This is a genomic window from Blautia segnis (assembly GCF_014287535.1).
Lineage (GTDB): Bacteria > Bacillota > Clostridia > Lachnospirales > Lachnospiraceae > Blautia_A > Blautia_A acetigignens.
On sequence record NZ_JACOOT010000002.1, the window covers coordinates 1 to 57671 of the forward strand.

The 57671-nt window shown below is 45.4% G+C and carries 57 protein-coding genes, 4 tRNA genes, 1 rRNA gene and 1 pseudogene (1 of these 63 running past the window's edge); 41 read left to right on the forward strand and 22 right to left on the reverse strand.

Features of this window, described 5'->3' with window-relative positions:
* Together H8S54_RS00125 and H8S54_RS00130 are read left to right on the forward strand one after the other, a co-directional pair.
* Positions 1–168 (forward strand): 23S ribosomal RNA (locus H8S54_RS00125); the annotation flags it as partial.
* A gap of 178 nt (positions 169–346) precedes the next feature.
* Positions 347–417, forward strand: a tRNA-Trp gene (locus H8S54_RS00130).
* 108 nt (positions 418–525) lie between these two features.
* Here the strand turns inward: H8S54_RS00130 and H8S54_RS00135 are convergent.
* The 8 genes from H8S54_RS00135 to H8S54_RS00170 form a co-directional block, all read right to left on the reverse strand.
* The gene (locus tag H8S54_RS00135) at positions 526–1740 is read right to left on the reverse strand and encodes a tyrosine-type recombinase/integrase (RefSeq protein ID WP_186900662.1); all 1215 of its coding nucleotides are present in this window, start codon (positions 1738–1740) and stop codon (positions 526–528) included.
* 57 nt (positions 1741–1797) lie between these two features.
* Positions 1798–2124 (reverse strand): hypothetical protein, encoded by a 327-nt coding sequence (locus tag H8S54_RS00140; protein WP_186900663.1) that lies wholly within the window; start codon positions 2122–2124, stop codon positions 1798–1800.
* Complete coding sequence (locus H8S54_RS00145) at positions 2117–3154, reverse strand: hypothetical protein (RefSeq protein WP_186900664.1); 1038 nt, start codon at positions 3152–3154, stop codon at positions 2117–2119. The genes H8S54_RS00140 and H8S54_RS00145 overlap by 8 nt, the downstream gene beginning before the upstream one ends.
* Positions 3155–3257: 103 nt before the next feature.
* Positions 3258–3395 carry a hypothetical protein gene (locus tag H8S54_RS00150; RefSeq protein ID WP_186900665.1) on the reverse strand — a complete coding sequence of 46 codons (138 nt, stop codon included), beginning with the start codon at positions 3393–3395 and terminating at the stop codon, positions 3258–3260.
* Positions 3386–4774 (reverse strand): helicase HerA domain-containing protein, encoded by a 1389-nt coding sequence (locus tag H8S54_RS00155; RefSeq protein WP_186900666.1) that lies wholly within the window; start codon positions 4772–4774, stop codon positions 3386–3388. Before H8S54_RS00155 ends, H8S54_RS00150 begins: the two co-directional genes overlap by 10 nt.
* A 65-nt stretch (positions 4775–4839) precedes the next feature.
* Positions 4840–5145, reverse strand: a complete 306-nt coding sequence (locus tag H8S54_RS00160) for a hypothetical protein (protein ID WP_186900667.1) — start codon at positions 5143–5145, stop codon at positions 4840–4842.
* A 163-nt stretch (positions 5146–5308) separates the two neighbouring features.
* Positions 5309–5464 carry a hypothetical protein gene (locus tag H8S54_RS00165; protein ID WP_186900668.1) on the reverse strand — a complete coding sequence of 52 codons (156 nt, stop codon included), beginning with the start codon at positions 5462–5464 and terminating at the stop codon, positions 5309–5311.
* Between the two features lie 69 nt (positions 5465–5533).
* Positions 5534–5935: a helix-turn-helix domain-containing protein gene (locus H8S54_RS00170; protein WP_186900669.1), complete on the reverse strand. Its 402-nt coding sequence runs from the start codon at positions 5933–5935 to the stop codon at positions 5534–5536.
* A gap of 181 nt (positions 5936–6116) precedes the next feature.
* Here H8S54_RS00170 and H8S54_RS00175 point away from each other — a divergent pair, with 181 nt between their 5' ends.
* Both H8S54_RS00175 and H8S54_RS00180 read left to right on the forward strand, forming a co-directional pair.
* The gene (locus H8S54_RS00175) at positions 6117–7088 is read left to right on the forward strand and encodes a hypothetical protein (RefSeq protein ID WP_186900670.1); all 972 of its coding nucleotides are present in this window, start codon (positions 6117–6119) and stop codon (positions 7086–7088) included.
* 249 nt (positions 7089–7337) lie between these two features.
* Complete coding sequence (locus H8S54_RS00180) at positions 7338–8006, forward strand: SprT-like domain-containing protein (RefSeq protein ID WP_186900671.1); 669 nt, start codon at positions 7338–7340, stop codon at positions 8004–8006.
* Positions 8007–8050: 44 nt separating this feature from the next.
* On the opposite strand, the gene H8S54_RS00185 is transcribed toward H8S54_RS00180, so the two are convergent.
* Positions 8051–8281 carry a helix-turn-helix domain-containing protein gene (locus tag H8S54_RS00185; protein ID WP_186900672.1) on the reverse strand — a complete coding sequence of 77 codons (231 nt, stop codon included), beginning with the start codon at positions 8279–8281 and terminating at the stop codon, positions 8051–8053.
* A gap of 195 nt (positions 8282–8476) precedes the next feature.
* On the opposite strand from H8S54_RS00185, the gene H8S54_RS00190 reads away from it, so the two are divergent.
* A complete protein-coding gene (locus H8S54_RS00190; RefSeq protein WP_186900673.1) occupies positions 8477–10543 on the forward strand; it encodes an Ig-like domain-containing protein in 2067 nt (688 codons plus the stop codon).
* A gap of 298 nt (positions 10544–10841) precedes the next feature.
* On the opposite strand, the gene H8S54_RS00195 is transcribed toward H8S54_RS00190, so the two are convergent.
* Together H8S54_RS00195 and H8S54_RS00200 are read right to left on the reverse strand one after the other, a co-directional pair.
* Positions 10842–11063: a hypothetical protein gene (locus H8S54_RS00195; RefSeq protein ID WP_186900674.1), complete on the reverse strand. Its 222-nt coding sequence runs from the start codon at positions 11061–11063 to the stop codon at positions 10842–10844.
* Positions 11064–11340: 277 nt separating this feature from the next.
* Entirely contained in the window at positions 11341–11607 is a 267-nt protein-coding gene (locus H8S54_RS00200) for a hypothetical protein (RefSeq protein ID WP_021925679.1), read from the reverse strand.
* A 182-nt stretch (positions 11608–11789) separates the two neighbouring features.
* Between H8S54_RS00200 and H8S54_RS00205 the strand changes: the two genes are divergently transcribed.
* Complete coding sequence (locus H8S54_RS00205; RefSeq protein WP_173768748.1) at positions 11790–12002, forward strand: hypothetical protein; 213 nt, start codon at positions 11790–11792, stop codon at positions 12000–12002.
* On the opposite strand, the pseudogene H8S54_RS18710 reads toward H8S54_RS00205, so the two are convergent.
* Together H8S54_RS18710 and H8S54_RS00210 are read right to left on the reverse strand one after the other, a co-directional pair.
* A pseudogene (locus H8S54_RS18710) lies at positions 11972–12205 on the reverse strand (DUF6783 domain-containing protein). The gene H8S54_RS00205 and the pseudogene H8S54_RS18710 overlap by 31 nt on opposite strands.
* Positions 12187–12750, reverse strand: coding sequence for a DUF6796 family protein (locus tag H8S54_RS00210; RefSeq protein ID WP_186900675.1), 564 nt, complete (start codon positions 12748–12750; stop codon positions 12187–12189). Before H8S54_RS00210 ends, H8S54_RS18710 begins: the two are co-directional and overlap by 19 nt.
* Positions 12751–12768: 18 nt before the next feature.
* On the opposite strand from H8S54_RS00210, the gene H8S54_RS00215 reads away from it, so the two are divergent.
* Positions 12769–12909: a hypothetical protein gene (locus tag H8S54_RS00215; RefSeq protein WP_173768032.1), complete on the forward strand. Its 141-nt coding sequence runs from the start codon at positions 12769–12771 to the stop codon at positions 12907–12909.
* Between the two features lie 23 nt (positions 12910–12932).
* Here the strand turns inward: H8S54_RS00215 and H8S54_RS00220 are convergent, their stop codons facing one another.
* The 3 genes from H8S54_RS00220 to H8S54_RS00230 are packed head-to-tail and all read right to left on the reverse strand — an operon-like array spanning position 12933 to position 16134.
* Positions 12933–14081 (reverse strand): ABC transporter permease, encoded by a 1149-nt coding sequence (locus H8S54_RS00220; protein ID WP_173768035.1) that lies wholly within the window; start codon positions 14079–14081, stop codon positions 12933–12935.
* A complete protein-coding gene (locus tag H8S54_RS00225; protein WP_186900676.1) occupies positions 14068–15192 on the reverse strand; it encodes an ABC transporter permease in 1125 nt (374 codons plus the stop codon). Before H8S54_RS00225 ends, H8S54_RS00220 begins: the two co-directional genes overlap by 14 nt.
* 12 nt (positions 15193–15204) lie before the next feature.
* Complete coding sequence (locus tag H8S54_RS00230; RefSeq protein WP_186900695.1) at positions 15205–16134, reverse strand: ABC transporter ATP-binding protein; 930 nt, start codon at positions 16132–16134, stop codon at positions 15205–15207.
* 197 nt (positions 16135–16331) lie between these two features.
* On the opposite strand from H8S54_RS00230, the gene H8S54_RS00235 reads away from it, so the two are divergent.
* The 3 genes from H8S54_RS00235 to H8S54_RS00245 all read left to right on the forward strand — a co-directional run bounded on the left by H8S54_RS00235 (position 16332) and on the right by H8S54_RS00245 (position 19098).
* On the forward strand, positions 16332–17402 hold the full coding sequence (locus tag H8S54_RS00235) for a sensor histidine kinase (RefSeq protein WP_117853573.1): 1071 nt from the start codon (positions 16332–16334) through the stop codon (positions 17400–17402).
* Between the two features lie 36 nt (positions 17403–17438).
* Positions 17439–18059, forward strand: coding sequence for a response regulator (locus H8S54_RS00240; protein WP_021925551.1), 621 nt, complete (start codon positions 17439–17441; stop codon positions 18057–18059).
* A 169-nt stretch (positions 18060–18228) separates the two neighbouring features.
* Positions 18229–19098 (forward strand): DegV family protein, encoded by an 870-nt coding sequence (locus tag H8S54_RS00245; RefSeq protein WP_186900677.1) that lies wholly within the window; start codon positions 18229–18231, stop codon positions 19096–19098.
* Here H8S54_RS00245 and H8S54_RS00250 read toward each other — a convergent pair.
* Positions 19095–19898: a polysaccharide deacetylase family protein gene (locus H8S54_RS00250; RefSeq protein ID WP_408610243.1), complete on the reverse strand. Its 804-nt coding sequence runs from the start codon at positions 19896–19898 to the stop codon at positions 19095–19097. The two genes, H8S54_RS00245 and H8S54_RS00250, sit on opposite strands and share 4 nt — an antisense overlap.
* On the opposite strand from H8S54_RS00250, the gene H8S54_RS18000 reads away from it, so the two are divergent.
* The 23 genes from H8S54_RS18000 to H8S54_RS00360 all read left to right on the forward strand — a co-directional run bounded on the left by H8S54_RS18000 (position 19809) and on the right by H8S54_RS00360 (position 44475).
* Entirely contained in the window at positions 19809–20060 is a 252-nt protein-coding gene (locus H8S54_RS18000) for a hypothetical protein (RefSeq protein ID WP_243000270.1), read from the forward strand. The two genes, H8S54_RS00250 and H8S54_RS18000, sit on opposite strands and share 90 nt — an antisense overlap.
* Positions 20061–20577: 517 nt before the next feature.
* Complete coding sequence (locus H8S54_RS00255; protein ID WP_021926595.1) at positions 20578–21651, forward strand: M24 family metallopeptidase; 1074 nt, start codon at positions 20578–20580, stop codon at positions 21649–21651.
* A 48-nt stretch (positions 21652–21699) separates the two neighbouring features.
* A complete protein-coding gene (locus H8S54_RS00260; protein WP_021926594.1) occupies positions 21700–22116 on the forward strand; it encodes an ACT domain protein in 417 nt (138 codons plus the stop codon).
* A gap of 137 nt (positions 22117–22253) precedes the next feature.
* Positions 22254–23573: a phosphopyruvate hydratase gene (gene eno, locus H8S54_RS00265; protein WP_173768039.1), complete on the forward strand. Its 1320-nt coding sequence runs from the start codon at positions 22254–22256 to the stop codon at positions 23571–23573.
* A 118-nt stretch (positions 23574–23691) separates the two neighbouring features.
* Entirely contained in the window at positions 23692–23928 is a 237-nt protein-coding gene (gene secG, locus H8S54_RS00270) for a preprotein translocase subunit SecG (protein ID WP_117853505.1), read from the forward strand.
* Between the two features lie 278 nt (positions 23929–24206).
* Positions 24207–26606 carry a ribonuclease R gene (gene rnr, locus H8S54_RS00275; protein WP_243176579.1) on the forward strand — a complete coding sequence of 800 codons (2400 nt, stop codon included), beginning with the start codon at positions 24207–24209 and terminating at the stop codon, positions 26604–26606.
* Positions 26607–26660: 54 nt separating this feature from the next.
* Positions 26661–27131, forward strand: a complete 471-nt coding sequence (gene smpB / locus H8S54_RS00280; protein WP_021926591.1) for an SsrA-binding protein SmpB — start codon at positions 26661–26663, stop codon at positions 27129–27131.
* 12 nt (positions 27132–27143) lie between these two features.
* Positions 27144–27632 (forward strand): acyl-CoA thioesterase, encoded by a 489-nt coding sequence (locus H8S54_RS00285; RefSeq protein ID WP_021926590.1) that lies wholly within the window; start codon positions 27144–27146, stop codon positions 27630–27632.
* 188 nt (positions 27633–27820) lie between these two features.
* Positions 27821–29770 carry a GH36-type glycosyl hydrolase domain-containing protein gene (locus H8S54_RS00290; RefSeq protein WP_117853503.1) on the forward strand — a complete coding sequence of 650 codons (1950 nt, stop codon included), beginning with the start codon at positions 27821–27823 and terminating at the stop codon, positions 29768–29770.
* Positions 29767–31197: a phosphoglucomutase/phosphomannomutase family protein gene (locus H8S54_RS00295; protein ID WP_186900678.1), complete on the forward strand. Its 1431-nt coding sequence runs from the start codon at positions 29767–29769 to the stop codon at positions 31195–31197. The genes H8S54_RS00290 and H8S54_RS00295 overlap by 4 nt, the downstream gene beginning before the upstream one ends.
* On the forward strand, positions 31197–32657 hold the full coding sequence (locus H8S54_RS00300; protein ID WP_243176580.1) for an ABC transporter substrate-binding protein: 1461 nt from the start codon (positions 31197–31199) through the stop codon (positions 32655–32657). The genes H8S54_RS00295 and H8S54_RS00300 overlap by 1 nt, the downstream gene beginning before the upstream one ends.
* Positions 32658–32794: 137 nt before the next feature.
* Positions 32795–33598, forward strand: a complete 804-nt coding sequence (locus H8S54_RS00305; protein WP_173768059.1) for a carbohydrate ABC transporter permease — start codon at positions 32795–32797, stop codon at positions 33596–33598.
* Positions 33599–33641: 43 nt separating this feature from the next.
* Entirely contained in the window at positions 33642–34478 is an 837-nt protein-coding gene (locus tag H8S54_RS00310; protein ID WP_021926585.1) for a carbohydrate ABC transporter permease, read from the forward strand.
* Positions 34479–34613: 135 nt separating this feature from the next.
* Entirely contained in the window at positions 34614–35354 is a 741-nt protein-coding gene (locus H8S54_RS00315; protein WP_173768043.1) for a response regulator transcription factor, read from the forward strand.
* A 180-nt stretch (positions 35355–35534) separates the two neighbouring features.
* On the forward strand, positions 35535–36503 hold the full coding sequence (locus tag H8S54_RS00320) for a hypothetical protein (protein ID WP_202031113.1): 969 nt from the start codon (positions 35535–35537) through the stop codon (positions 36501–36503).
* 38 nt (positions 36504–36541) lie between these two features.
* The gene (gene pyrH / locus H8S54_RS00325; protein WP_117853560.1) at positions 36542–37237 is read left to right on the forward strand and encodes a UMP kinase; all 696 of its coding nucleotides are present in this window, start codon (positions 36542–36544) and stop codon (positions 37235–37237) included.
* A gap of 89 nt (positions 37238–37326) precedes the next feature.
* Complete coding sequence (gene frr / locus H8S54_RS00330; RefSeq protein WP_021926581.1) at positions 37327–37881, forward strand: ribosome recycling factor; 555 nt, start codon at positions 37327–37329, stop codon at positions 37879–37881.
* A gap of 71 nt (positions 37882–37952) precedes the next feature.
* Positions 37953–38699: an isoprenyl transferase gene (locus H8S54_RS00335; RefSeq protein ID WP_262579786.1), complete on the forward strand. Its 747-nt coding sequence runs from the start codon at positions 37953–37955 to the stop codon at positions 38697–38699.
* A 1-nt stretch (position 38700) separates the two neighbouring features.
* Entirely contained in the window at positions 38701–39495 is a 795-nt protein-coding gene (locus H8S54_RS00340) for a phosphatidate cytidylyltransferase (RefSeq protein ID WP_021926579.1), read from the forward strand.
* Positions 39496–39567: 72 nt separating this feature from the next.
* The gene (gene dxr, locus H8S54_RS00345; protein ID WP_021926578.1) at positions 39568–40710 is read left to right on the forward strand and encodes a 1-deoxy-D-xylulose-5-phosphate reductoisomerase; all 1143 of its coding nucleotides are present in this window, start codon (positions 39568–39570) and stop codon (positions 40708–40710) included.
* A 1-nt stretch (position 40711) separates the two neighbouring features.
* The gene (gene rseP / locus H8S54_RS00350; RefSeq protein WP_021926577.1) at positions 40712–41998 is read left to right on the forward strand and encodes an RIP metalloprotease RseP; all 1287 of its coding nucleotides are present in this window, start codon (positions 40712–40714) and stop codon (positions 41996–41998) included.
* Between the two features lie 169 nt (positions 41999–42167).
* The gene (locus H8S54_RS00355; protein WP_289044902.1) at positions 42168–43250 is read left to right on the forward strand and encodes an NAD(P)H-dependent flavin oxidoreductase; all 1083 of its coding nucleotides are present in this window, start codon (positions 42168–42170) and stop codon (positions 43248–43250) included.
* A gap of 133 nt (positions 43251–43383) precedes the next feature.
* Complete coding sequence (locus H8S54_RS00360) at positions 43384–44475, forward strand: glycoside hydrolase family 172 protein (RefSeq protein ID WP_408610244.1); 1092 nt, start codon at positions 43384–43386, stop codon at positions 44473–44475.
* A gap of 78 nt (positions 44476–44553) precedes the next feature.
* Here the strand turns inward: H8S54_RS00360 and H8S54_RS00365 are convergent, their stop codons facing one another.
* Positions 44554–45828 carry a peptidoglycan-binding domain-containing protein gene (locus H8S54_RS00365; RefSeq protein ID WP_021926574.1) on the reverse strand — a complete coding sequence of 425 codons (1275 nt, stop codon included), beginning with the start codon at positions 45826–45828 and terminating at the stop codon, positions 44554–44556.
* A 137-nt stretch (positions 45829–45965) separates the two neighbouring features.
* On the opposite strand from H8S54_RS00365, the gene H8S54_RS00370 reads away from it, so the two are divergent.
* The gene (locus H8S54_RS00370; protein WP_021926573.1) at positions 45966–47105 is read left to right on the forward strand and encodes a ComEC/Rec2 family competence protein; all 1140 of its coding nucleotides are present in this window, start codon (positions 45966–45968) and stop codon (positions 47103–47105) included.
* Positions 47106–47215: 110 nt separating this feature from the next.
* On the opposite strand, the gene H8S54_RS00375 is transcribed toward H8S54_RS00370, so the two are convergent.
* The gene (locus H8S54_RS00375; RefSeq protein ID WP_117853496.1) at positions 47216–47773 is read right to left on the reverse strand and encodes a DUF16 domain-containing protein; all 558 of its coding nucleotides are present in this window, start codon (positions 47771–47773) and stop codon (positions 47216–47218) included.
* Between the two features lie 388 nt (positions 47774–48161).
* Here H8S54_RS00375 and H8S54_RS00380 point away from each other — a divergent pair, with 388 nt between their 5' ends.
* Complete coding sequence (locus H8S54_RS00380; protein ID WP_021926571.1) at positions 48162–50093, forward strand: nucleotidyltransferase family protein; 1932 nt, start codon at positions 48162–48164, stop codon at positions 50091–50093.
* Positions 50094–50427: 334 nt separating this feature from the next.
* Here the strand turns inward: H8S54_RS00380 and H8S54_RS00385 are convergent.
* The 3 genes from H8S54_RS00385 to H8S54_RS00395 all read right to left on the reverse strand — a co-directional run bounded on the left by H8S54_RS00385 (position 50428) and on the right by H8S54_RS00395 (position 50805).
* Positions 50428–50512: transfer RNA gene (locus H8S54_RS00385), tRNA-Leu, on the reverse strand.
* 56 nt (positions 50513–50568) lie between these two features.
* Positions 50569–50653, reverse strand: a tRNA-Leu gene (locus H8S54_RS00390).
* 67 nt (positions 50654–50720) lie between these two features.
* Positions 50721–50805 (reverse strand) — tRNA-Leu (locus H8S54_RS00395).
* A gap of 213 nt (positions 50806–51018) precedes the next feature.
* Between H8S54_RS00395 and H8S54_RS00400 the strand changes: the two genes are divergently transcribed.
* The 6 genes from H8S54_RS00400 to H8S54_RS00425 form a co-directional block, all read left to right on the forward strand.
* Positions 51019–52029 carry a deoxyguanosinetriphosphate triphosphohydrolase gene (locus H8S54_RS00400; RefSeq protein WP_021926570.1) on the forward strand — a complete coding sequence of 337 codons (1011 nt, stop codon included), beginning with the start codon at positions 51019–51021 and terminating at the stop codon, positions 52027–52029.
* A 373-nt stretch (positions 52030–52402) separates the two neighbouring features.
* The gene (gene dnaG / locus H8S54_RS00405) at positions 52403–54196 is read left to right on the forward strand and encodes a DNA primase (RefSeq protein ID WP_021924995.1); all 1794 of its coding nucleotides are present in this window, start codon (positions 52403–52405) and stop codon (positions 54194–54196) included.
* Between the two features lie 38 nt (positions 54197–54234).
* Positions 54235–55362, forward strand: coding sequence for an RNA polymerase sigma factor RpoD (gene rpoD / locus H8S54_RS00410; RefSeq protein WP_117853489.1), 1128 nt, complete (start codon positions 54235–54237; stop codon positions 55360–55362).
* Between the two features lie 10 nt (positions 55363–55372).
* On the forward strand, positions 55373–56107 hold the full coding sequence (locus H8S54_RS00415; protein WP_021924993.1) for a tRNA (adenine(22)-N(1))-methyltransferase: 735 nt from the start codon (positions 55373–55375) through the stop codon (positions 56105–56107).
* The gene (locus H8S54_RS00420) at positions 56094–56876 is read left to right on the forward strand and encodes a Nif3-like dinuclear metal center hexameric protein (RefSeq protein ID WP_021924992.1); all 783 of its coding nucleotides are present in this window, start codon (positions 56094–56096) and stop codon (positions 56874–56876) included. The genes H8S54_RS00415 and H8S54_RS00420 overlap by 14 nt, the downstream gene beginning before the upstream one ends.
* A gap of 79 nt (positions 56877–56955) precedes the next feature.
* A protein-coding gene (locus H8S54_RS00425; RefSeq protein ID WP_021924991.1) for a nucleoside kinase crosses the window boundary here: on the forward strand, positions 56956–57671 show its 5' portion. 949 nt of this gene lie beyond the right edge of the window; only the first 716 of its 1665 coding nucleotides appear in the window; it begins with the start codon at positions 56956–56958; its stop codon lies off the right edge, out of view.

Genomic DNA, 57671 nt, shown 5'->3' on the forward strand with positions numbered 1-57671 from the left:
CGGAAGGGATAAACGCTGAAGGCATCTAAGCGTGAAGCCCCCCTCAAGATGAGATGTCCCATTCGAAAGAAGTAAACCCCCTTGAAGACGACGAGGTAGATAGGGCAGGGGTGGAAGTGTAGTAATACATGGAGCTGACTGCTACTAATAGGGTGAGGGCTTGACCAAAGCGCAAAGCGCACAGGTCGTTCCATTGAACGAAGCGAGATGGAGCTTCCAGGTTATTCGCAAGGTTGAAGAATGATTCAGAAAAGATTCCAGACAAGGATATGGCATGTATGTAGTTTTGAAGGTACAAAACTTTCAATGAATTGTGACTGCTAATAGTCACTTTTCTTTATAAAATAGGGGATTGGTCAAATGGTATGATAGGGGTCTCCAAAACCTTTGGTGGGAGTTCGATTCTCTCATCCCCTGTTTCTTTGAGCGTCGGAAGCCTTGATTTTACTGGGTTTCCGGCGTTTTTATTTTGTGGGATTTTCTAACGATGTCACCTATGATGTCAACTAGGAATGATTCCTGTTTTTAAAAAGATATGACCTGTTCGATTTGTTTTTTATTCTTTTCTATTGATTTATTGCTGAAATAATAATAGCGTCGTGTGCAGGATATATCAGTATGTCCCATCTGAGCTGCAACAAATGCGTCCGACATTTGTTCGCTGTCAATCAGCATTGTACCGTAAGTTTTTCGTATCTTGTGCATAGTCCTGTGTGGTATATCCAGTTTTTTACAGATACTCGAAAGTCGTTTATTGAATGTGTTTCCACGGATTCTTTTTCCATTATGTTCAAATAAATAACTTCCGTTTGGGTTGAGCTTCATAGTAGCCTGTACTGTCTTAATCGCCTTTGGGGGAATAATTAAATTCCTGCATCCAGCGGATGTTTTGGGATGATCTTTTACAGTTACAAGCCAGCGACCACTCTCGTCACGGTACTTTACTTCGGTACGTCTGATCTTGATTTCACAGTCCCCTATATCGTTTGGTGAAAGTGCAGCAAGTTCGCCAACTCTCATACCTGTTTCAAATACCAGAAGAATGCCAAGATTGTATATGTCTGGATGTTCTTTAAGGTACTTGATAATCACAGGCAGTTCGTCCTCCATAAAAACTTCCTTTTCCCTCTCAATAACTTTCTTCTGAAACATATTTCTTGGGAGATCAAGGTCTTTCATAAATTGCGAAATGCTGATGGTTGTGTATTTCTTTTTCTTTCCGTATCTAAAAATCCCATACAGCAGGGTTCTAAGACCTGCATAGGATTTTCGACTGAGATTGAAGTCACGGATTGAAACTTTAATAAAAGCTTCCAGATCATCTCCGTTGATATTTTTGAAACGCTTTACTGATAATACATTCGGTTTCGTTTCAAAGAATCTTTTATAATCGTTTATGTAACGATCATAAGAAGCCCTCTGGATTTCATTATATTCCAGTTTTTGGTTAATCCATTCATAGAATACATCTTTCAGATAAATTTCCTGCATCTTATCCTTGTAGTATTCTACAATTAAATCTTCAATCTCTTTTCGTGTCCGCCGTCTCCTATATTGACGTTTTCCGTCTATACTCGGAAAATAAGTTGAATAATAGTTGGCGGCTTTAGTGATATTATAGGGATGCTGTGCCAAAATTTCTTTTCTTTCCATTTCTTCTATTTGTTTCAGCGTTGCACCTATATCTATAATATCATTCTTGATCACAAAATCCAAGAGTTCTTTTTCGTTAAACTCCATTTTCTTTCAGGCTGCGTTTCCTTTGAGTGTTACTGTTATGTTTCATGTTAGTTACTCCTATTCTGTTGTTTTAGCTGATTTCTCATCATACAGGGGATAATCCATCTGTGCAAAGATAGATCGCATCTGGTCAAGCGTGAGATTGGAACAAATCACTCTTCCCTCATCTATGGTAACGATGTTGTATAGTTGCTTATAGCCTGGCTTGCGATTAGCTTTATATCCCTGCCATACCGCTTCCAGCTTGCAACCGTAATAATCTTCTAAGATACGGTTAAGCCTGTGAAACGTGTATGGAAGGAATGAGGTAACACGGTGGGGAGTTATATCCCCACTGGTTACGTCTGTACTGAAATCGTAGTCGTACTCTTTCTCATTATTCATTTGGATGCACCTCGTTTTCCTTGGTTTCTTCAAATGGAGGCTTAGTATCAGAATCTATGGTGTGAAATTCTTCATTTCGTTTAAGATATTTTTCAACAGAATCATAGATTGTGACAGTGCCATCTACATTAAAAATTCTCACTTCATGGATTCGGCGTAAAAATGCGTTCCATGATTCAGGTGAATTTTCTTGTGCGTCAGTAAATTGACTTTCAAGGCTCCAATTTGAGACAATATAAACGGTTTCATAACATGCATATGTATTGGCGTATCTGGCAGGCAACTGTATGGGATATATGTCAGTATAGACTAACATTTCAGACAGTCTAATTTGACTTCTAAATTCCTCAAAACACAGAACAGGCTCATTTGAATAATGGTCAAATGGATGCTTATAATCCGTAACACGATATACATTTTCATCTCCATGTGTGTCCAGAACATACCTAGATTTTCCAGTGGCTGTCGGTCCGCTTATGTATACAGTGTGAAGATTTAATCTGCGTGTTCCCTTATATTTTTCAATTAGTATCTTGGTGCGCAGCCTCTCGATTTTTTCCATAATTGGAATATAATCTGGATTTTTATTGATTATTTCCAGATCAGTATAACCTGCTTCTACTAGGTGCAGCAGCGCACTCATGTCTCTTTTGTAAGTTATTTCCGGTGGTAGTTCTCCCCAACTCTCAAAAGTACCCTCAATCACTTGCTCCTGTTTTTCTTTATTAAAAAGCCATTTTCCACTCTTTTGTAAATAAGTAACGCACTGTTGTGGAGTACCCTTTAAATCCTCAATATGGGCTTTACTAAAACAAGGTTTTCTCTTTAGCGTTGAGAATCGCACACGAGATCGGAAGCATATTAAGCAATGGATATGATAGCACGAGCCTTTCTCATCTACGATTGCGAAATACTGAATTGTTGCAAAGGATAAAAGCGTTTCTTTAATAATCTCATGAGTAACTCCGTATTCTTCTGGATTATTTAAAGTCACTATCCAGTTTTCTTTTTGTGTATCTACTTTTTTCATCTTTTCTCTCCTTTTGATTCACTTTTGCTTTTTGTGCAGTGTGAAAAAGATCTGAACAAAATACTACCTTCAAGAACGCTTTATTTATAAGGGTTTCCAGGCTTTATTTGGTGTTCTGTGCAAATGCCGATGGGTAATACTGGCATCGGCACAGGAGCCGTTCATCCACCTGCTGCCACACATCCGCCTTCGGCGGATAATGGCAGCGGCGGCTGTCCTGCTCCTGTCTATTCAGGAACATCTGTCTCTCATAATGTTCTCTATGGGGGCGGTGTTATCTGTATACGGAACAATAATCTTTTGTAAAGGCTGTCCATCTAGCAGCAGATATCCGCATCCGCGTGGCTGTGGCTCAATTGGTTCGTCCGTATACGGTGTAAATAGCATTTGTGCAGTTACCTTTGATATCTGCCCCAGCCCGACTACACAGGAAATGGAATCTCTTGATTTTCCGAAGAACTCCGCATGAGCTGCCTGTGACCCTATAACAACATTCATGTTATAAGACCGTCCTAAATTAAGACAATATGAAAGATCGTCTAAATACTGATTTTTTTCTGAAACAGTTAAAGAGGTCAGAAAATTATTCCATTCATCCAGCACAAGTAAGTGCCGATTGAGAGATACATTTTTTCCTGCTATTCTTGCCTCAAGAATATTCTTGAACTTAATTAAGGCTTCTCCATAATGGGCATGGTTATAATAACCCCTGCATCCCTTCAGGAAATCGTAGTCCTGTCCTTTCCAGTCTGCAACACTCAGCGTGCATTCGGGATTGTCATACTTAAGCAAAAAATATGCCACAAGTGCTTTAATTAACCAAGACTTTCCCGAACCAGTAGCCCCCCAGATACCTATGTGTGGAGTCTTATCCAAGTCAACTTCTATTCCAAGCCTTTTTCGATATTTTATCCATGGATCTTTTCGTAAAAAGGGTGTTGCAGTACCAGAACAAGAAAAGGTTACTTCTGGCACTTGAAAAACCTCTTCTTTTTCCTTCGTATCTTCTAATTTTTGGGAGATATATGGAGCAGTTCTTTTATTTAAGGGTATAACTGCCAGTTCGTAATAATACCCCCGATCATTGCAAACGTCTAAAAATAGTCCATCAGTGCCAGGAGAAAAGCGGTTTCTATTCACCACGAATGCCTGTTCCAGTTCATCCATAAGCACATCACGAACATTTAATACGTCATAGCTACCAAATTGAGCGTCTTTCTTTTTAGCTCGGAACCACCAACGTGGAAGCCCATCCGAAGATGGATGTCCAGCAAAAATAATGCTTCTGGCTGATATAGGCTGTTGCAGTTCCAGCATCGTTGCTGCTGCGCATATGGCTTCCTGCATACAATCACAGATTGTGTCTCCATCTAGCTGAGGCTGATATACTGGCGCAGGTTTTTGAACCTGTTCAATTGACCATTTTTCCAGTTTATCTATTCCCACAACAAACAATGGGATTAGGATTATAGGTAATATGCCCCACAGAAATCTTATAATCCAAAATACCACTATCAAAGCAATAAGACTTAACGCTATAAATAAAAAGCGTTTCCACATTTCTGCTTTTTCAAATTCGCTTCTACACTTACGTATTGCGTTTTTTATTTTGTTTATCATACCTTCATATCTCCTTTATTCAAGGTGGGAGAGGGCAAAACCTCCCCCACGCCTTTTTCAGATGTTTAAAGTTCTATCTGGTCAGCAAAAATATCACTGATAACCTCGATATCCTGAACCCTGTTTTTTCCGACAAAGGTTAATTCAACAAGACAGCCCCAGTTTGCATTTGCAATCTTAGCGCCTACAATATCTTCCCGTTCGGGAGCGACAGTGTATTTGTAAATCTGTCTTGTCTCACCATACGGCAGGCATTTAAGCTGCTTGGCATCTGACCAGCTTCGCATTTCGCCTTCTATTTCGCCACTTCCAGCCTTACGATTAATCTCGTCGAGCAGGAAGGCTTTAATACGGTTTCTTCCGTTAATCATTTTGATTTCCCCTTTCATTCAAAGTTGTTTTTTGTTATTATTAAATTGGGTATTATAACAACCCAACACCTCACCACAGCAGTACTTTGCAGGGTCGCAGCTGTGGCATAATCTGTGCCAGCATTAAGCCATGCTGGTACAGAAGCTTAATTGTCCAAAGGGCTCACCTCCTCCTTAATGAATGGTACAGGTTTGTATTGCTCCATATTAAGTTGTCAAGGTGCGCTAGTTCTTTATTGAATGGGTACGGTGGTTCTCTTGCCTGATATCTCATTTTTTCTTTTCTCTTTCGTTTTGTTGAGTCTATTATATCTCTCACAGCACTCCTCCAAAACGAGCATAAAAGCAATTTTTACACGTTTTCTTGCGAAATACGCAATTGGGGGATTTATAATGCCATTTCGATTTCTTTCTCCAATTTATCAAGTTTCACTCCCAGCATTTTATACAATTTCGACACGGAGTTTATTTCATCCTTCACAGTGTTTCTGTACTCAGAGATGCCATGCACTGTACCCTGGAGTAATTCAATGGGAGAGATTCCCAACTCGTCAGAAAGCACTAGCAGTTCTTCCACGTACATCTTCTCTTTTCCGGATTTCAATTTTGACAATCTGTATGGTGTAATTCCACAATTTTCTGAAATTTTCACTTGTGATATTTTGCCTTTGCAGTTGTTATTTCTCTCCTTGGCTGTGGTTATAGCTTCATATAAATTCTTGGAAACAGCTTCGTTATATCTGTCTTTTTTCTCATTAATTGTCTCTTCCACATAAACCGATTTTTCCATATCGACACTCTCCTTAGTATAGGCGAGCGTTCATTAGCGCTAATCAACAACTCTGTTTCTTTGTTATAAGCGCAGTATAGCCTTTATCGGAAAAAACGCCCATAATTTAATTTGCTATGACTTTAAAATGACTTTGCTACGCACAAGAAAAAGTGTATAATTAGAAAAAAGGAGGATGATTATGGAAGGAACTTACGAAAACATCATAAGAGCAATAGAAAAGCGCCCCTTACCCACTGAGGAAAATATTAATTTGCAAGATCAGTTTTTGACATTTTTTAATAGCGCTGCTACGTATTACTCACTGTTAGTATGCTATGACAGCCTAAAAAAAGTTCATAAAAACCTGCACGCTATAATGATCGAATATGATCCTGACAATAATGATGACTACAAAATGGACATATTGGATTATATGGCATTGGTCAGGGCATGGGACTATTATTGTAAAACCAACACAGTTAAAGGAAAATCAAAGGGAGAGCTAACTTTCTTTGAAAAGTATCTCGATTTGCAGAACTGGGATAACATAGTGTCTTTGGAATCCGCTGATAGAATAAGAGAAGCTGCTAGTAAATGGTATGAACAAGAAACAACTCACTCCATCGGATATATGAATATAGAAGCAAAGATACCATATGTTCATCTATTAAAGGACGCTTTAACCAGAAAAAAAGAGAATTATGAAGATTCCGCTAATGCCCTATTGACAACTCATGCCGAAGAACAGATTATAGGACTATTAGATGCGAACCAGGAAATCACAGATATTAATCTGTTTTTCCAGCTATCTATGATTACTAGCTGGTTGACTTGCGAGTCAATACGTAATGTCGCTGAGAAAGAAAAAAATGATTCTAATGCATATTTTACATCCATCTGTAACATCAATCCGCTAAACCTGATTATTTCGATTAATGATATTTTGCAGAAATACTTGTTACCTGATGATAGAAAGGCTATTGAAAAGTTAAAATGTGATTTGGCTCTACCAGAGAGCAGCGATAAAACATTTTCCCCATTAAATGATTACTTAAAATTATACAGGGCATTGGTTCCGTGTTGCCTTAAATGGGTTGACCAATACGAAGAAGTGTGGAAAAAGGTTGAATGTGATCCGATTTATCAAGAAATAACTGAAAAATTAAAATAATCTTAGAAAGCTGGGAGCAAAAATGCTTCCAGTTTTTTTATAGAAATATGTTTTCGTTCCTACATATTATAGGCTGATTTGCCTTCGAGAGTGTACTTTTTGCCACCGATCTGTCAAGGGCAAGCTACGTGCGGTAAACCGCCCCCTTGACTGCTCGTTGTCCAAAAGTAATGTGTAATTACGCAAATGCGCAGCGCAGTATGTTGCACAATACAACCAAAGAAAATTATAAGAAAGAGGGCAAAGAATATGAAGGAAATCACCAGCTATAACAGAGCAGTACAGTACTTGAACAAAATCTTCAAGCATATCAACACGGAATTTTTTAATGACAGTTTGGAAATGCCAACAATCACAGTCCAGTCTACAGCCGAAGCCTACGGACACGTTACTGTTGGCAAGGTGTGGAAAAACGAACTTGGAAATTTAAGCCACGAATTAAATATATCGGCAGATTACCTGGACAGACCAGTTGAAAATGTGGTTGCAACTTTGATACATGAAGGCTGCCATTTATATGCAATGGCTAATGGAATTAAGGACACCAGCAACAGGGGGATATATCATAATCGGAGATTCAAAGAACTTGCAGAGGAAAGGGGCTTAAAGATCAGCAAAAGTGAGAAATATGGCTGGACGATTACAGAGCCAACAGAAAGAATTATCAAATTCTGTGAGGAATATGGATTGGGAGATATTCAGATTGCGAGGCGAAAACAATTATCCTTTGTCGATACAGGAAATTCACAAGGGAAAGGAACAGACAGTTCCCAGCCAACCAGCAAAAAGAAAAACAGCTATCAGCGTTGGAGCTGCCCCTGCTGCCATACAATTATCCGAAGCACTAAGACGGTAAATATAATATGTGGCGATTGTGGAGAACACTTTATCCGAGACGAAAAAAAGGGCGGTCATTAAGACCGCCCAATATTATTAAACATTAAGTTTTAAAAAAGAATTTTTTATTCTTCATCTTGTACAGTATACTGTAAAATCACCAGGTCGCTGATGCTACAGTCCAAAATATAGGCAAATTTAGCAAGCGTTTCTAGGGTTATAATTTTACCTTGTTTTATGTTATATGTGGTTTTATGGGGAATCCCATAATCCGCTAATTTGTAACCAGACAACTTTCTTTCTTCTAATTTCATTAGCAATGGAGAGTAATCTATTTCCACCTTGATATGCTGCATTCTGCCTACCGCCTAAAATCTATAAGATATTTCATATCTAAGATTTTAGAACATAAAAAAGCACTTGACTATGCGATTGAAATCGCTTATAATACAGATATTAAGAAAAGCACCTTGACAAGTCCATAAAAATAGATAATAATAAAATGTTAATCTTTTAATAAAAACTATAAAAAAGGAAAGGAAGGTTTCTGTATGGAATCGAAAAAGATCAAAAGATTAATGTGCAGCGTCATTACTGCAACACTTCTTCTATGTGAATTGCCTGGTGTCGCCCCTATGATGGAATCAGTTGGGGTTGTACAGGAAGTCGAGGCAGCTTCTTTGAAGCTTAGTAATAAGAGTGTATCGGTTATGACCGGTGAGAAGTCCAAGATTACCTTGAAAGGTGTAAGCTCTAAGAAGAAAAAGAGTGTTAAGTGGAGATCCAACAGTAAGAATCTGGTAGTATCTTACAGCAAGAAAGATACTCGGAATGCTACTTTCTACGCTAGGAAAGCTGGAACTTACAAGGTGATTGCTACTTATGGTAAGAAAAACTATGTAGCTGTTGTGAAGGTTTCAAAGAAAGGTATGAATTCAGCAAGTCGTACTTTAAACAATGGTCAAAAATACAAACTGAAACTCAAAGGTGTAAAGGGTAAGGCTAAGTGGTCATCTTCCAAGAAGTCTGTTGTTACTGTTAAGGCTGCTAAGAATGGTAAGAGTGCTGTGATTACAGCTAAGAAACCGGGAAGTGCTACCATTACTGCTACAGTAGGAAAGAAGAAACTGGTATGTGTTGTAAAGGTTAATGGTACGACAGCTGTTGTAACACCTAAGCCGAATCCTACGACTGCTCCGAAGCCTACTGATACACCGAAACCTCAGCCAACGGAATCACCGAAACCAACTGAGACACCAAGTCCTACGCCTACAGAGCCAGTAAAACCGGATGAGAAACCTACACCGGAACCTACTCCAGCTGAGGTTAAGGCTGATAAGATTATACTAAATAGAGAAAGTGTTACTTTTACTGCTTTGAACCAGACATTTTCTCTTTCTGCAACCGTAACACCTGAAAATGCAGAAGAAAAAGCTGTAGGGTGGAATTCAATTAATACGTCTGCTGTGACTGTAGATGAGAATGGTAAGATTACTGCTGTAGGTAGGGGAAGTTCTGAGGTGTTTTGTTTTTTGAAATCTAATGGAGAAGTATTTGCTAAATGTTCGGTTACTGTACAGATACCGGAAACAAAACCGGAGCCAACCAAACCAGTTGAACCAAAACCAACTGAACCGGAAGTAGTGAAGGTATCTGGAATTACTTTAAACCCAGATATTAGCCTTGAAATTAAAGAAGGTAGTTCTTATACTATTAAAGCAACTGTAGCACCTAGCAATGCCACAAATAACTCAGTTAAATGGGTATCTTCTAGTCCTGACGTGGCTACAGTAGATGACAATGGAAATGTAACCGCACTTAAAGCAGGTTCTACTACGATTACTTGTACGGCTGTTGATGGTTCTGGTGTATCTGCTAGTTGTCCTGTTACGGTAAAAGCTAAAGATATTGTAGATCCGGGAGATACAACAGACCCTCTTTACTCATGTGATTACGAGGCTGACTTTGATATTTATACTAAGATACCTGGAGGTACTGGTTTAAGTATTGATGTTTTTACTAATGCTCCTAGTGATAAGGTTCAAGTATTAACTTCTAATAATAATATATACTATAACGGAGTATTTGTCAAGAATAATGTTTATGGATATTCTTATTATTATTGTTTCGGGTTAGATGCTGTGAAACAAGGAAACTGTGATGTGTCTTTAGTTGTTAATGGAAAAATTATTAAAACTTGGAATGCCTATGTATCCTCGACTGACAAGAACTGGGCAACCTATGAGAGTTGGCTTAACGGTGTACTTAAAAATATAAAAGATTCAAATTCTGATTTTGATAAACTTAATCCTATTCAGAAAATAACTCTGTTAGGTCAGTACATCCTTGATAACTATGATTACAATCCTGATGCAAATAAATCTTTCCACAATGACGGATGTGGTAACTGCAATGCTTCAGCATTTGTACTTAAGGATTATGCTCAGAGATTAGGTTTAAGGTCTGAGGTAGTAACACCAAAGGCTTATGTTGTGAATAATCCGAGTCATGTTGTAGCAAAAGTATGGTATGATGGTGTTGCATACTTAATAGAAGCAGGATATCAGGGTAAAGCTGGAAATAGAGGAACAGCTACATGTGTAAAGGAATCTAAATAATTAAGGTAATGCAAACTAGATAAGTTATAAATAAAATTTGAAAGGTGACAGTTTAAACTGTCACCTTTTCTTTTGCTTAAATATATTTACACAATATAAGATTTATGTTAAACTCTAATAATATAAAATATATGTTATCTGGTGTGGGTTGTTATACTAAATGACGTGATAAGAGAAAGTAATGGGGTAGGTTTTTATTGTACTGAGAATATAGAAATGGCTTTTCAGTAAAATCCCTCCTCAACGTCATGTTTTCTTTTTTTACTTCTGTTTTTTTAAACCTTAACTTTTAAAATCTTCAATCCTCGAGAATCTCCATCATTAACCGCATACCTTTTTTATACCCAGCACAAAAAGCTTCTTTTTGCACCGCCGTAGAATATGCAAAAATCAAATCTTGCATCTTGTCATTCTGTAGCAATTCAAGTTCTATTTCGATAGCTTTCCATGTTGCAAGTATCACTGGGGAATCTTCCAGAGTATCACTCCAATTTTGAAAAATTTCATTTAACTGTTTCACTGTTGTCTTCTCCTAATTGTTTACAAAAGATGTTATTTTGGTTATATTAGGTGTAACACTGAAACAGCTCCTTTCCATAAATTTTTAAATAAATGATGTCACCATGTTGTCAGATGATGTCAGGTCTTTGCTTAAGAAATCCTTTATTTACGCCATTTATCGACATTTCCAACGGTGTTCGATTCTCTCATCCCCTGCTGCAAAAGGGATATGAAATAGCTGAGTGCTGTCTCATATCCCTTTTTCGATATTATGCCGCAGGGGAATTCTGTGACATTTAACTAAGCTTAATTTTAATCACGTTTTGTGCCTGCGCCATATCTTTTTTCTCCACGAGAATTTCATACTGCTTGGATTGATCTGCCGGAATACCCGCACTTCCCACAGATCCGCGGAAGGTTCCGCTTCCGTTCCAGTCTCCTAATCGGTCTTTTACCTTATACTTGTACGGAATCCCCTCTCTGTCCAGAACATCCCGGATTTCATTAAATTTTTTCATATCCGTTCCAGTCCAAATGCTTTCTGAATGAAATATCGTAAACATTGTTCTCCCTCCTTTTCAGGTACATGATTCATATACTTTTTCAGTAAATTTTGATGTTTTTTTCATTTTACCATATTGTTATTGAAAAAACTATCTTATTTAATCCGCATTGTAACTTTGAATAGTCTATATTATAATGATTATACATTAATAGATTCGTGTTAGCTAAAGAGGAGTGAACTATGAAAGAAGGATTCATTATTAAGCTGAACTGGATCGTATATAAAAATGAAATAATCAAAAACATTCCCTTATTAACAGCTGAAAATCCCCAAAAAGTATATCAGAATGCAAGAAGTATCTATAAGCAGGCATTAAAGCAGATGGATGAGTATGGGCCAGGAGTCAATGAACTGCGGGAATTTTACCGGAAAGTAGTACTAGAGCCTGTTTGAAAAATCATTCCTGCAATCTGCACGCCCCACTTTGCGGTATATTTTGCCCGAATTCAGTTGCCGTAGCCCGCTACGGCGCCCTCATCCGGACAAAATCTCCCACAAATTGTGACGCACATCTTGCAGAAAGCCTTTTTCAAACACGCTCTAGCGGGCATGCTCCGTTTTTTTATGCAAATAAATTTCAAATCAGAATCATCCATGCCAGCATAGAAATCATAGCAGAGATGTGCAGGGTGCCGATGATTTTAAATGGAAACAGGATAATAAATATGGGTAGTATGGTAAAGATTGCTGCCCAGAGGGGCAGGGCTGCGGTTCCGGTAAGAATGGCGATGATTAAAGTGATGATAAACACAATGTAACCAAGGTAGCAGATTTTGGTGATGGGAGCGCTGTTAAACAGGTCCAGCATCATGGTGTGAGCTTTTTTGTCTCTTCCAAGACGGAGAAATACATATTCTGCAAACCCGCATTTCACGTGGTGCCCAGCCCCGATCACAATAAACAGCAGGATGGCAAAAAATAAAACAGAACCATACACTGCAGAATGCTCATACACGTAAGCCGAAATTGCAAAATACCCAAGTGCCTGCAGAAACAGTGCAAAGACACCCAGTATGGCAGAGCGCATAGGAACCTTCGCAGATTTTCCTTCCTCTCCAAAGAATCCAGGCGAAACCAGTTTTGCACAGACCTGTACACAAAAGTAGGGGAAAAGATCCAGGCACCGGGAACTACGATCCATGTCTTTTACGCGAAAAAAATGGGGGAAAAATATCTGGAGCGTTATCACAAATATTTTGCGGATCCGGATATCTGCGAATACGACCTGCAGCACGAGGAACTGCTTCTGGATGCAGACCGCTGGACCAAAGAAGTGTGCCGCGTCTGCCAGATCCATTAAGTAGATAAGAAAAGAAGGGTATCTCACCCTTCTTTTCTATATCTGGAAACCACCAGGATCAGACTGATAAAAGCTGCGGCAAACAAAAGCTGAATGCCAATTCCAATCAGAACCTGTCCAAGAAACTCTGGACTTAAGGTGTGGTGCCTGCTCAGGATCTCATTCACCTGTTCATACCAGTAAACAGGCAGAAACTGTGCGAATTTCAGCACGGATTTGTCCATCACATCCATAGGAACAAACACGCCGCAAAGGAAGCACATGGCAAGGGAGACCAGGTTGGCCACACCGCTTAGAAGGTTGCTGTTTGTGATAAACATACCGATCAGATAGGAAAGGGACAGAGCCACTATCAGCATGGTAAAGGTATTCAAAATATAATAAACACAAAGTCCCGACTGCCAGAAGCGGCTTCCATACATGAAGGTCACGCCCAGGAATCCGATCAGCCACAGTATTACGCCGATCATTCCCGTAGCCAGCAGCCCTTCCACAGACTGGCGTCTCACAGAAATGGCAGAAGCCTCCATTCTTTTCTGAATATCTCCCTTCTTGAATGCCATCAGAATATATCCCATGGTGTAGCACAAAGCCCCCAGAAACAGATAAGGAATATAGCGGAAGTAATAAGTATAAGGGGAAGTATCGCTGGTTCCGGAATCAAAGGTAAGCTTGGTAACCGGCTCATGGGTCTCTTCTTTGACTGCCTGGATGGCTTTCTCCTGGGAAAAGCCGGCAGCCAGATAGGTCTGAATGGTGTTCAGATAGCTGCTGATCTGCTGATCCACATAAAAGGAACTGTAGGATCCGGGAACCTTTGTTACCTTCAGGCTTTCCCCGTTTACCATGCAGGTCTCATAGAAATCAGCCGGAATCTGAAGGATATATTCCACATTGCGGTAAAAAAGATTCTCCTGAAGTTGTTCCGGATTATTGTCCATAAGCATAACGTGATGGATGCCGGACAGATAATCCACAAGCCCCTGGGCTAAGGTTCCCCCATCCTCATTTACCACTCCAAGATCAATGCTTGCAGTTTCAAAAAGACTGTCCTCGCTTTTTCCTGCAGCAAACTGCATGACTATGGCTACACTAAAAAAAATAGCAAGATACATGATCACAAGTCCGATATTTTGTCTCAAAATTTTCATGTAACACTTAAATACTGTCATAGCTTTCCCTCCGAATCAGTAAAAAGGAAGCAGTTACCAGAAGCACGCTCATCAGGGCAAGGGTGATCAGATTCCGGTAATAGCGTCCCATATCGTCATACACATTGATGCAGTAAAAAGCATCGGAAATCAGCGCTGCCGGATTAATCCGGTTGAGAAACGGCGCATTTTTTTCCACCAGATCCTTCATGGTGTTGTTCATCAGTCCGGAAAGGAAACTGCAGACCATGGAAATGCCAAGGATAATTCCGATTTTGATGCCCTCCTTCATTTTTCCAAGGCTTCCCACGAAAATACCCATGGAAACGCCGATCAGGGAGCCAAGGAAGGAAATGAGAAGCATACGCCCTATCTGTCCCTCAAAATCCAGCTTCAGAATATAGCGAAGATAGAGAAGCAGCACGATCACATCAAAGTATCCCAGCAAAAAGGCAGAAATCTGCTCGGAAAGGATCAGCTTCAGCTTGTGTGTGGGCGTGACGCAGCGCCTTGCAGCCAGGGCTGTGATATTGGCCTGCAGGCTTACCGCAGAACCAAACCCGATAAAGCATCCGTACAGGCAGGCCATTGCAATCAGCGCATAGAAAAACTGGGCGTTTCCGTTGATGGTCCGTCCGCCAAGGGAAACCTCAGTAAGAAACTCCTGACGGTTCAGCATCTGCCGGATCCCTGCCCATAGGCCGGAAGGATGGGTGCGCACAATGGTGCGGATGGTGGTTTTGCCGGTTTCGTAGCTGGAAAGAACGGACTGCAGGATACTTTGGGGAATGCCGCTTGCAGAAACGGTAAGGGAAGGTGTTTCTCCAACCACATAAATACCGGAAATCTGCTCATTTTCCAGCTGGCTGCATGCCTCATCGTAGGTCAGCTCCTTTGTGGAGATCAGCTGGTCTGCATTGTTTTCCACCTGGTCCAGAAACATCAGAAACAATGTATCTGCCTTTTCCTGGCGGACAACGGCTACGGATACCGTCGCGAAATCTGCATCGTTAATGTTTCCGAAGGCGAAGTAAAACATGGTTCCCAGAAGAATGGGAAACACAAGGGGCCAGAAGGTGGTGCCGAAATTTTTCAGCTTTACAAGAAGATTATATTTGATTAAGTGCAGCATAACAAATCCTCCCTAGTCTCTGAGCTGTTTTCCGGTGATTTCCAGAAAGACGTCATTTAAGGTGGGAAGCTCAGAGGAAACCTGGCCGAATGTGATATCCTGGCTTTGCAGGTAATTCAAAAGCCGGATCAGGTTGTGCCTGGCTCCTGTGCAGCGGACGGTGAGAACCTGGTCCTCATAGTGCAGGTCAAAAACATGGGGAAGAGTCCGGATTTCTTCCAGATTTTTTTCCGTGAGAGGAATGGCCTCTATGGTAATGGTCTCCCCGGTTTTGATCATTTTTTTCAGCTCTTCCCTGGTGCCGGAGGCGATTACATGGCCGTGATCCATAATGGCGATCCTGGTGCAGATCTGCTCCACCTCTTCCATATAATGGGAAGTGTAAATAATGGTGGAGCCCTGTTCATTCAGCTTTTTGATCCCTTCCAGGATCTTATTGCGGCTTTGTGGGTCAACGGCTACCGTTGGCTCATCCATAATGATCAGACGGGGCTTGTGGGCAATTCCGCAGGCAATGTTGAGACGGCGGAGCAGTCCGCCGGAAAGCTTTTTTGGGTGCATTTTGCGGTAATCGTCAAGGCCTGCAAAGGTGATGGCTTCCTCCACAAGGGCCTTCCTTTTTTTCTTGTCCGGGATATAAAGCCCGCAGAAATAGTCAATATTCTCATAGACAGTCAGTTCATCAAAAACAGCCACATTCTGCAGAACGATTCCAATCTGCTGTTTTACTTTATAATTATCCGGCCGCATATCTTCGCCAAAAATCCGGATGGTTCCCTTATCATATTTCAAAAGGGAAAGCATGCAGTTGATGGCTGTGGTCTTGCCGGAGCCGTTTGGTCCAAGCAGTCCGAAAATCTCGCCCTCTGCAATTTTTAAATTCAGGTGGTCAAGGGCTACTAAGTTTCCATATCTTTTTACCAGATTTTCAATCTGAACAATATTCTCTGACATCATTTTCCTCCTCGTTCTTACGATACCATCAGTATAAAAGAAAAAGCCGAAGGATCCAAGTGCCGGATGTCACAGCCTTCACATGACAAATGTCATAAAATGCCAGAAGTTTCTTTACGAGCAGGCATCTGTATACTATAATGAACAAAAGCCTGACGCAAAATAAGAAAAAAGAAGGTGGTAAAATGGGATACTTCACAGATTGCGGACTGCTTGTGCTTCTGAGCTTTTTGCGGCTGTTTTACCGTCTGCCGGATGCAGGATTTCTGATCGCATTTTTGTGCACGGTGATTCTGGTGTGCAGCACTTATGCCCTGGGGAAAAAATGTATCCGTATAGTTCTTGGCGCAGGAATGGGACTTCTGGCTCTTGTGATCCCGGAAATGTTTTTCTTTTATCCCTGCCTTTTTTATCTTTTTTTCTGTGAAAAAATGCCCCTTCTGGCCCTGGGAGCCTGGGCGCTTTTGGTGTGCCGGACTATGGGAAGCTGGGAAAACGGCCTGTTTTTTGCGGCAGCAGGAAGTCTTGGCCTTTTGTTTGCCTTTTTTATGGAAAGAAACACAAGAAAGTGCAGTTCCCTGGAAGAAGAGCTAAAAAGAACCAGGGACGATTCCAGGGAGCGTGACCTTCTTCTTTCCCAGAAAAACAAGGCCCTCCTGGAAAAACAGGACTATGAGATCTATAACGCCACCTTAAAAGAGCGAAACCGTATCGCAAGAGAAATCCACGACAATGTAGGCCATGTGCTTTCCCGGTCCATTCTCATGCTTGGGGCAGCCAGGACCATGAACAAGGAAGCCGGGCTTGCAGCTCTTCTTGAAAATCTGGAGGACTCCCTGAATTTTGCCATGAACAGCATCAGAAGCAGCGTCCATGACCTTCATGATGAAGCTGTGAATTTAAGAGAAGCAGAGGAAGGGCTTGTGCGGGACTTTACTTTTTGCCAGGCAGAGCTGACTTACGACATGACGCAGGAAATCCCACGGGAAGTGAAATACTGCTTTATCAGCATTACCAAGGAAGCTTTTGCCAATATTATGAAGCACAGCAACGCCACAAGGGTGCAGCTGATCCTGCGGGAGCATCCTGCCCTCTACCAGATGTGCGTGGAGGATAACGGGACCGGTGTCGTGTATGATCCGGGAAATGCGGGAATCGGCATCCTGAATATGAAGGACCGGGTGAAGGCCCTTGGCGGAACTTTGCAGATTTCCACCAGAAAGGGCTTTCGGATTTTTATCACCATTCCCAAGTGAGTGGTTTGCAAAAATGCAGCATGGAAGGATAGTTGAATGAAAATCATAATCGTAGACGATGACTGCCTGGTGGCAGCAGCATTAAAAACCATTCTGGAAGTAAACGAGGACGTGCAGGTAGCGGCAACAGGCGTAAATGGAAAGGAAGCCTGCCAGCTTTATGAGGAATATCAGCCGGATGTGCTTCTCATGGACATCCGCATGAAAGAGATGGACGGATTGGAAGCTTCCCAGAAGATCCTGGAGAAATTTCCAAAGGCCAACATTTTGCTTCTGACTACCTTCGCAGATGACGAATATATTGTAAAAGCCCTGCGGCTTGGGGCAAAAGGCTATCTTTTGAAGCAGGATTACGGAAGCATTCTTCCTGCCATCCGGGCTGTTGATTCCGGGCAGACAGTATTCGGAACCCAGATCACTTCCAGGCTTCCGGAGCTTCTCATGGGAAAACAGGGCTTTGATTATGGAAGCTATGACATCAATGAACGGGAGCTTGAGATCATCCGGCTGATCGCCAACGGGTGCAGCAATAAGGAGATTGCGGCGGAGCTTTTCCTCAGTGAGGGAACGGTGCGCAATTACCTCAGCTCCATTTTGGAAAAGCTGCAGCTGCGGGACAGAACCCAGGTAGCCGTATTTTATTATCAGCACAGATAGGAGAAGCCGGGAATGAACAATGAGCTTCCCATTCCGGAGAAAAAGTACACCTCAGTGAAGAACACGCTGCAAAAACTGTTACAAAATCAATGAAAATGTAAAAAAATACACATTCCAGGGGAAAAGTATGTTATAATGGGCTCACTTAACCAAACAAGGAGAACCGATTATGAGTGAATATGTAATTATAACAGATACTTCCGCAGATATTCCTGCGTCTGTTCTGGATAAAGGTCAGATCCATCTGATCCCTATGGTATATCAGTTAAATGGAGAGGAGCATCCCCATAAGGACCCGGGAAGCTGGGACAGCAAAGCCTTCTATGACCAGCTTCGTAATGGAGGTACCGGAAGCACCTCCCAGATCTCCCCGGCTGTATACACCGATTATTTTGAGCCCTTTTTGAAAGAGGGCAAGGATATCCTCTATATTTCCCTTTCCGGCGGTCTTACTTCCACCTGGCAGAGTTCCCATCTGGCAGCCACAGACCTGATGGAAGAGTATCCAGAACGTAAGATTTCCTGTGTGGATTCCCTTGCAGCCACAGGCGGACAGGGTATTCTGGTGATCCTGGCAGCACAGAATCAGGAGAAGGGAATGTCCCTTGAGGAGAATACCGCATGGCTGGAAGAGAACCGTCTGCACATCTGCCACTGGTTCACCGTGGATGACCTTGATTTCCTTAAGAGGGGCGGACGCATTTCCCCGACCATCGCCTGGATCGGCGGCAAGCTGAAGATCAAGCCGGTGCTTCGCATTGCAGAAGATGGTACCCTGGCAATCCCGGAGAAGGTGCGCGGTTCCAAGGCTGCCATGAATACCATCGTTTCCAAGTATGTAAGCTCCGGATTAAATGAGGTGCATCCTTATGTATTCCTTTGCCATGGAGATGCTCTTGAGCAGGCAGAGAAAGCCAAAGCAGCCATTTTGGAAGCTGTGCCGGGCGCGCAGGTTACCATTATGCCAATGAGCCCGATCATCGGAATCCATACTGGTCCTGGTGTGCAGGCTGTGATTTATTTCGGCAATAACCGCTAGAACTCACTTAAAGTTCCAAATGTATATCCCATTTCTTCCCATTTGCCCAGCAGTTCATCCAGAATCTGCCCGTTTGTGGAAGAAGTATTGTGAAGCAGGACAATGGCACCCGGGTGGATCCGTTTCAGAAGCTTATCAAAGGCTTCCTCTTTGGTCGGCTGTTTGTCCTGGTACCAGTCTACATAGGCAAGGCTCCAGAAGAAGGTTTTATACCCAAGCTCCTTTGCCATAGACAGATTGGTGGTGCTGTAAATTCCCTGAGGCGGCCGGTAGAATTTCGTCATGGATTCTCCGGTCGCTTCTTTATACAGATTTTCCACGCCCTCCAGCTGCTTCTTAAAAGCCTCCATAGAGGAGATCCCGGACATATCCGGGTGGGTGAGGGTGTGATTTCCTACCGTGTGTCCTTCTGCGATCATTTCTTTTACCAGATTCGGATTGTCTTTGATAAAATTTCCAACTACGAAAAAGGTGGCTTTTGCATTGTGTTTCTGCAGCGCGTCAAGAATCAGAGGGGTATTCCCGTTTTCATATCCGCAGTCAAAGGTAAGGTAGATTTTTTTCTCCTGAGTATCTTTGGCAAAATAGGCATCATAGGGGGCAAGCTCCTCCATGGAAGCGTTTCCCACAGGGCGTTTTCCTTCCTCCTGGAAGCTCAGTCCCCAGCTGTTGCTGCCAGACGCAGTGGTTACGGCCTCCGGTGTCCGAAAGTGCTGAACTGTGACCCGGGCCGCCTCACCTGCAAGAAAAGACAGGGCAAAAAGCAGGGGGACGCCAGCATAGTGGAGGAAATCTTTGATTACCGGGATTTTTTCAGAGGAAAAATTAGAAATCTGGGAGGGAAGCCTAAAAGGGCGTTTAAAAAAAGAAGGTCTGGAGAATTTCATGGAAACCTCGGGATGGGTTTTCTAAAGATATATGAGAGAAGAAGAGCGGGTATGCCAAAAAGGAAAGGCCTGTAAGGAACCGGGGAAAAAAGGGCATCAATTAAGCCACCAGCATCGACGTTTACTGGTGGCTTAAATCTGATCCATATCCAATGGAATGTACCTCACTTTCTTAAAATAGATTATGCGTCTAAAACAATTGGAATTAAAGGCTTAAGTTCTTGGTGGACTGTACCTTCCTTTGCTTAAATTATAAAAGAATTAAGATAAAGCGTTTAGGTTTCTGGTGGTCCGTACCTCTCTTTCTTAGATTATAAGTGGTAAATTATGTTTTCGGTGGTCTCACTCCTTTTTGTTTTATTTTGTTCTCCCTTTTGTTTTATGAGCTTACTATAACAGATTACTTCTTATTTGTCAACAAATAATTTGAAAAAATATTATTTTATTTAAAATAAAAAGTTTATATGCATAAAAAGAATACAAAATTCAGACAATATTATAGCGAAGAATGTGGTATGATGTGACTGATAGGAAATATAGTTTTTCAACGCGCTAAAGTGTATGAGGAACAAAAGATGAGGAGGAAAAAAAGATGTTGAACAATATTCTTGACGAATTAAAACTGAATGCTCTTGTAATCACAGATCCTTATAACATGCGTCATGTTAGCGGATTTCGGGGAGGAGAGGGCGCTTTATATATTTCTGCCACCCAGAAGGTGCTGATCACAGATTCCCGTTATACCGAGCAGGCTGGAAAAGAAAGTGATTTCACAGTCATCGAGGAGAACCGTGCCCACAACCGTCAGACCATTTTGAAGGAGTGCATGGAGAAAGAAACTGTGAGCGGTGATTTCCACATGGGATATGAAGACCAGTCCATGCTCTGCTGCGAGTTTGACCGTATGAAGGCTGCCCTTCCGGTTCAGGTTTGGACTCCGCTTGGAACCAAGATTGATGATCTGCGCCAGATCAAGACCGAGGAGGAGCTGACTTATCTTGCAAGAGCAGAGGAAATCGGCGACAAAGCATTTGAAAAGCTTCTGAAGGTAGTAAAGCCAGGCATGACAGAGCTTGAAGTTGCTGCAGAGCTGGAATACCTGATGAAAAAAGAGGGTGCTGAGGATTTAAGCTTCAATACCATCATCGCTTCCGGCTTGAATTCTTCCATGCCTCATGCCATTCCAGGATACAAGAAACTGGAAGTGGGGGATTTCGTTACCTGTGATTTCGGATGCAAATACAAGGGATACTGCTCCGATATGACACGTACTTTTGTCCTTGGAAAAGCAAGCGAGAAGCAGAAAGAAATCTACAATGTGGTATTAAAGGCACAGCTTGCAGGTCTTGCAGCCGTGAAGGCTGGAGTCAGCGGCTCAAGCGTGGATAAAGTTTCCAGAGATATTATCGCAGAGGCCGGATACGGCGAATATTTCGGACATGGACTTGGACACAGCGTTGGTCTGTTCATCCATGAGAGCCCCCGTCTTTCCCCGGCTGATGATACTATTCTTCAGGCTGGCATGATCGAGACTGTTGAGCCTGGAATTTATGTACCTGGCTTTGGCGGCGTGCGTATTGAGGATATGGTAGTGGTAACAGAGGATGGCTGCCGCAACCTGGCACACTCCCCGAAGGAGCTGATTGAGGTTCCGATAGAAGAATAAATATTAAAAAGTTAATATTGTTATTGAAATGCAGAAAGGAATAAGAAAATGCTGAAACAATTATCAATTTTCGCGGAAAATACAAAAGGAAGAATGCAGGAGGTAACCGGAATCCTTCTCCGGGAAGATATCAATATTTTAGGATCCGTTACCAATGACAGTGCAGAATACGGAATTGTCCGCATGGTAGTGTCCAAGCCGGAGAAAGCACTGGAGGCGCTTACCAAGGCTGGTTTTATCTGCAAGCTTAGCGATGTACTTGGAATCGAAGTAAAGGATGAGGTTGGTAACCTGAACAACCTTCTTCTCAGCCTTCAGGAGAGCAACATCAACATCGACTATCTGTACCTGTCCTTTAACCGTGCAACCGGACTTCCGATTATGGTGCTCCATGTGCCGGATATCTGCGAGGTAGAGGCTTGCCTGACAAATAAGGGATTTAACTCTATTTCTGAGGTACACTAAAATTTGTTTGCGTAAGGCTTTCTGTAAAGTGTGAGGTACATTTGGCAGGAAGCCTTTTTTCAGATATGGTTTCGTTTACGCATAGAACCGGAAAGAACGGGAAAAACTACCTCCATAAATCTTTAGGAGGTAAGGAAATGTTACGGTATTTGCCTATTCGGAAGATTCACGCAAGACAAGTTCTGGACTCCAGAGGCAATCCTACTGTGGAAGTAGAAGTAACAGTAGGCGAAGGAGTCATCGGAATCAATGGATATACAGGACGCGCTATCGTTCCATCCGGCGCATCCACAGGAAAATTCGAAGCTTTGGAGCTGCGGGACGGCGACCGGGGAAACTACACAGGATTAAGCGTCCAAAAAGCAGTGGACAACGTAAACACCAAGATTGCAGAGGCAATCCTGGGAGAAAATGCCCTGAACCAGACGTATATTGATTCTTTGCTGGTTCAGACAGACGGCACGGACAACAAAAGCAATCTGGGAGCTAATGCTACCCTCGGGGTGTCCATGGCAGTGGCGCGGGCGGCGGCCATGGCCCTTCGCATTCCCCTTTACCAGTATATCGGCGGCTGTCACGCCTGCAGAATGCCGGTTCCCATGATGAATATTTTAAACGGGGGCAGGCATGCGGACAATACGGTGGACCTTCAGGAGTTTATGATCATGCCTGTGGGAGCTTCCTGTTTTTCAGAGGGAATCCGCATGTGCGTGGAAATCTACCAGGCGCTGAAAACCATTCTGAAGAAGAAAAACCTGTCTACAGCAGTGGGAGATGAGGGCGGCTTTGCCCCGGACCTGAAGGATTCCAGGGAGGTGCTGGAGCAGATCCTGGAAGCGGTCACCAAAGCCGGATACGAACCAGGGGAGGATATTGGCATTGCCATTGACGCAGCGGCCAGTGAGCTTTATGATGAAAATAAGGATGCCTATTATTTTCCGGGAGAAAGCAAGATGACGGGAAAAGAGGTTCTTCGGGATGCATCGGAGATGATCGATTATTACGAGATGCTTCTGGATGAATTTCCCATTGTTTCTATTGAAGACGGGCTGCAGGAGGATGACTGGGAAGGCTGGAAGGATATGACCAGCCGGATTGGAAACCGGGTGCAGCTGGTTGGGGATGATCTTTTTGTCACCAATATCAAAAGGCTGTCCTGTGGAATCAGGCTTGGAACTGCCAATGCCATTCTGATCAAGGTGAACCAGATCGGAACCCTGACAGAATCCTTAGAAGCAGTGGAGCTGGCTGCCCGGGCAGGTTACAGAAGCGTGATCTCCCACAGATCCGGGGAGACAGAGGATTCCTTTATTGCAGATCTGGCAGTGGCCACAGGTGCCGGACAGATCAAAACAGGAGCTCCCTGCCGGTCCGACCGAAATGCTAAGTACAACCAGCTGCTTCGGATCCATGAACAGCTTGGCGGGTTATCGGTGTATGAGAATCCGTTTGCATGATTCTGGCAGCAAATGCTGTTTGGGTGCACAATAATTTGCCAGAATACGGGAAAAAAGAGTTGAAATCTAAAGTGGGCTATGGTACAATATCCTCTAGTTGATTAGGAGGTGTAACCACGTGCAGATTTTGAGAACGATATTGACAATTCTTTTTGTTATAGATTGTATTGCCCTTACCGTAGTAGTTCTGATGCAGGAAGGCAAGTCCCAGGGACTTGGCGCTATCGCCGGAGCAGCAGACACATACTGGGGTAAGAACAAGGGACGTTCCATGGAGGGCGGACTTGTGAAGGCAACTACTATTATGGGAGTTTTGTTCTTTGTACTGGCAGTTGTATTAAATCTGAATTTCTAAGAATGAACTGGGAAACACTCTTGTTGATCTGATCACAAGAGTGTTTTTTACTATGAAAGTCCTGTCCAGCAGCTGCGAATGAGCCATGCTTGCATGGACGAATTCGCAGATATTGGACGGGCTAGACCGTATGAGTAAGTAGGGCGATAGCCCGGATTACGAATACGGTCGGCAGTTACGGGAGCACCGTAGGTGCGGAGTAACTGACTTTCATGGATATGTCGCCGACAGGCGACATATCCTCATTGCACGTGTGTTTGACATAGAAAAGGAGATAAATGAGTAAAGACAGAGATTTTGACAAACGAAAAAAATTTATGATGGAGCTTCTGGGTGACCCGGTGTACCAGCCTATGCGCTTTCGGGAGATCGCAGGCCTGCTCCGCCTTTCCAAGGATGAGAAAAAGGATCTGTACCGTGTGCTGGATGACCTGGTAGCAGAGGGCAAGGCAGACCTGGATTCCAAAGGCCGCTATTCTAAGGTAACCGGAAGAAAGCGCGGAAAAGAAAAGCTTCATAGAAGAAAAGAAGAGAAATCCGAGAAGCGCCTGGACAAATACAAGGAGGAAGCATCCGGAAGAAAATCAAAGAAAAATTCCGGGGACCGCAAAGAGAAATATGGCTCCCGCAATGACCACGGACGTGACGGCCGGGGCAGATACGAGGACAGGCGCTCTGGCAGACGTTATGAGGAGAAAGATCCGGAAATTCGTCTTGCCCGCCTGGAAACGGAATACGCAGACTGCCCGTCTGTAGAGGGAACTTTCATCGGCCATCCCAAGGGCTTTGGCTTCGTGGAAGTAGAGGGCGAAGAAAATGACGTATTTATTCCCGAGGATTGCACCGGAACGGCTATGCATCAGGACAAGGTTCGTGTTATAATCACAAAAGAGCCGCAGGAAGGCAGGCGCAGGGAAGGAATCGTAGTGAAGATCCTGGAACGCGGCATGCCGGAAATCGTGGGAACCTACGAGAACAGCCGGGATTTTGGCTTTGTGATCAGCGACAATCCCAAGTTTTCCAAGGATGTATTCATTCCCCGCAAGGATTCAAATGGGATCAAGGACGGAGATAAGGTAGTTGTGGAGATCACCAGCTACGGAAGCAAGAACCGCAACCCGGAAGGCAGGATCAAGGAAAATCTTGGCAGCTGCCGTGCACCGGGAACCGACATCCTTGCCATTGTAAAAAGCTTCGGTATTCCAAGTGAATTCCCAGAGAAGGTAATCCGACAGGCGAACCGCGTGCCGGATCGTGTGCTGGATGCAGACCGGGATGGAAGACTGGACCTTCGCCATCTTCAGACCGTCACCATTGACGGGGAGGATGCCAAGGATCTGGACGATGCAGTTACCCTGACCAAAAAGAACGGCATCTATCACCTGGGTGTTCACATTGCAGATGTCAGCAACTATGTCCAGGGAGGAAGTGCCCTTGACCGTGAGGCACTGAAGCGCGGAACCAGCGTTTACCTGGCTGACCGCGTCATTCCCATGCTTCCGGAGCGGCTTTCCAACGGCATCTGTTCTTTGAACCAGGGACAGGACAGGCTGACCTTAAGCTGCCTGATGGACATTGATGAAAAAGGCAATATGGTTTCCCACAAGATCGCAGAGACGGTGATCTGTGTGGATGAACGAATGAATTATACAGATGTGAAAAATATTCTGGAAGATACAGACGAAGAAGCAAAGAAACGGTATGCAGATCTGGTTCCCATGTTTTTCCTGATGAAGGAGCTTTCCCAGATCCTGAGGGGAAACCGTCACCACAGAGGTTCCATTGATTTTGATTTCCCGGAAAGCAAGATCATTCTCAATGCAGCAGGCCGTGCCATTGACATCAAGCCTTACGAGGCAAATGTGGCAACCCGGATCATTGAGGATTTCATGCTCATGGCAAACGAGACAGTGGCAGAAGAGTGCTGCAGAGACGATATGCCGTTTGTATACCGTACCCACGAGAATCCGGATCCGGAGAAGGTGGAAAGCCTTCTCACTCTGCTTCACAATCAGGGTGTTACGGTGCAGAAAATGGGACAGGAGATTACTCCAAAGGAGATTCAGACGATTCTTGAGGGAATTGAGGGACTTCCAAATGAACCACAGATCAGCCGCCTGACCCTTCGTACCATGAAGCAGGCCAAGTATACCACTGAGTGCAGTGGCCATTTTGGGCTGGCAGCCAAATATTACTGCCATTTTACCTCCCCCATTCGTCGCTATCCGGATCTTCAGATCCACAGAATCATTAAGGATAAGCTGCGGGGACGTCTGGAAAGGGAAGGAAAGACAGAACACTATAAGGAAATCCTTGAGGATGTGGCAAGACAGTCAAGTGTATGCGAGCGCCGTGCAGATGAGGCAGAAAGAGAATCCGATAAACTGAAAAAGGCAGAGTATATGTCCTATCATATTGGAGAAGAATTTGAGGGAATCATTTCCGGCGTTACCGGATGGGGCTTTTATGTGGAGCTTCCCAATACCGTAGAGGGACTGGTACACGTAAATACGCTGAGAGATGATTACTATACCTTTGATCAGGACGCCTATGAGCTGCGGGGAGATGTGACCGGAAAGGTTTTTGCCCTGGGACAGAAGGTGCGCGTGCGTGTGGCAGAGGCAGATACAATGCTTAAGACAGTAGATTTTGTTCTGGCAGAGCAGCATGACTGGTAAATAGTATTATGATTAGTGTCACCTACAGGTGACAATCCATACAGGGAGGAACTTATGGCAAAGAAACCAGGAATCAAACTGATTGCAAATAATAAAAAGGCCTTTCACGATTATTTTATCGAGGATACTTATGAGGCTGGAATCGCCCTTGCAGGAACGGAAGTAAAATCCCTTCGCATGGGAAAATGCAGCGTAAAGGAATCCTTTGTGCGAATCCAGAATGGAGAGGTTTATATTTACGGAATGAATATCAGTCCATATGAAAAAGGAAATATTTTCAACAAGGATCCCCTGCGCATTCGCAAGCTTCTGCTTCATCGCAGCGAAATTAACAAAATGGAAGCAAAGCTGAAGGAAAAAGGACTGACCCTTGTGCCGATCAAGGTCTATTTCAAGGACAGCCTAGTAAAGGTTGAAATCGGTATGGCAAGAGGTAAGAAGCTTTATGACAAACGCCAGGACATCGCCAAGAAGGATCAGAGAAGAGAAGCTGAGCGTGATTTTAAAGTGAAAAATCTTTATTAGAAGAGGTCAGGTATGGAAGAGAAAAAACGTGTGATGAAAACGGTGGATGATTCCCGTACGGAGCAGGTGCATCTGATCATGCACCAGCATCTGAATGCAGGAGGAAGGCTGTTCGGCGGAATGCTGATGCAGTGGGTGGATGAGGTATCCGGCGTGGTTGCCATGCGCCACTGCGGCACTTACCGTGTGACCACTGCAGCTGTGGATAATCTGCAGTTCAAGGAGCCTGTCTATGAGGGCGAGATCCTTGTGATGATCGGCTATGTGACTTATGTGGGCAACACTTCCATGGAGGTGGAAATCGATTCTTACGTGGAGCGTTCAGATGGAATGCGCTACATGGTGAACCGTGCATTTTCCGTGATGGTGGCAGTAAACGAGAAGGAACGGCCCACGCCCATCCCGGGACTTCTCATCCGCACAGAGGCCGAGAAAGGCCGCCACGAGGCAGCACTTCTTCGCAGGGAAATGCGCAAAGAAAGAAGAGACGCCGGATTCTGATGATCAAATTCCGGAAAGGAACCATAGCAGAAGAAATTCTGCTTCTGGTTCCTTTTTATTTTCCTGGTTTTCAAAGAGCTGTTTTTCTTGCACAAGTATAGACAATTTTTCCCATAAGCAAACATTCCGAAGTCCGGCAAAAAATCCTATAATGAGAATAAAGATTGGGGATAACAGGAGGATTTCTTATGCAGTATGGACATTTTGATAATGAAAACAGGGAATATGTGATTGACCGTGTAGACCTTCCCACCTCATGGACCAACTACATTGGCGTGAAGGATATGTGTGCAGTATTGAACCACACAGCAGGAGGGTATATTTTCTACAAATCACCGGAGTACCACAGGATCACCAGGTTCCGTCCAAACGGAGTTCCCATGGACCGGCCTGGACACTATGTATATTTGAGAGATGACGAGAGCGGGGATTACTGGAGCGTCTCCTGGCAGCCGGTTGGCAAGCCCCTTGATCAGGCGAAGTATACCTGCCGCCACGGCATGTCCTATTCCGTCTATGAATGCGATTATAGCGACATCTTTGCCTCCCAGAAAATGTCTGTAGCCATGGACGACCCGGTGGAAATCTGGGATGTGCGGATCAAAAACAACAGCGACCGCACCCGTAAGCTCAGCGTTTTTTCCTATCTGGAATTTTCCTTCCATCAGATTGCCATGGATAACCAGAATTTCCAGATGAGTATGTATGCGTCCGGTTCTTCTTATGAGGACGGAATCATTGAGTGCGACCTGTTCTACGAGGAGTTCGGATATCAGTTTTTCACAGCGGATTTTACACCGGACAGCTACGACTGTCTGAGAGATAAATTTATTGGCAGTTACCGCACGGAGGACAATCCCATTGGAGTTGAGAACGGCCATTTAAGCGGCAGCAGCGAGCTTGGAAACAACCATTGCGGCGCTCTGCACAAACAGCTGGTTCTGAAGCCAGGAGAAGAAGTGCGTGTGATTTTCCTTCTGGGAGAGGGTACCAGGGAAAATGGAAAGAAAATCCGTGCCAAATATGCAAATGGTCCGGCGGCAGACCATGTCTATGAGCAGCTGAAGGTATGCTGGGACAAGAAGATCAACCGCCTGCAGATCCATACCCCGGATGAGGGTATGAACACCCTGATCAACACCTGGACCCTGTACCAGGCAGAGGTCAATATTATGTTCTCCAGATTTGCATCCTTTATTGAGGTAGGCGGACGTACCGGACTTGGCTATCGTGACACCTCACAGGATTCCATGACCGTTCCTCATTCCAACCCGGAGAAATGCCGCCAGAGAATTGTGGAGCTTCTTCGCGGCCTGGTAAAGGAAGGCTACGGACTTCATCTGTTCCAGCCGGAGTGGTTCGACCCGGAAGAAAAAGGCAAAAAGCCTTTTAAATCACCTACCGTTGTGCCAACTCCTAAGCTTGACGATATGATTCACGGAATTGAGGACACCTGCTCGGACGATGCCCTGTGGCTGGTGGCTTCCATCAATGAATACATAAAAGAAACGGGAGAGTTTTCTTTCCTGGATGAGATCTATACCTATGCAGACGGCGGTGAAGGAAGCGTTTATGAACATATGAAACGAATCCTGGATTTCTCCTGCAGGCAGGTGGGAGAGGACGGCATCTGCAAAGGCCTTCGTGCAGACTGGAACGACTGTCTGAACTTAGGCGGCGGAGAGAGTGCCATGGAATTTTACCACGCTCTTTGTCCGTATTATCAGAATGATAAGATCGAGATCCGTGAGGCGGAGCCTTATTCCTACTGTCAGTTTGTTGTGGGAAAAGATCACACCGCTTTTGGAAGGGCCAGACATCCCTTTATGACTGGAACCGGCGGCTGGGCTTACTATTCCGCAACGCATTACATGCTTGGAATCCGCCCCGGCATGGATGCTCTTGAAATCGATCCCTGCATTCCAAAGGGCTGGGATGGCTTTACCCTGACCAGACAGTGGCGGGGTGCACAGTATGACATTACGGTAGAAAATCCGGAGCATGTATCCAAGGGCGTGTGCCAGATTTTCCTGGATGGAGCCCTGACGGAAAAAATACCGGTACAGGAAGCCGGAAGCACACACAAGGTGCGGATCGTAATGGGAAGCACCCAAGATGAGAAGGAGGAAGCAAAATGATAAAGTTCGGTACAGGCGGCTGGCGAGCCGTTATCGGAGATGAGTTTACGAGAGCGAATATCCAGATCCTGGCAGAAGCGCTTTCCAGGAAAATGCAGGATGAGGGAGTGGCAGACCAGGGACTTTGCATTGGCTATGACCGCCGCTTCCTTTCCAAGGAATCGGTTAAGTGGGCCTGCGAGACGCTGGCGGCAAACGGCATCCGCAGCTGGTTTGTAAACAAATCCTCACCAACGCCGCTGATCATGTACTACGTGATGGCACATGACCTGCCTTACGGAATGATGGTGACTGCAAGCCACAACCCTGCTATTTACAATGGAATCAAGGTGTTCACAAGAGGGGGCAGGGACGCAGATCAGGAGCAGACCCAGGAAATCGAAAACTACATCCGGAACGTGGAAGCAGACATAGAGGCTGGCAAAGCAGTTCCCCGCATGGATTACGAGGAAGCGAAAAATGCCGGGTTGGTTGTGGAATTTAATCCCCTGAACGAGTACATTGACAGCATTATTTCCAGGATCAATATGCAGGCCATCCGGGACAGAGGCCTTCGGGTGGCATTAGATCCCCTTTACGGCGTCAGTCAGACTTCTTTGAAGACGATTCTGTCCATTGCAAGATGCGAGGTGGAGACCATCCACGAACGCCATGACACCCTGTTTGGCGGAAAGCTTCCGGCACCCAATGCCACCACCCTTCGTCCGCTGCAGAATTATGTGCTGGACCGCTACTGCGATATCGGAATTGCCACAGACGGAGATGCAGACCGGATCGGCGTCATTGATGACACAGGAAGATTCCTTCACCCCAACGATATCCTTGTACTTTTGTACTATTATCTGGTAAAATATAAGGGATGGTCAGGTCCGGTGGTCCGTAATGTGGCAACTACCCATATGCTTGACCGTGTGGCCGAAAGATTTGGACAGGAATGCTGCGAAGTTCCTGTAGGCTTTAAGTACATTTCCGCAAAAATGCAGGAGACAGACGCTGTGATCGGAGGAGAATCCTCTGGCGGTCTTACTGTGAGAGGACATATTAACGGCAAGGACGGCATCTATGCAGCTTCCCTGCTGGTGGAGATGATCGCGGTCACAGGCAAAAAGCTTTCTGAGATTGCAAAGGAAATTGAGCAGGAATATGGGGAAATCCATATGGTGGAGCGGGATTACCGCTTTACCCCGCTTCGAAAGGAACAGATCCACAAGACTCTGATGATCGACAAACTTTTGCCGAAGCTGCCTTATGCCATCAGCAAGGTATCCTATCTGGATGGCTGCAAGGTATATTTCCAGAATGGAGGATGGATCATAGCACGTTTTTCCGGAACAGAACCTTTACTGCGCATATTCTGTGAGATGGAAAGTAAGCTGGCTGCCATGGAACTGGTGGACATCTTTGAGGAGTTTCTGGAATTAAAATAATGAATAAAGATAAAAAAATACGCTCTCTGAAATGGAAATTTGCAAAAATTATGCTGCTGTGCTGGGTACTTCCGTTCCTGGTGATCATTGGACTGGTCGGGTCCTACATGCTGATCACTCAGCGGGAGAACCAGATGGAACGTCTTGCTGCACAGGCCGGGCTGAATACCCGGACCTGCGCAGAGCGCCTGAACGGGGCCATCGCAGACTCCCGCCAGGCTACCTATGACGGTACCCTGTTTGAACAGTACAGGCAATATAGAAGGCAAGGCTCCAGCGGAGAGCGTATTTTTTCCAATGGAGTACAGAATTATCTGAATGCGCAGTACTCACACAAGAAAAATAATATTTTTACCGTATTGATGCTAAAAGAAGATCCGCTGAATAAACATTATACAAGCTATAACTTTGGTACCGGGGGAAGTTATGGCATGATCCAGCACTTTTTCAGCCAGGACCGGGATCAGGTATTAGAGCTGGCCAAAAGCCTGGATACGGCTGTGGGATTTCTGAAAACAGACAACGGCTTTTACATTGTCCGCAACATGATGGACCGCAGCTTTACCGCATGGGGAATTTTGGTGAGCCGGGTGAATGTTAACTACTGTTTTGAGCCTGTGAAAACTGCATGGGAGGATTTCCATGTGCAGCTGAACATATCCGGCAATCCGTTTGTAGAAGCTGGCAAGGTTGTTTCCATCGAGGACATCCGCGCTGAGTATCCGGAATATGCTTCCAATATGAAAGATGACATGATTCCGGCATCCCCGGCAGACGGCGTACAGTACGCAGTTCCATTCTATGGCTACTGGGAAGGCCTTTACGTAAACAAAGCAGTTATGGAAGCTGCCGGTGCTGAGATTCCTACCGCAGACACCACATGGGATCAGTTCCTTGAGACCTGCCAGGTGATCAAGAACGCAGGCTATACCCCAATCGCTACTTCCCTTGCAAAAGAGCCGCACTACTGGTTCGAGTTTGCAATTTACAATCACGACAGCGCAAAGACACACACCACAGTTCCGGAAGCTGTTGACGATGCAGCCGGAGAGGCTTGGCAGGCTGGTCTTGCAGATATCAAGGACCTCTATGAGAAAGGATTCTTATCCGAGAACACCAACACTGCAACCGGTGACGAGGTATTCCAGAGCTTCCTGGAAGGTAAATCTGCATTCTATCTTGACGGCTCCTGGAAAATGGGCGGTATCAAAGAAGGAACCGCTACCACCGCTCTGAAAAACGGTGCAGAGATTGACGAGAGCAGCCTTACCAACCTGGAAAAAGATGCCCTTGCAATGCCGAAGGACACCACTGGCATCACAGGCGCTGTACAGGATCTTGTTACACAGGATGAGAGAGCTCCGATCTTCGACAACATGCCTCAGATCGTAGAAGGACAGACTGAGATCACAGACGCTCTGCAGGAAATGCTTGATATCATTGAGGAAAATGCAGAATAAGCACCCTGAAAAATGAAAGCAGCAAACGGGCCGGAGGAGACGCTTCTCCGGCTCTTTTATAAGAAAGGGGTGTTACTGTGAACGTATATAAGAATAAAAAACCTGCATGGGTGTTTCTGATTCCTGCGTTTCTTTTCATGGCAGTATTTCTCTACTATCCGTTCCTTCAGAACATTGTAAACAGCTTTATGAAGATCCGGAATCTGGGCGGAGGAGCCAAAGGGGTCAACAATCCATTTTATAAAAACTATGCGGAACTGCTCACTGATCCAAACATGAGAGTGGCACTGAAAAATACCGTGATCATGATCTTTGTTACCCTGTTCGGTGAGGTAGGACTGGCCGTTATCCTGGCAATGCTGGTAGATAACGTAAAAAGAGGAACCAAGTTTTTCCGTATCGTATACTTTTTCCCAATCGTCATTTCTGCAACTGCACTTGGTGTTCTGTTCAACCTGATCTTCCAGTATGACGGAGGAATGCTCAGTCAGCTGGTTGGAGAGAAGACCAACTGGAAGGAGCTGTATCCGCTGACGGTTATGATGACTCCGGTTGTCTGGCAGTATGTAGGATTCTACTTCATCATTCTGGTAACCGGACTGAACAACATTCCGGAAGAACTGTACGAATCCGCAGCCATTGACGGAGCAACCAGATGGCAGAAGGTAAGATATATTTCCTGGTCGCTGCTTCACAATGTGGTCTGTACCTGCGCCGTACTTGCAGTGACAGTAGCATTGAAGGTATTCGATCTTCCATGGGTGATGTTCCCAAATGGGGCACCTCTTGGAAAAACCTGGCTGACAGGAACCTATATGTATTATAAGACCATGCAGGCACCTGACATTGATTACAGCTCTGCAATCGCGTTTTTCATTGTAATCCTTGGCGTGATCCTTTCAAAGGTGGTCAACAAAATTTTCAAGGAACGGGACTATTGATCCAGAAGGAGGAACAAAAAATGAAAAAAATCATATTAAGAGTGTGAATACATTCCTCATTTATATCGTTCTGATCTTCTGGGCGGTTACGACCATTTATCCGATCTTCTGGGTAATTTCAAACTCCTTTAAGGACAAGAAAATGATCATGTCCGATGCTTTTTCCCTTCCATTGGGAAAGCTGTTTACAACAGCCAACTACACAGACGCATTCTCCAAAATGAACATTCTCAATGCGTATAAGAACAGCATTATTATTTCAGGATGTGTGGCAGCAGTGGTGATCCTGCTGGCTGGCATGGCGTCTTTCGCTCTGGTAAGATACAGCTTTAAGGGCAGCAAGCTTCTGTACAATATTGTAATTGCGGCTATGATGTTCCCGGTTTTTTCCACGATCATTCCGGTATTCCGCATGGAGTTCGGATGGGGAATCGCAGGCTCAGGCAAAACCTGGATGTCGCTGTTATCCGTAATCCTTCCCCAGATCGCAGGAAATATGGCATTTGCCATCGTGGTGCTTACGGGATACATACGAAGCCTGCCTATTGATCTTGAGGAAGCGGCGTTTATGGAAGGCTGCAATGCCTACCAGATCTTCTTCAAGGTGATTATGCCTCTTACCAAACCGTCTTTTGCAGCTGTTGGAATCTTCAGCTTCCTCTGGAGCTACAACGATCTTTTTACCCAGCAGTTCTTCCTGAGAAACAAGGATGAGTGGGCGATCACAAGACTTCTTCTTGAAATTTCTTCCAAAGAGGGTACCAACTACGGTCTGATGGCAGCGGTTGTAACACTGGTAGTAGTTCCGCTTCTGATCGTGTATGTATGCTTGCAGAAATATATTGTAAAAGGTATGACAGCTGGAGCTGTAAAAGGTTAAAAAGGCAAAGGGCTGGGGAATTGTTGGAAAAGACAATTTCCCGTTTTTTGCTGTCCGGAAATTTTGACCTGGATCCGGCTTTCGGGTATAATAGAAATACAGCAAAAACTGCTGTAATGGGGGAGGAAAAAAGAAATGTACCATGTAGTGATCATTGACGATGAACCGATTATTGTAGAGGGAATTTCCAAACTGGTTCCCTGGGAAAAATATGACTGCTGCGTAACAGCCTGTGCCTACGGTGGAAAAGAAGGACTTGTTACCATCCGGGAGAAGAGGCCGGATATTATTTTTACGGATATTTCCATGCCCGGACTGGACGGGCTGAAAATGATCGCAGCTTTGAAATCCGAATTTCCGGATATGCAGATCAGCATTCTTACCGGATTTCGGGATTTTGATTATTGCCAGGAGGCCATCCGCCTTGGAGTGTGCAGATTTTTGCTTAAGCCTTCCAAGCTGGAGGAAATCGAGGAGGCTCTTGCTGTGATGGCAGAGAACCTGAAGAAAAAGGGCGTGGCTTCCCATGAGGAGAGTCAGGAAGAGAACAGCGCAGGAAGCTTTATTGTGAAAAATGCCCTTGCTTATATGGAAGAGCATTACAATGAGAAGCTGACGCTGGCTCTGGTTGCGGAAAAAAACTATGTAAGCCAGTGGCATTTGAGTAAGCTTTTGAATAAACATGAGAACCGGAATTTCTCCGAGATCTTGAATCAGATCCGGGTGGAGCATGCCAAAGAGCTTTTGAAGGAAATGCAGCTTCGCATTGTTGATATTTCAGAAATGGTAGGCTTCACAGATGTGGCTCATTTTTCCAGGGTGTTCAAGAAAATGGAGGGAATTTCTGCCAATGAATATCGAAATACAAGGCTTTGAAGCTTTTTTATAAATGTACAGAAAACATCGAAAAGTCTAAAAATTGTATGAAATCATTCCGCCTTCGGTTGACAAGTCTGCCATACTCTGTAATAATAATGGAGAACAAAAAGTGGAGAACTGGCATGGCGGATCCTGAACTTTCGCTGCACTGGTTCCGTTTTGTGGGAGGAATATATTATGAAAAAACGTTACTTAATTCTTGCAGCGATTATGATAACTGCAATAACAGCAGTCGGATGCGGTAAGAAGAAAACCGAAGAACCCAAGCAGGAAGCACAGGCAACTGTAACCCCTGCTGAGAATACAGATACAGCAGGCAATGATGAAGGCACACTGGTTGATATGCAGAAGTCAGATGACAGCGATATTAAGAATGTGATCGGTGATAAGACTACTACAGCATCCAAGCTGATTATTGTTAATGAAACAGGCTCTGATATTGCAGGTATTTATGTGCGTCCAACTACAGATGACGATGATGACTGGGGAGATGAGCTGATCAAGGGATTATTTACCCTGAAAGACGATGACAAGGCACTTTATTACTACGATAAGAACGTGAAGGACGCTTCAGGAAAGACAGTGACAAGCTTTGATATCCGCATTGTGTATGCAGACGACAGCCTGACAGACTGCTATTTCCGCAAGCTTCCTCTTACGACCATCACACAGATCACTTTGAAGATGGATGGAAGCGGAGATGACGCGATCCCGTATGCGACTTATCTCACTGCATCCAGCAAGAAGGAGACTTCTACTCTGAATGAGGTGAAGAAGCGCCTGGGACTGGATGACAGCAGCAGTGATGAGGAGGACGATGAGACTCCGGACCCGACAGCGACACCGGTTCCGAACAGCACGGCAGCTCCAACTGCCACACCGACTCCGAACAATCCGGCAGCTGATCCGACTGCTACACCGGTTCCGGATAATCCAGGCAGTAATGACGGTCCTACCGCAGACCAGGCGAAGTCCTATATCGGCCAGCCTCTTTCCAGTCTGATTGCAGCTCTCGGTGAGGCCAATGGAAGCGACTATGAGAATGAGCCAGAGACAGGTGAGACCGGCTATCATTATTACGATACTTTCACAGTTTCTACTACAGTAGATGAAAGCGGCAACGAAGTTGTTGCAGGTGTTTGGTAATTCATTATTAAAATATAAGGCAGGACAAAAGAATGGAAATGAAAAGAGTATTATTAAAATTAAGCGGAGAGGCTCTTGCAGGCCCGAAGAAAACAGGATTTGACGAGGCAACAGTTCTGGCTGTAGCCAAGCAGATCAAGGCAATTTCTGACGAAGGCGTACAGATTGGAATCGTGATCGGCGGTGGAAACTTCTGGAGAGGACGTACCAGCGAGACCATCGACCGCAGCAAGGCAGACCAGATCGGAATGCTTGCAACCATTATGAACTGCATCTATGTATCTGACCTTTGCAGATATACCGGAATGCAGACTGAGATCTACACTCCATTTGCATGCGGCGCATTTACCAAGCTGTATTCCAAGGACAGCGTGGAGGAGAGCTTTGCACAGGGCAAGCTGGTATTCTTTGCCGGCGGTACCGGACATCCGTATTTCTCCACAGATACCGCTACTGTTCTTCGTGCAGTTGAGATCGAAGCAGAGGCCATCCTTCTTGCCAAGGCTGTTGACGGTATCTATGACAGCGACCCGAAGGTGAACCCAAATGCAGTGAAATATGACGAGATCTCCATCCAGGAGGTTGTTGACAAGAAGCTTGCAGCCATGGACCTGACCGCATCTATTATGTGCCTGGAGCAGAAGATGCCGATGCTGGTATTTGCCCTTGATGAGGAAAACAGCATTATCAATACCGTTCACGGCAAATTTACAGGAACTAAGGTGACTGTATAATCGGAGGATTGCGGGAGCTGCTTTGCAGCGGAGCAATTCGTGGATATCAAGTTAGGATTACAAAAATATTTTAGAGGGAGATTAAATACATGGATGAAAGAATTCAGAAGTATGAAGAGAAAATGAAAAAAACACTGGCAAGCCTTGAGGCAGAGCTGGCTACGATCCGTGCAGGACGCGCCAACCCGCACATTCTGGACAAGCTGACCGTAGACTATTACGGAAGTCCAACACCTCTTCAGCAGGTAGCCAATATTACCGTTCCGGAAGCACGTATGATCCAGATCCAGCCATGGGAATCCAGCCTGATCAAGGGAATCGAGAAAGCAATCCTTACCTCTGACCTGGGACTGAACCCGAACAACGATGGTAAAGTGATCCGCCTTATTTTCCCGGAGCTTACAGAGGAGCGCCGTAAAGATCTTGTAAAGGATATCAAGAAAAAAGGCGAAGCTGCCAAGGTTGCAGTCCGCAACATCCGCCGTGATGCCAACGATGCATACAAGAAACTGAAAAAAGAAGAGGATGTATCCGAGGACGAGATCAAAGAACTGGAAGACAAGATCCAGAAGCTTACAGACAAATACATCAAGGATGTAGATGCAGCAGTTGAACTCAAGGGAAAAGAGATTATGACTGTATAAAAGGATATGTCTGCTGTCTGCCCCTTTTGCAGGGAAACAGCGTAAAGAGAGCTCTGGAAAAGAGCTCTCTTCTGCCTTATAAAGAAAAACGAAAGAACAGGGAGAGAACTATGAACGTACCCAATCATATTGCCATCATCCTGGATGGAAACGGACGCTGGGCGAAGGCAAAGGGAATGCCCCGCGGCTATGGACATATAAAAGGCTGCGCCAATCTGGAGCAGGTCTGCTATGATATTAAGGATCTGGGTGTGAAATACCTGACGGTCTACGCTTTTTCCACAGAGAACTGGAAGCGTTCCAGGGAGGAAGTAGACGGTCTGATGAAGCTGTTCCGCAGCTATCTGAAGAAGTGTATTAAGATTTCCAGAGACAATAAGATGAAGATCAAGATCATCGGTGATATTTCTGCTTTTGCACCGGATATCCAGGAGAGCATCCACAAGCTGGAGGAGTTTTCTAAGGATTACGATGAGCTGTATTTCCAGATTGCCATGAATTACGGAAGCCGTGATGAGATCACAAGAGGCATGAAAAAAATGGCCCAGGATGTAGCCGACGGAAAGCTTTCACCGGATGAGGTGACAGAGAGCAGGATTGAAAGCTATCTGGACACAGCAGGCGTGCCGGACCCGGATCTTCTGATCCGCACCAGCGGGGAGCAGCGGCTTTCCAATTTCCTGATGTGGCAGCTGGCCTACACGGAATTTTATTTTACCGATGTGGCATGGCCAGATTTCCACAAACCAGAATTAATACAGGCTATCGAGAAATATAATCAAAGAGACAGAAGATACGGCGGAGTGAAGGAGGAATAACATGTTTAAGACACGACTGTTAAGCGGAATCGTGCTGGTGGCAGTGGCGCTTCTCACCATTATCAGCGGCGGCTACGTGCTGTTCTTCACACTGCTTGGCATTTCCCTGATCGGAATGCAGGAGCTGTATAAGGCCATGAAGGTTCGCACAGATCAGTTTAACGCACTGGAAATTGCAGGATACTTAGGTGCTGTGATCTATTATGTGCTGATGGCAGCAGATTTTGAGAAATATGGAATGATGGGCGTTATTATTGCGTTCATGATCTTTATGTTTGTGTATGTATTTAATTATCCCCGTTTTCATGCCGAGCAGGTAATGCCTGCATTTTTCGGCGTGGTATATGTGGCAGTGATGCTTTCCTTTATTTATCTTACCAGAAACCTGCCGGATGGCAAATTCCTGGTATGGCTGATCTTCCTTTGTTCATGGGGATGTGATACCTGTGCATACTGCGTGGGAATGCTGATCGGCAAGCACAAGATGGCACCTGTTTTAAGCCCGAAGAAATCTGTGGAAGGCGGAATCGGCGGCGTGGCAGGAGCAGCTCTTCTGGGCGTGATCTACGCAGCTGCTACAGGCGGCCCTATGGCAGAGTATGCCCTGATCTGTGCAGTGGGCGCTTTGATTTCTATGGTAGGAGACCTTGCAGCTTCTGCAATTAAGAGAAACCAGGGAATCAAGGACTATGGCAAACTGATTCCGGGACATGGCGGAATTCTGGACCGTTTTGACAGTGTGATCTTTACCGCACCTGCCATTTACTTCCTGGCGAAGCTGGTGCTGGGAATCTGATCCTGGAAACATGGATGCCTTGAGGCGAGGTTTTCCGGAAGTGGTTCATATTGAATTTGAGAGGATATTTACATGAAAAAAATTGCAATTTTAGGCTCTACAGGGTCCATTGGTACCCAGACACTGGATGTGGTAAGAGCCAATGGTGATATTGAAGTGCTGGGAATCAGCGCCGGAAGAAATGTAAAAATGCTGGAAGAGCAGGCAAGGGAGTTTCATCCTAAGCTGATCGCAGTGTGGGATGAAAATGCGGCAAAGGACCTGGCCGTCCGCCTTCAGGATATGGATGTGAAGATCGTATCCGGAATGGATGGGCTTCTGGAGCTTGCCCGTATGCCTGAGACGGATATTTTGGTAACAGCTGTTGTGGGAATGATCGGAATCCGTCCTACTATGGAAGGAATTAAGGCAGGCAAGGACATTGCCCTTGCCAATAAAGAGACTCTTGTAACAGCTGGTCATTTGATCATTCCAATGGCAAAAGAATACGGCGTTCAGATCCTTCCTGTGGACAGTGAGCACAGTGCCATTTTCCAGGCCCTTCACGGGGAAAAAAGAGAGCAGGTGGAGAAGCTTCTGATCACTGCATCCGGCGGTCCTTTCCGCGGAAGAAAAAGAGATGAGTTAAAGAATGTAACTCTTGCGGATACCCTGAAGCACCCCAACTGGGTGATGGGACAGAAGATCACCGTAGATTCTGCTACCCTGGTGAACAAAGGCCTTGAGGTAATGGAAGCCAAGTGGCTGTTTGATGTAGACCTGGATCACATTCAGGTAGTTGTCCAGCCAAAGAGCATTATCCACTCCATGGTGGAGTTTAAAGACGGCGCGGTGATGGCCCAGCTTGGAACTCCGGATATGCGTCTTCCCATCCAGTATGCCCTTTACTATCCGGAGCGCAGATACTTAGAGGGAGAGCGTCTTGATTTCCACAAATTAAAAGAGATCACCTTCGAGGATCCGGATATGGAAACCTTCCTGGGACTTCCTATGGCAATGGACGCTGCCAGGGCAGGAGGCAGCATGCCGACTGTATTTAATGCGGCAAATGAGCTGGCAGTTAAGAAATTTCTGCAGGAAAAGATCGGCTTTCTGGATATTTATGAGATTATCGGACAGTCTATGGACAGACATCAGGTAATCGCAAATCCTGACCTGGACGAGATACTGGCTGTTGAGGCGGAGACTTATAAATGGATCGAAAGCAGGTGGTAGATTGAAAATTATTCTGGCAATTTTGATTTTCAGTGCGATCATTCTTTTTCATGAGCTGGGACATTTCCTTCTGGCAAAGAAAAATAAAATCGTAGTAACAGAGTTTTCTCTTGGAATGGGACCAAGACTTCTCAGTACGGTGAAGAACGGAACCAGGTACTCTCTGAAGCTGTTTCCCATCGGCGGTTCCTGTGCCATGATGGGAGAGGATATGGAGGACGAAGCGCCGGGAACCTTTAACGGAGCGCCTGTATGGGGCAGAATCGCCACAGTTGCGGCAGGACCTGTGTTCAACTTTATCCTGGCATTTGTGATAACAGTGATCATTGTTTCTCTGGTGGGATATGATCCAGCTGAGGTTACCCAGGTGGAAAGCGGTTCTACAGTGGCAGAGGCTGGTCTTCAGGAGGGGGATATCATCAAGGAATATCAGGGGTATCACATAGACCTGGCAAGGGACCTGTATCTTTATATGTACCTGAACAGCGTCCAGGAGGATGAGACCATCCACATGACCGTTGAACGGGATGGGAAAGATGTGGAGCTGTCTTTCAAGCCGGATGTGCAGGTTCGGTATCTTCTTGGCTTTAACCGGAAGAATACGGATTCCCTTGAGGTAGAATCCCTGATCCCGGGAATGGGTCTGTCAGAAACCGGTGTGGAGCCTGGGGATGTGATTACTTCCATCAATGGCACCCGCCTGGAGAATGCAGAGGATTATACCAATTATCTTGCAGATCATCCTCTTACCGGCGAGACTGTGACCATCACCTATGAAAGAGACGGCCTGGAATACACTGCAGATGTAACGCCTAAAGAGTACCGCACTGCGGTTCTGAAATTTTCCTACAACCTTGCCTATACCAAGGCAGAGGGCTTCGGCGTGCTGAAATACGGTGCTCTGGAAGTAAAATATCTGATCCGCTCCACCTTGCTTAGCCTGAAGGAGCTTCTTACAGGAGGTCTTGGGGTGAAGGATCTCAGCGGGCCGGTTGGCGTTGTGGATGCCATCGGAAGCACCTATGAGGAGAGCAAGAGTGAGGGAATGCTGGCAATTTGGGTGAATATGCTGTACATGGCAGCCCTGCTGTCCGCAAACCTTGGGGTTATGAACCTTCTTCCCCTGCCAGCACTGGACGGCGGCCGTCTGGTATTCCTCATCATTGAGGCAGTGCGCAGAAAGCCTGTCAACCGCCAGGTGGAAGGCACCATCCATTTTGCCGGGCTGATGGTACTGATGGTTTTGATGGTTGTGGTCATGTACAATGATATTCTGAAAATATTCTGAAAATAAAGATGCATTTACCACCAGGAGCTGATGCAAACCTTTACGTTTGCACAGCTCCTGGTTTTTTTGTTTTTTGATGGGAGCTTGACAGAATATGAACAACCCTTTATAATAAAATAGTTTTATAATCAAACTAAATGCCAAACTAAATACTATGGAGGGTTTTATTGTGGATAGAGAGTATAAAAGCAGTCTGAAATGTCTTAGAATCGGAGATAAAATTGCAGAGCTTCCCATTATTCAGGGAGGAATGGGAGTCGGAGTCAGCAGAAGCTCTCTGGCTGGGGCTGTAGCGGCCGAAGGAGGCGTAGGGGTTATTTCTACAGCACAGATTGGATACGATGAGGAAGGCTTTGAAAAAGATCCGGCAGCCTGTAATCTTCGCGCAATCCGCAGGCATATTTTAAAAGCCCGTGAGATTGCAAAGGGACGGGGACTGATTGGTGTTAATGTTATGGCAGCATTGAAGCATTACAAAGAACATATACATGAGGCTGTGGCAGCCGGTGCAGATCTTATTATCAGCGGCGCAGGACTTCCTGTAAACCTGCCGGAACTGGTGCCGGAAACCTGCAGAACAAAGATTGCACCAATTGTCTCATCTAAACGTGCAGCACAGCTGATACTGAAAATGTGGGCACACCGTTATAACCGCACGGCAGATCTGATCGTCATTGAAGGACCGGAGGCTGGGGGACATCTGGGCTTTTCCAGGGAGCAGCTGGACCATAGGGCAGATCTGGATTTTGATCAGGAAATCCGAGATATTATTTCCTGTAAAAAAGAGTATGAGGAAAAGTTTTCCAGGGAAATTCCTGTGGTTGTAGCAGGTGGGATTTTTGACCGAAGTGACATTGATCATGTGCTGTCGCTTGGAGCAGATGGTGTGCAGATTGCAAGCCGGTTTGTGGCGACCGAAGAGTGCGACGCAGATGAGCGGTACAAGCAGGCATACATTGATGCAAGGGAAGAAGATATCCAGATTGTACAAAGTCCTGTAGGAATGCCGGGAAGAGCTGTGAGAAATCACTTTGTGGAGACTGTGGAAGCCGGCCGTATTCCTGTGAAAAAATGTTATCACTGCCTGGAAAAGTGTAATCCCGGGCAGGTTCCCTATTGTATTACAAATGCCCTGATTCAGGCTGTGAATGGGGATGTGGAGAATGGTCTGATTTTCTGCGGCTCTAATACAGGCCGGATTCGGGAAATCACTACAGTATCTGCGCTGATGCGGGAGCTGGCAGAAGGCTGAAGTATTCAGAACTAGATGGATGCCATACTAAGGAAACCTTGTTTGGAAAAAAATAACAGGAATCTCTTGAATTGACAGAATACCTGTGGCAAAATATAGAAAAATTCAGGAGGTGCTGTTAATTATGAATTTTATGCATGATATTTTGCCTTATGGCAAATTCGGACGTTCAAGGGCCATTAATGCGGAGAACCCTACAGGGGAAAAAGGCAAGGGAGGAACAGCAGCCAGTAACCTTGGCACAGGAAGGAAGGGAAGTCCCTGCCTTTTGAATCTGCTGCCGGGGAGTACTACAGTTCTTGGTGATATTAAGGGCTGCGGAGTGATCAACCATATCTGGATTACAGTAGATGCCAAAACCTCAGAAGGAGACTGCTTTGTGCTCCGTGATCTGGTTTTGCGGATGACCTGGGATGATGAGGAGCACCCGTCTGTGGAAGTGCCTCTGGGAGACTTCTTCTGTTGTGGTTTTGGAAAAGAGTGCACTGTAAATTCATACTCCATTGCTGTAGTCCCTGCAAGAGGAATGAACAGCTATTTTTCCATGCCATTTACCAAAAGGGCGAAAATTGAACTGATAAATGAACACAAAAATCCTATCCCGGCATTTTTCTATCAGATTGATTACTGTCTGTACGACAGTCTTCCGGATCCTGTTCTGTATTTCCATGCAAAATGGAACCGGGAGTCTGTAACTGAAAAAAAGAAAGATTATACCATTCTGGATGGTGTCCATGGAAGAGGAATTTATGTGGGAACTTACCTTGCTCTGCAGACCTTGGAGAGATATTGGTGGGGCGAAGGCGAAGTGAAATTTTATCTGGACGGAGATGTGGAATTTCCAACAATCTGCGGAACCGGAACAGAGGATTATGTAGGTGGTTCCTGGAGCTTTGCCAAGCAGGAGGACGGCAGAACAGTGGAGCAGACTTATTCTACACCATTTTTAGGTTATCCTTATTATTCAAAACAGGATGAACTGACTTACCACCCCTATTACAACGATGACTGTCCTCCTATGCGAGGCATGTATCGCTTCCATATTCCGGATCCGGTTTATTTTGAGGAAGATATCCGCGTGACCATCCAGCAGATTGGTATGTGCCATAACGGCCTGTTTGAGAGACAGGATGATGTTTCCAGTGTGGCATACTGGTATCAGGAAAAAGGTGGACAAAATGACTACTCCCCGCTTCTGCCCAGGGAAGAGAGATGGCCAAGATAAAAAACTGTATTACAGGCTGCCGCTTAGCAAAAGAGAAATCTTGGCGTAAGCGGCAGTGCTGCGTTGTGCGAAGGCTTTTTACTGAAGCTCGGCGATTCGGGTGACACCTACGTAGACTTCCTGAACTTTGTACCAGGTGGGATAGTCTACGATTCCGGTTTCCGGCAGTCCGAAAATGTTCTGGAATTTTCGCACGCAAGCCTGAGTCTGAGAGCCATATATGCCATCCGGATTTACCTTTGGAAGTGCGGGGTATGCCTGACTGATGGCATTTAACTGCTCCTGGAGCTGTACAACCTTACTTCCTGATGCACCTATATCCAAGTCGTAACCCGGCCAGGAAGAAGGGATGCCGGAAATCTCCTCCGCAACATTGATATACATGTCACTTCCATAAAAATAGCGCAGAATCTCAATAGGGGAATATCCCTGATCTCCAAGGCGCTTACTTCCCCACTGGGTCATCCATCCCCGGTCACGGCATTGCACTCGTTCTCCGTCACAGTATTGTGTAAGAATGGGCTGACGTACATTTGGCCTGGAAAGATAGTTTTCAAACAGTTCATCTACTATGCGGTCAATGGTATTAAAAATATTTCTTCCACGGATCCATTTGTGGTCATAAGCAGTGGAGGAGGTGATGGTATAGTCTTTTCCCTTGTTGCGGTACCACTCTGTGTATACCCGGTTTAGGGTAAAGGACATAATTGCCAGAACATTGGCTCGGATCGTATCGTCGGGCCAGGTGGCGTAGATTTCACTGCTGGCAACATTTTTGATGTAATCCCGGTAGCGCACATAATAGTTGGAGGCGGAATTATCGCCTACGGGTCCGTCGTGAACAACAATATATTCAGGGATAACTACTTTGCTCAGCACGATTTCTCCGGTTTCATTTACTGGCTTGATTTCAGATTCCTGTATTTTGGGCGGATACTCGTAAAAAAGTGTGTGTGGAGGAATGACGACACGGCTGTCGGCGACAGAGCTTTGCCGCGGGTTTAAAAGTACAGGCTGTTTGGCGAGGATAGCCGGAAGGACTTCTGTGCCTGCAATTTCCTCCGAATGGAAATCCTCAGCTTCAATCTGCATGGAATATTCTGCGTAGGGCTGGGCTTCCTCAGTAGCATTTAAGCTGTATTCCAAAGGCGGCGTTTTCAGCTGGAGGACAGGGGTATTGCCGGAAGAATCGGTGCGGACCTCTTCAATCACACTATTGGGATCGCCAGTGTAGGAAATGCGAACCAGTGCATTTTCTACAGGACGGTTGTCGGCTTCAGAGCGCACGGTTATCTGCAAGGTTCCCTGATCTACATTTTCCTGCTGTGCATGTAAGGTTTTTCTGAAATACATGGACGACCTCATAAAATGCTCTTCTGGGTATTATATGCCGGATGTGTGGGAAAGATGAGCTGAGAAAATTCAGGGCTGTTTGTTGGTACGAAGTTCGGTTATAATAGAAACAGAAAATATACGAAAGAAGGGAAAAAATGAAAAATTTAAGAAAACGTGTGGGAAGATTTCTGCTGATGTTTGCAATGCTCTTTGCAGGAATTCTGCTTCCGCAAAATACGAAAGCGGTTTGGGCAGCAGATGGCAGCATGACGGTACATTTTCTGGATGTAGGGCAGGGGTTGTCTGTTCTGGTGGAATCGGAAGGGCAGACTTTGCTGTATGATGGCGGTCCCAGAAGCGCATCCAGCTTTGTGGTATCCTATTTGCAGGAACGGCAGATTTCGGAGATTGATTATCTGATTTCTTCCCATTATGATGAGGACCACGTCAGCGGATTGATTGGATGTTTGAATGCCTTTGATGTGGCAAATGTGATTGGAGCAGACTATGTCCACGATTCCTCGCTGTATGATTCCTTTATGGATGGAGTCGCAGCGCAGGGGCTTACGGTACAGCATCCGGCTGTGGGAACAGAATATGAATTCGGTTCCGGGAAATTTACGATTTTGTCTCCGCAAAATATCAGCAAAGAGAGCAATGCCAATTCTGTGGCAATCAGGCTGACAAATGGGGAAAACAGTTTTATTTTTACCGGGGATGCGGATTACAACAGCGAGGCTGACATGGTATCTTCCGGAATTGACCTTAGCTGTGATGTGTTAAGTGTGGGACATCACGGATCTGCAACATCCACCAGCTGGGATTTTTTGCAGGCGACAGTTCCGGAGTATGCAGTGATCAGCTGCGGCGCAGGAAATATGTACGGACACCCTCATGAAGAGACGATGGAAAAACTGTCCGACATGGGTATCCAGGTGTACCGTACAGATGAACAGGGGACGATTGTAGTTTCTTCTGACGGGAATTCTCTTTCCTGGAATATGGATCCCTGTAATGATTATACTTCCGGGGATGGAAAAAGTCCTGCGGGAGAAAGCGAGACGCAGGGATTTGCCGGGGAACAGTATGATGATCAGGGAGAATCGAATGATACGGATTCCATAGAAGCTGATTCAGCTCAGAACAGCCAGGAAGAGATGGTATGGATCTCTGCTACAGGAAGCAAATACCACAGCATTCCGGACTGTGGTAATATGAACCCGGATAAGGCCTATCAGGAGCCTCTTTCCCAGGCAGAGGCCCAAGGGTATGAAGCCTGTAAGAAGTGTTTCTGAAAAAGCTTTTTATGAAAATTGAACAGACCTTATACCAGAGCCTGTTTCAAACACGCTCTGGAGCCTTTTTTTAATCGGCTCTAAGGCCAGGGATATGTATGCAGAACTGGTCAGGATGCTATTACAGTTTTTTCAAGGTTGTCAACCCGCATTTCCAGGTTGGCAACCTTTTCGCGTGTTTCAGCGTTTTCCTGACGGTGACGTATTTCATCAACGCGGGAATCGAAGAGGACGCTGATCTTGCGGTTGGTTTCGTTTTCCAGCGTTAAGTGGATCTTGTGTACAGAGTCGTCAAGGGTATCCATCCTGGATTCCAGCTTATCTACTTTGGATTCCAGTTTATCTACTTTGGATTCCAGCTTATCTACTTTGGATTCCAGTTTATCCATCCTGGATTCCAGCTTATCTACTTTGGATTCCAGTTTATCCATCCTGGATTCCAGCTTATCTACTTTGGATTCCAGTTTATCCATCCTGGATTCCAGTCTATCCATTCTGGATTCCAGCTTAGCTACATCAGAGCGCAGCTCAACCATTTGGGACTTCAGTATAGTTACGTCGGACTTCAGCTCATTCACATCAAAACGCAGTTCATTCATTCCTACCTGCAAGGTGATAACATTCTGGTTAATGTTAAGAAGAACATCTTTTAATTCGGGATCGATCATGGGAAATACACCTCCTTTTAGAAAAATACATTTCAGATACGAAATATTGTTTAGATATACTATATCACAGCCAAAGTATAAAGTCTATTCAATTTTCATAAAAGTCTGGAACATAAAACGAAAACAGAATTCATTTTCAGATTGGAATAAAGATTTTTCAGATGTTCAGACAAGTATATTCCATAGCTGGCGAAAAAGCAACTGCTTTTTGTAAAAATCTTATCCTTAATTTTTTCCATGATATTTCGGATTATCCCTTTTTTATTTGTTGAAATTCTGGTATACTGAAGTGTATGTTTAGTGACAGAAACGAAAAGAAAAATGGTTTCTGACATGTATTGTTTAAAAGAACGTAAGAAATGTAGAATAAATTGGTGGTGTAGAATTAGTGAGTGAACAGAAACGAGTAATTTTCACAAAGGAGGAATTGGCTGCTAAGGTGAAGGTTCCGGCTATTGTGGAACAGGATCTGAAGCGCATTATCAGTGACCGTCTGGAGCAGTGCGGCTTATATTACAGGGTTTTTTCCAGGATTAAGACCGCATCCTCCATGGCTCATAAATTTGCCCTGAAGGATTATGGCGCAGAGAATAAGAAGCTTCAGGATCTGGTGGGTGTCCGGATCAATCTGTACTTTGATGATGATGTGGAGATTTGCCAGAATATTGTGGAGAATACCTTTGATGTGATCGGATGGTCCACTTCCGAGCGCAGTGAGGAGGAGTTTAAGCCCACCAAGCTAAACGGTGTGTGCAGGCTTCCTGAATATTTAAGATCTGAGATTTCCCCGGAGACATGGGATATGTATATTGATGATACCTTTGAAATCCAGATCAAGACCATGTTTTTCGAAGGCTGGCATGAGATTGAGCATGACATGCGGTACAAGGGAGAAGAGCTGTGGAAGAACTACAAGGGATTTTCCCGGTATTTTAACAGCATTCTGGCGACGTTGGAGCTTTGTGATAAATCCATGGTAACCCTGTTTGAGGATCTTGGACATTCCCTTTACAAATCCGGAAGATGGAGCGATATGATCAAGAGCCATTTTCGTTTGAAGCTTGGAGAGGGACAGCTCTATCCTGAGGTGGCACAGCTTCTGGATGAGGACTGTAATCTGCAGGTGGAGAATCTGGCCAAGCGTATTTACAAGACCAGCAAGCAGACTCTGGTGGATCAGCTGCTTCACCGCAGCCGCAAGGTGCCGATCAATGTAAATACCATTATTGCGCTGTTAAACGACAGCCAGTTTCATGACAGCCGCTTAAGTGCTATTTTTAAGGAACGTGACGTATACAATGATGGCCGTGAGGAAAGCCTTGGAGAGTCCTGGCATTACGAAATGAAGCCGCTGATTCGGCACAATGTATTCCAGATGTGCACAAAGGTAGACGGAAGCCGTCTGAAGGAGGGAACTTCTGCTTCTGCTTCCGAGATTTTCCAGCAGGCAGCAGACGGCATTTACAGCTGGATCGTGGGCAAATATGGCGTTTTGTTTAAAGGAATGCCCCAGAAGACCAGCACCTATCATGCGGATATTCTGGCCTATCATGTAGCTGTGAATTATGATCCTGCCAATCGCCGTCTGAATATGCACGTAAGGCATATGGATATGGAGGTGGGCGGCCGCATCTGGTATTCAGAGGCAGGACTTGAGGTTTCCAGGCAGGAAGAAGTCATCTTGAAGGTTTGCAACGGATATGCGCAGCCGGAGCGGGAGCATACCATTCAGGATCCGGGGGTTACATTTTTCAGCTATCCAGGATATTACAAGACAATTGTTGACAATATCGGAATTGTCAATGGAACCGAGTGCTCCAACAGACGCCGCATTATAAGAGAGGAAATGTTTGGAAACCTTCTTACGGCACTGAAAGATCCGGAACGGTTATTCCCTATAGTGGTGATCGTATCCAGAGAGACCCAGGACGGAATGATGGACGAGGACTGGCTTGGACAGTTCCGCGTGTCTGATTTTACAAGAACGGTATGGCGCTATTCCCATGTGTTTACGGCGCATGAATCTGTGGGCAAGAAGTTCTTAAGGCTGGCAGGCATTGATCTTCGCCAGATTGATGACATTCCGCGGCTGTATATTTTCTGGCCAGGCGGGGATGTGGATGACTATGGTCCTGAGGATGTGACCAACTGCAGCTTTGGCCGTCACTTGGAAGCAAGAGGGGATGCGCGTACTTATGACATTGTCCGCGGCGGACAGGCTTTTTATCATAAGATCGTTACGGATTTAAGAGAGTGGAATATTTCCGCGGATATGTGGGAAGGCTTTAAGCTGGAGACGGTGACGGAACTGCCGAAGTAAGGAAAATTTTTCTAAGATAAAAAGAATACCATCCGTAATTTGCACCTGGTTAAAACAGGAAACAAATTATGGGTGGTATTTTATTATGAAAGTTCCAGAAGGTGTCCAAGAATAAGCCATGCCTGCATGATCGAAAGCCTGTGAGTAAGCATGGCAACCCGGATTACGAATGCGGTCGACAGCTGCGAGGGCATCCATAGGCGTGCAATAGTTATGCTTTATAAATTATGATGTCGTCTACGGCAGGCAACATGTCCGTTTTGTATGAAATTAAAAAAGACCTGCAAAACAGGCATGTTGCAGGCCATTAACATTTCTTGAATAAAATAAAAAATGCGGAAGATGGGACTTGAACCCACACGAGCGCAATGCTCACAAAATCCTTAGTCTTGCTCGTCTGCCAGTTCCGACACTTCCGCATATCGCATTTCGTAGAGATCAGAAATCTCTGCGCGATCAAATATTTAATTGTACATGCGGAAGATGGGACTTGAACCCACACAAGCGCAATGCTTACAAGATCCTTAGTCTTGCTCGTCTGCCAGTTCCGACACTTCCGCATATCGCACTTCATAGAGATCAATCTCTGTGCGATTAAATATTTATCATACTACCTTAAGTAGTACATGCGGAAGATGGGACTTGAACCCACACGAGCGCAATGCTCACAAGATCCTTAGTCTTGCTCGTCTGCCAGTTCCGACACTTCCGCATATCGCGTTTCTCATGGAGAATTGTTTCTTTCTCGCTGCGACGGATATTAGTATAACAAAGGGGTATGGGATTGTCAACACATTTTTTGAAAAAAATTTAAAAATTTTATTTTCTTTTTGAAAAAAAGAGGAATTTGAAATTTTGTGTAGAATATAATTAATAGGAGGAAGATTATCAATACACCTGTCAGTCTTTGGAGGATAGTGAATCTATGAATATCAGAGAGAGCATGGAAGAAAGAGAACTGGAGCTGCTCTGCCCTTATGCGGCGTACAGCGGCAAGTCCAGGGGAAGAGACCGCGAGGAGGAAGAGTGCGATGTGCGCACTGTGTATCAGCGGGACCGTGACAGGATTCTGCACAGCAAGGCTTTTCGCAGAATGAAGGATAAGACACAGGTGTTTCTGGCACCGGAGGGAGATCATTACAGGAACCGGCTTACCCACACATTAGAGGTTTCCCAGATCGCTCGTACCATAGCCAAGGCGCTGCGTCTGAATGAAGACTTGGTGGAAGCCATAGCCTTAGGCCACGATCTTGGACATACTCCATTCGGACACTCAGGAGAGACTGCACTGAACCAGGTACATCCCGGCGGCTTTGCCCACTATCAGCAGAGCATCCGTGTGGTGGAGGTACTGGAGAAGAACGGAGAGGGGCTGAACCTTACCTGGGAGACTAAGGACGGAATCCTGAACCATCGTACCAGCGGCAGTCCGTCTACACTGGAAGGACAGGTGGTACGCTTTTCCGATAAGATCGCATATGTCCACCATGACATGGACGATGCCCAGAGAGCCGGAATTATCACGGAGACGGATATTTCATCAGGCCTCAGGGAGTTTCTGGGACAGACCACAAGAGAGAGGCTGAACACCTTTGTCCATGATGTGATCGAGAACAGCATGGATAAGCCGTCCATACAGATGTCTCCAGCTGTGGAGCAGGCACTGATGGATTTGCGCCAGGAGATGTTCCAGAAGGTATATCTGAATCCCATAGCGAAAAAGGAAGAGTCCAAGGCTATCAAAATGCTGACGGAACTTTACCAGTATTACATAGACCATCCGGAGGCCATGTCCAGGGAGTACCTTGCCCTGATCGAGAAAAGGGGCGTGCCCAAAAGCAGGGCGGTATGTGACTGGCTGTCAGGCATGACGGATCAGTACTCTATGAAGAAATTCAAGGAGATCTTTATCCCGAGAGCCTGGGAGGTATATTAGAAGTTACTGTTCACTGGTAATGTTCCGCGAGGTGTTTTACTATGAAAGTCCCAGACGGCAGCCAAGAATGAGCCATGCTTGCATGAGCGAATTCTTGGATATCGGATGGGCTAGACCGTATGAGTAAGTAGGGCGATAGCCCGGATTACGAATGCGGTCGGCAGCTGTGGGAGCGCCCATAGGCGCGGAACAGCTGACTTTCATATATGGTGATGTCGCCGGCAGGCGACATGTCCGTTTGGTGAACAAAGTTCACAGAAAACCCGAGAAGTGCGGCGCGAAATCATGCAAAGCATGATTTCTGTGCATCGCGAAGCGTGTTATTGGGCACGAAGTGAACAGTAACTATTAGAAACAGAAATGGAGGATAAGCATGCGTTATTCTGACGATATCATTGAAGAAGTACGTATGAAAAATGATATTGTAGATGTGATATCCCAGTATGTGAGACTGACCAGAAAGGGAAGCTCCTATTTTGGTCTGTGTCCTTTTCATAATGAGAAGACGCCGTCCTTCTCCGTAACCCCGTCCAAGCAGATGTATTACTGCTTCGGCTGCGGAGCAGGAGGAAATGTATATAATTTTGTAATGCAGTACGAGAATTATTCCTTTGGAGAAGCCCTTTCCCATCTGGCAGAGCGTGCCGGCGTGGAGCTTCCCAAGATCGAATATTCCCAGGCTGCCAGGGCGAAGGCCGAGAAGCGGGCCACCCTGCTTGAGATCAACAAGAAGGCAGCCCAGTATTTTTACTACCAGCTGCGCCGTGAAAACGGCAAAACCGCTCACGACTATCTGACAGGCAGAGGCCTGAGCGAGGAAATGATTAAGAAATTTGGTCTTGGCTATTCGGACAAATACAGTGATGACCTGTACAAATATCTGAAAGCCCAGAATTACACTGACGATCTGCTGCGGGAATCCGGACTGTTTAATGTGGATGAGCGGCAGGGGATGTACGACAAGTTTTGGAACCGTGTTATTTTCCCCATTATGGATGTAAATAACCGTGTGATCGGATTTGGAGGACGTGTGATGGGTGACGGCAAGCCCAAGTATCTGAACTCCCCGGAGACCCAGATCTTTGATAAGAGCCGTAATCTTTACGGACTGAATATTGCAAGGACCACCAGAAAGAATTACCTGATCCTGTGCGAGGGCTATATGGACGTAATCTCTATGCACCAGGCAGGTTTTACCAATGCGGTAGCCTCCCTTGGAACAGCTCTTACGTCCGGCCATGCAAGCCTGGTGAAGCGTTACACCCAGGAAGTGCTGCTGTTATACGACAGTGATGAAGCTGGAGTAAAGGCTGCGCTGCGAGCCATTCCCATTCTTCGGGAAGCCGGGGTGAATTCCAGAGTGGTGAACCTGCGGCCCCATAAGGACCCCGATGAATTTATTAAGACCGAAGGGGCAGAAGCCTTTGAAAAAAGGCTGGAGGCAGCCATGGACAGCTTTATGTTCCGGGTAAGCATTGCGGCAGGAGAGTTTCCCATGGAGGAGCCTCAGGGACAGAACCGGTTCTTTGACCGGTGCGCCCAGTATCTTCTGGAGCTTTCCGATGAGCTGGAGCGGAACCTTTACATTGAAGCAATCGTGAAGGAATACCGCAGATACGGAATCAGTGTGGAGAACCTGCGCAAGCGTGTGAATTCCCTTGCCATGAAGGGAACTCCCGCAGAGAAGCGGATCCAGCCCAAATCAGGAGACCCGGCAGTCCGGAAGAAGGAAAGTGCAGGGGAAAAATCCCAGAAGCTGATGCTTACTTGGCTTGTCACCTATCCGGGAATTTTTGAGACAGTAGAGAAATATCTGACGCCTTCGGATTTCGTGGTTCCTCTTTATAAAGAAGTGGCAGAGATGCTCTGGAATCAGCGAAAGGAAGGGGATGTGAATCCAGCCAGACTTTTGAATGCATTTACAGACAGCGACGAACAAAAAGAAGTGGCGTCCCTGTTTAATGCCACTATCCATCTTGAGACCAGGGAAGAGCAGGAGAGAGCTTTCTCAGACGCTCTTCTTCGAATCAAGCAGGAGAGCCTGGCTAAGAAAAATGAAAACTGGGATCCGACAGACATGGCAGCCCTGCAGGAGCTTGTGCAGGCCAAGAAAAATCTGGAGGATCTTGGAAGAAAAAGGCAGCAATTGCATATTTCTTTTGAATAAGGATAAAATATTAACACTATATGGAGGTTAGAGTACCTATGGAAATGAATATGGGCAAATTCAGTGAGAAACTGGTGGAGCTTCTGGAACTTGCAAAAAAGAAGAAAAATGTACTGGAATATCAGGAGATCAGTGACTTCTTCAAGGACCAGCCCCTGGATGCGGAACAGATGGACAAGATTTTTGACTTTCTGGAAGCAAGCGGCGTGGATGTGCTTCGAATCACAGACAATGGCGCAGACGATCTGATGCTGGATGATGATATGGATATTGATGGCCTGGACGATGAGGAAGAGGTAGAACTGGACAAGATCGACCTTTCCGTTCCGGAAGGCGTAAGCATTGAAGACCCGGTTCGTATGTATCTGAAAGAGATCGGTAAGGTTCCCCTTCTTTCCGCTGAGGAGGAGATTGAGCTTGCCAAGAGAATGGAGCAGGGAGATGAGAATGCCAAGAAACGTCTGGCAGAGGCCAACCTTCGTCTTGTTGTCAGCATTGCAAAGCGTTATGTAGGACGCGGAATGCTGTTCCTGGATCTGATCCAGGAAGGTAACCTTGGCCTGATCAAGGCAGTTGAGAAATTTGATTACCGCAAGGGATACAAGTTCAGTACCTATGCAACATGGTGGATCCGTCAGGCCATCACAAGAGCCATCGCAGACCAGGCACGTACCATCCGTATTCCGGTGCATATGGTTGAGACCATCAACAAGCTGATCCGCGTTTCCAGACAGCTGCTCCAGGAGCTTGGACGTGAACCTACCCCGGAGGAAATTGCAGAGGAGATGGACATGCCGGTTGACCGTGTGCGTGAGATCCTGAAGATTTCCCAGGAGCCGGTTTCCCTTGAGACCCCTATCGGTGAGGAAGAGGACAGCCATCTTGGCGATTTCATCCAGGATGACAATGTTCCAGTTCCGGCTGACGCAGCTGCCTTCACACTTCTGAAGGAACAGCTTGTGGAAGTTCTTGGAACTCTTACCGAGAGAGAGCAGAAGGTGCTTCGTCTTCGTTTCGGACTGGACGACGGACGTGCCAGAACCCTTGAGGAAGTTGGTAAGGAATTCAACGTTACCAGAGAGCGTATCCGCCAGATCGAGGCAAAGGCCCTTCGTAAGCTCCGTCACCCAAGCCGCAGCCGCAAGCTGAAGGATTATCTGGATTAAGGAGAGGGACATGCAGTTATCCTTACGGTTGTCTGCAATCGCAGATATGGTAACAACAGGGAACAGGCTGGTAGATGTGGGATGCGACCACGGATATCTGCCAGTGTACCTGATACAGCAGAAAAAAATTCCATCGGCCATTGCAATGGATGTACGAAAAGGCCCTCTTTCCAGGGCGAAGGAGCATATCCGGCAGTATGGTCTGGAGGAGTACATACAGACCCGGCTGTCAGATGGGCTTGAGAATCTGAAGGCCGGGGAGGGGGACACTCTTGTAATCGCAGGAATGGGAGGTCCTCTTATGGAAAGAATTCTCACGGACGGCCAGTCTGTGAGAGATTCTTTTTCTGAGATGATTTTGCAGCCCCAGTCGGATATTCCCCATTTTCGCAGATTTATCCAGTCACAGGGGTTTCAGATCGTGGAAGAAAAAATGGTGGAGGAAGAGGGTAAATTTTATCCTATGATGCGTGTGGTGAGGACATGTCCGGAAGGTGATGGGAATGAGAATCTGGTTTCGGAAGCGGCGCCCTACACCTTGGAGGAAGCTTTTGGGAAATTTCTTTTGAAGGAGCATAATCCAGTTCTTTACCGCTATCTTTTAAGAGAGGAACGAATCCGTGCAGATATTTTAAAGCAGCTTCAGGCTGCGCCTCAGGCGGAGGCAGTGACGGCACGCATCCGGGAAGTAAAGGAGGAAGCGCAGCTGATTAAGGCAGCGCTGGCAGAATATGAAAGTAAATGAACTGACAGGCTGGCTGGATGAACATTTTCCGGCAGCTGCGGCAGAGGACTGGGACAATGTGGGACTTCTTACAGGGGATGATGAAAGGGAAGTGCACCATGTTTTTCTGGCCCTCGACCTGACAGATGAAACGCTTGAGGAAGCCATAGAGGCAGGGGCAGACATGATCGTCACCCACCATCCTATGATTTTTTCAGGCATTAAGAAAATCAACAACCACAGCTTTACAGGACGCAGGATCCTAAAGCTGGTGCGTGAGGGAATCTCCTATTATGCCATGCATACCAACTATGACATTCTTGGAATGGCTGATTTAAGTGCCGGATATCTGGAATTATCAGAGACAAAGGTGCTCTCTGCCACCGGTGAGATGGATGGGGAGACCATTGGATTTGGCCGCGTTGGCAAAATTCCTGCGAAGATGACGCTGAAGGAATATGCGCTTCTGGTGAAAAAGAATCTGAAACTGGCAGATGTGAAGGTATACGGCAATCTGGATCAGATGGTGGAGACTGCAGCAGTTTGTACCGGATCCGGGAAAAGCATGATTTCCGATGTGCTGGCTGCCGGGGCTGATGTGTATGTGACCGGGGATATTGACCACCATACCGGAATTGATACCGTTGCCCAGGGGCTTTGCATCATTGATGCGGGGCATTACGGCACAGAATACATTTTCATGGAAGACATGAAGGAACGGCTTGAGAAGGCCTTTCCGGAACTGAAATTCACCTGCGCGAAGGTGAAGAGTCCTTATACAATATTGTAACGAGATTGCGGGAGCCGCATAGCGGCGGAGCAATCCGGGGTATCAATGAGTGGCATGTCATACCGGATAAGGAGGGCTTATGGATCAGACAGTAAGGCTTACGATAAACGGAGAAATAAAGGAGTTTCCTGTTGGAATTTCCTATAAAGAAGTAATAAAAGATTATGAGAAAACTACAGATGCCCCTGTTATTCTGGTAATCGCAGGAGGCAAGATCCGGGAGCTTCACAAAAAGGCGAACCGGGACTGTGAAGTGAAGCTGATCACAACCAGGGACAGCATTGGAAACAAAACCTACAAGCGTACCGCCTGCCTGGTGCTTCTAAAAGCCATCTATGATCTTGCAGGCAAGGAAAAGATAGAGAAAGTGGTGCTTCACTATTCTGTTGGAAGCGGCTTTTATTTTACCATGGAAGGAAAACAGGAGCTGGATCAGGCATTTCTTGACCAGGTGAAGACAAGAATGACAGAGCTGGTAAAGGCACAGATTCCTGTGAAAAAGCGAAGCGTAAATACCGATGAAGCCATCGCTCTTTTCCACCATCACGGCATGTATGACAAAGAGAAGCTGTTTCGCTACCGCAGGGTTTCCAGGGTAAATATTTACAGCATAGAGAACTTCGAGGATTATTTCTATGGGGCAATGGCCTATGATACAGGCTATGTGCCATATTTTGACCTGCGGCTTTATGATGAGGGATTTGTGCTTATGCTTCCCGATGCGAAAGCACCTGATGAGATCCCGGAATTTTTGCCCCAGGATAAAATCTTTCAGGTTCAGAAGGAATCGGAGGA

What these genes read in the sequence shown, in the direction of transcription:
- H8S54_RS00220 (WP_173768035.1), bottom strand. Translation starts at nt 14,081, where the DNA reads ATGACAGTATTTAAGTGTTACATGAAAATTTTGAGACAAAATATCGGA.
- frr (WP_021926581.1), top strand. Translation starts at nt 37,327, where the DNA reads ATGGATGAAAGAATTCAGAAGTATGAAGAGAAAATGAAAAAAACACTG.
- H8S54_RS00315 (WP_173768043.1), top strand. Translation starts at nt 34,614, where the DNA reads ATGTACCATGTAGTGATCATTGACGATGAACCGATTATTGTAGAGGGA.
- H8S54_RS00340 (WP_021926579.1), top strand. Translation starts at nt 38,701, where the DNA reads ATGTTTAAGACACGACTGTTAAGCGGAATCGTGCTGGTGGCAGTGGCG.
- H8S54_RS00235 (WP_117853573.1), top strand. Translation starts at nt 16,332, where the DNA reads ATGGGATACTTCACAGATTGCGGACTGCTTGTGCTTCTGAGCTTTTTG.
- H8S54_RS00370 (WP_021926573.1), top strand. Translation starts at nt 45,966, where the DNA reads ATGAAAAATTTAAGAAAACGTGTGGGAAGATTTCTGCTGATGTTTGCA.
- H8S54_RS00200 (WP_021925679.1), bottom strand. Translation starts at nt 11,607, where the DNA reads ATGTTTACGATATTTCATTCAGAAAGCATTTGGACTGGAACGGATATG.
- H8S54_RS00240 (WP_021925551.1), top strand. Translation starts at nt 17,439, where the DNA reads ATGAAAATCATAATCGTAGACGATGACTGCCTGGTGGCAGCAGCATTA.
- pyrH (WP_117853560.1), top strand. Translation starts at nt 36,542, where the DNA reads ATGAAAAGAGTATTATTAAAATTAAGCGGAGAGGCTCTTGCAGGCCCG.
- H8S54_RS00290 (WP_117853503.1), top strand. Translation starts at nt 27,821, where the DNA reads ATGCAGTATGGACATTTTGATAATGAAAACAGGGAATATGTGATTGAC.
- rnr (WP_243176579.1), top strand. Translation starts at nt 24,207, where the DNA reads ATGAGTAAAGACAGAGATTTTGACAAACGAAAAAAATTTATGATGGAG.
- H8S54_RS00285 (WP_021926590.1), top strand. Translation starts at nt 27,144, where the DNA reads ATGGAAGAGAAAAAACGTGTGATGAAAACGGTGGATGATTCCCGTACG.
- H8S54_RS00205 (WP_173768748.1), top strand. Translation starts at nt 11,790, where the DNA reads ATGAAAGAAGGATTCATTATTAAGCTGAACTGGATCGTATATAAAAAT.
- dxr (WP_021926578.1), top strand. Translation starts at nt 39,568, where the DNA reads ATGAAAAAAATTGCAATTTTAGGCTCTACAGGGTCCATTGGTACCCAG.
- H8S54_RS00245 (WP_186900677.1), top strand. Translation starts at nt 18,229, where the DNA reads ATGAGTGAATATGTAATTATAACAGATACTTCCGCAGATATTCCTGCG.
- H8S54_RS00150 (WP_186900665.1), bottom strand. Translation starts at nt 3,395, where the DNA reads ATGTTCCTGAATAGACAGGAGCAGGACAGCCGCCGCTGCCATTATCCG.
- H8S54_RS00225 (WP_186900676.1), bottom strand. Translation starts at nt 15,192, where the DNA reads ATGCTGCACTTAATCAAATATAATCTTCTTGTAAAGCTGAAAAATTTC.
- H8S54_RS00295 (WP_186900678.1), top strand. Translation starts at nt 29,767, where the DNA reads ATGATAAAGTTCGGTACAGGCGGCTGGCGAGCCGTTATCGGAGATGAG.
- H8S54_RS00420 (WP_021924992.1), top strand. Translation starts at nt 56,094, where the DNA reads ATGAAAGTAAATGAACTGACAGGCTGGCTGGATGAACATTTTCCGGCA.
- H8S54_RS00300 (WP_243176580.1), top strand. Translation starts at nt 31,197, where the DNA reads ATGAATAAAGATAAAAAAATACGCTCTCTGAAATGGAAATTTGCAAAA.
- H8S54_RS00140 (WP_186900663.1), bottom strand. Translation starts at nt 2,124, where the DNA reads ATGAATAATGAGAAAGAGTACGACTACGATTTCAGTACAGACGTAACC.
- dnaG (WP_021924995.1), top strand. Translation starts at nt 52,403, where the DNA reads ATGCGTTATTCTGACGATATCATTGAAGAAGTACGTATGAAAAATGAT.
- H8S54_RS00375 (WP_117853496.1), bottom strand. Translation starts at nt 47,773, where the DNA reads ATGATCGATCCCGAATTAAAAGATGTTCTTCTTAACATTAACCAGAAT.
- H8S54_RS00190 (WP_186900673.1), top strand. Translation starts at nt 8,477, where the DNA reads ATGGAATCGAAAAAGATCAAAAGATTAATGTGCAGCGTCATTACTGCA.
- H8S54_RS00210 (WP_186900675.1), bottom strand. Translation starts at nt 12,750, where the DNA reads ATGGATCGTAGTTCCCGGTGCCTGGATCTTTTCCCCTACTTTTGTGTA.
- H8S54_RS00400 (WP_021926570.1), top strand. Translation starts at nt 51,019, where the DNA reads ATGAATATCAGAGAGAGCATGGAAGAAAGAGAACTGGAGCTGCTCTGC.
- H8S54_RS00360 (WP_408610244.1), top strand. Translation starts at nt 43,384, where the DNA reads ATGCATGATATTTTGCCTTATGGCAAATTCGGACGTTCAAGGGCCATT.
- H8S54_RS00175 (WP_186900670.1), top strand. Translation starts at nt 6,117, where the DNA reads ATGGAAGGAACTTACGAAAACATCATAAGAGCAATAGAAAAGCGCCCC.
- H8S54_RS00415 (WP_021924993.1), top strand. Translation starts at nt 55,373, where the DNA reads ATGCAGTTATCCTTACGGTTGTCTGCAATCGCAGATATGGTAACAACA.
- H8S54_RS00135 (WP_186900662.1), bottom strand. Translation starts at nt 1,740, where the DNA reads ATGGAGTTTAACGAAAAAGAACTCTTGGATTTTGTGATCAAGAATGAT.
- H8S54_RS00180 (WP_186900671.1), top strand. Translation starts at nt 7,338, where the DNA reads ATGAAGGAAATCACCAGCTATAACAGAGCAGTACAGTACTTGAACAAA.
- H8S54_RS00185 (WP_186900672.1), bottom strand. Translation starts at nt 8,281, where the DNA reads ATGCAGCATATCAAGGTGGAAATAGATTACTCTCCATTGCTAATGAAA.
- H8S54_RS00155 (WP_186900666.1), bottom strand. Translation starts at nt 4,774, where the DNA reads ATGATAAACAAAATAAAAAACGCAATACGTAAGTGTAGAAGCGAATTT.
- rpoD (WP_117853489.1), top strand. Translation starts at nt 54,235, where the DNA reads ATGGAAATGAATATGGGCAAATTCAGTGAGAAACTGGTGGAGCTTCTG.
- H8S54_RS00215 (WP_173768032.1), top strand. Translation starts at nt 12,769, where the DNA reads ATGGGGGAAAAATATCTGGAGCGTTATCACAAATATTTTGCGGATCCG.
- H8S54_RS00305 (WP_173768059.1), top strand. Translation starts at nt 32,795, where the DNA reads ATGGCAGTATTTCTCTACTATCCGTTCCTTCAGAACATTGTAAACAGC.
- H8S54_RS00260 (WP_021926594.1), top strand. Translation starts at nt 21,700, where the DNA reads ATGCTGAAACAATTATCAATTTTCGCGGAAAATACAAAAGGAAGAATG.
- smpB (WP_021926591.1), top strand. Translation starts at nt 26,661, where the DNA reads ATGGCAAAGAAACCAGGAATCAAACTGATTGCAAATAATAAAAAGGCC.
- eno (WP_173768039.1), top strand. Translation starts at nt 22,254, where the DNA reads ATGTTACGGTATTTGCCTATTCGGAAGATTCACGCAAGACAAGTTCTG.
- H8S54_RS00160 (WP_186900667.1), bottom strand. Translation starts at nt 5,145, where the DNA reads ATGATTAACGGAAGAAACCGTATTAAAGCCTTCCTGCTCGACGAGATT.
- H8S54_RS00255 (WP_021926595.1), top strand. Translation starts at nt 20,578, where the DNA reads ATGTTGAACAATATTCTTGACGAATTAAAACTGAATGCTCTTGTAATC.
- H8S54_RS00320 (WP_202031113.1), top strand. Translation starts at nt 35,535, where the DNA reads ATGAAAAAACGTTACTTAATTCTTGCAGCGATTATGATAACTGCAATA.
- H8S54_RS00365 (WP_021926574.1), bottom strand. Translation starts at nt 45,828, where the DNA reads ATGTATTTCAGAAAAACCTTACATGCACAGCAGGAAAATGTAGATCAG.
- H8S54_RS00170 (WP_186900669.1), bottom strand. Translation starts at nt 5,935, where the DNA reads ATGGAAAAATCGGTTTATGTGGAAGAGACAATTAATGAGAAAAAAGAC.
- H8S54_RS00145 (WP_186900664.1), bottom strand. Translation starts at nt 3,154, where the DNA reads ATGAAAAAAGTAGATACACAAAAAGAAAACTGGATAGTGACTTTAAAT.